The 56441-nt window shown below is 69.6% G+C and carries 49 protein-coding genes (2 of these 49 cut by a window edge); 34 read left to right on the top strand and 15 right to left on the bottom strand.

The window, feature by feature from the left end; all coding sequences use genetic code 11:
- The 4 genes in view from lapB to AC1D29_RS20415 are tightly spaced (each overlapping or abutting the next) and all read left to right on the top strand, a layout consistent with a single transcriptional unit that may run on beyond the window.
- On the top strand, positions 1-1063 hold the 3' portion of the coding sequence (gene lapB, locus AC1D29_RS20430) for a lipopolysaccharide assembly protein LapB (protein WP_477900822.1). 80 nt of this gene lie to the left of the window's left edge; only the last 1063 of its 1143 coding nucleotides appear in the window; its start codon lies beyond the left edge, outside the window; it ends in the stop codon at positions 1061-1063.
- Positions 1047-1793, top strand: a complete 747-nt coding sequence (locus tag AC1D29_RS20425) for a glycosyltransferase (RefSeq protein ID WP_477900820.1) — start codon at positions 1047-1049, stop codon at positions 1791-1793. The genes lapB and AC1D29_RS20425 overlap by 17 nt, the downstream gene beginning before the upstream one ends.
- On the top strand, positions 1790-2746 hold the full coding sequence (locus AC1D29_RS20420; protein ID WP_477900818.1) for a glycosyltransferase family 32 protein: 957 nt from the start codon (positions 1790-1792) through the stop codon (positions 2744-2746). The genes AC1D29_RS20425 and AC1D29_RS20420 overlap by 4 nt, the downstream gene beginning before the upstream one ends.
- Positions 2743-3699: a glycosyltransferase family 2 protein gene (locus AC1D29_RS20415; protein WP_477900816.1), complete on the top strand. Its 957-nt coding sequence runs from the start codon at positions 2743-2745 to the stop codon at positions 3697-3699. Before AC1D29_RS20420 ends, AC1D29_RS20415 begins: the two co-directional genes overlap by 4 nt.
- Here AC1D29_RS20415 and AC1D29_RS20410 read toward each other — a convergent pair.
- Positions 3650-4777 carry a glycosyltransferase gene (locus AC1D29_RS20410; protein WP_477900814.1) on the bottom strand — a complete coding sequence of 376 codons (1128 nt, stop codon included), beginning with the start codon at positions 4775-4777 and terminating at the stop codon, positions 3650-3652. The two genes, AC1D29_RS20415 and AC1D29_RS20410, sit on opposite strands and share 50 nt — an antisense overlap.
- A 33-nt stretch (positions 4778-4810) precedes the next feature.
- Here AC1D29_RS20410 and AC1D29_RS20405 point away from each other — a divergent pair, with 33 nt between their 5' ends.
- Positions 4811-6553: an ABC transporter transmembrane domain-containing protein gene (locus AC1D29_RS20405; RefSeq protein ID WP_477900812.1), complete on the top strand. Its 1743-nt coding sequence runs from the start codon at positions 4811-4813 to the stop codon at positions 6551-6553.
- 2 nt (positions 6554-6555) lie between these two features.
- Positions 6556-6831 carry a ComEA family DNA-binding protein gene (locus AC1D29_RS20400; RefSeq protein ID WP_477900810.1) on the top strand — a complete coding sequence of 92 codons (276 nt, stop codon included), beginning with the start codon at positions 6556-6558 and terminating at the stop codon, positions 6829-6831.
- Here AC1D29_RS20400 and AC1D29_RS20395 read toward each other — a convergent pair.
- Both AC1D29_RS20395 and dnaE read right to left on the bottom strand, forming a co-directional pair.
- Positions 6805-8094: a patatin-like phospholipase family protein gene (locus AC1D29_RS20395; RefSeq protein ID WP_477900808.1), complete on the bottom strand. Its 1290-nt coding sequence runs from the start codon at positions 8092-8094 to the stop codon at positions 6805-6807. The two genes, AC1D29_RS20400 and AC1D29_RS20395, sit on opposite strands and share 27 nt — an antisense overlap.
- Before the next feature lie 40 nt (positions 8095-8134).
- Entirely contained in the window at positions 8135-11692 is a 3558-nt protein-coding gene (dnaE, locus tag AC1D29_RS20390; protein WP_477900806.1) for a DNA polymerase III subunit alpha, read from the bottom strand.
- Between the two features lie 238 nt (positions 11693-11930).
- Between dnaE and AC1D29_RS20385 the strand changes: the two genes are divergently transcribed.
- The 3 genes from AC1D29_RS20385 to AC1D29_RS20375 are packed head-to-tail and all read left to right on the top strand — an operon-like array spanning position 11931 to position 14771.
- Positions 11931-12908, top strand: coding sequence for a family 43 glycosylhydrolase (locus AC1D29_RS20385; protein ID WP_477900804.1), 978 nt, complete (start codon positions 11931-11933; stop codon positions 12906-12908).
- Positions 12887-13777 (top strand): hypothetical protein, encoded by an 891-nt coding sequence (locus tag AC1D29_RS20380; protein ID WP_477900802.1) that lies wholly within the window; start codon positions 12887-12889, stop codon positions 13775-13777. The genes AC1D29_RS20385 and AC1D29_RS20380 overlap by 22 nt, the downstream gene beginning before the upstream one ends.
- Before the next feature lie 49 nt (positions 13778-13826).
- Complete coding sequence (locus AC1D29_RS20375; protein ID WP_477900800.1) at positions 13827-14771, top strand: peptidylprolyl isomerase; 945 nt, start codon at positions 13827-13829, stop codon at positions 14769-14771.
- A 21-nt stretch (positions 14772-14792) separates the two neighbouring features.
- Here the strand turns inward: AC1D29_RS20375 and AC1D29_RS20370 are convergent, their stop codons facing one another.
- From AC1D29_RS20370 to AC1D29_RS20345, 6 genes are all read right to left on the bottom strand, one after another.
- Complete coding sequence (locus AC1D29_RS20370) at positions 14793-16253, bottom strand: GGDEF domain-containing protein (RefSeq protein ID WP_477900798.1); 1461 nt, start codon at positions 16251-16253, stop codon at positions 14793-14795.
- 79 nt (positions 16254-16332) lie between these two features.
- Complete coding sequence (feoB, locus tag AC1D29_RS20365) at positions 16333-18207, bottom strand: ferrous iron transporter B (RefSeq protein WP_477900796.1); 1875 nt, start codon at positions 18205-18207, stop codon at positions 16333-16335.
- Positions 18200-18460: a FeoA family protein gene (locus AC1D29_RS20360; RefSeq protein WP_477900794.1), complete on the bottom strand. Its 261-nt coding sequence runs from the start codon at positions 18458-18460 to the stop codon at positions 18200-18202. The genes feoB and AC1D29_RS20360 overlap by 8 nt, the downstream gene beginning before the upstream one ends.
- Before the next feature lie 106 nt (positions 18461-18566).
- Entirely contained in the window at positions 18567-22331 is a 3765-nt protein-coding gene (locus AC1D29_RS20355; RefSeq protein WP_477900792.1) for a response regulator, read from the bottom strand.
- On the bottom strand, positions 22328-23563 hold the full coding sequence (locus AC1D29_RS20350) for a transporter substrate-binding protein (protein WP_477900790.1): 1236 nt from the start codon (positions 23561-23563) through the stop codon (positions 22328-22330). The genes AC1D29_RS20355 and AC1D29_RS20350 overlap by 4 nt, the downstream gene beginning before the upstream one ends.
- Before the next feature lie 12 nt (positions 23564-23575).
- Positions 23576-24742 carry a response regulator gene (locus AC1D29_RS20345; protein ID WP_477900788.1) on the bottom strand — a complete coding sequence of 389 codons (1167 nt, stop codon included), beginning with the start codon at positions 24740-24742 and terminating at the stop codon, positions 23576-23578.
- 180 nt (positions 24743-24922) lie between these two features.
- Between AC1D29_RS20345 and AC1D29_RS20340 the strand changes: the two genes are divergently transcribed.
- The 12 genes from AC1D29_RS20340 (at position 24923) to AC1D29_RS20285 (ending at position 37331) form a co-directional block, all read left to right on the top strand.
- Positions 24923-27187, top strand: a complete 2265-nt coding sequence (locus tag AC1D29_RS20340; protein ID WP_477900786.1) for a hybrid sensor histidine kinase/response regulator — start codon at positions 24923-24925, stop codon at positions 27185-27187.
- Positions 27187-29196: an ATP-binding protein gene (locus AC1D29_RS20335; RefSeq protein WP_477900784.1), complete on the top strand. Its 2010-nt coding sequence runs from the start codon at positions 27187-27189 to the stop codon at positions 29194-29196. The genes AC1D29_RS20340 and AC1D29_RS20335 overlap by 1 nt, the downstream gene beginning before the upstream one ends.
- Positions 29193-30296, top strand: a complete 1104-nt coding sequence (locus AC1D29_RS20330) for an HD domain-containing phosphohydrolase (protein ID WP_477900782.1) — start codon at positions 29193-29195, stop codon at positions 30294-30296. The genes AC1D29_RS20335 and AC1D29_RS20330 overlap by 4 nt, the downstream gene beginning before the upstream one ends.
- A gap of 26 nt (positions 30297-30322) precedes the next feature.
- The gene (locus tag AC1D29_RS20325; protein WP_477900780.1) at positions 30323-31063 is read left to right on the top strand and encodes a sulfurtransferase; all 741 of its coding nucleotides are present in this window, start codon (positions 30323-30325) and stop codon (positions 31061-31063) included.
- Positions 31060-32016: an alpha/beta fold hydrolase gene (locus AC1D29_RS20320; RefSeq protein ID WP_477900778.1), complete on the top strand. Its 957-nt coding sequence runs from the start codon at positions 31060-31062 to the stop codon at positions 32014-32016. Before AC1D29_RS20325 ends, AC1D29_RS20320 begins: the two co-directional genes overlap by 4 nt.
- Before the next feature lie 26 nt (positions 32017-32042).
- Positions 32043-32825, top strand: a complete 783-nt coding sequence (locus tag AC1D29_RS20315; protein ID WP_477900776.1) for an ABC transporter substrate-binding protein — start codon at positions 32043-32045, stop codon at positions 32823-32825.
- Between the two features lie 20 nt (positions 32826-32845).
- Entirely contained in the window at positions 32846-33601 is a 756-nt protein-coding gene (locus AC1D29_RS20310) for a transporter substrate-binding domain-containing protein (protein WP_477900774.1), read from the top strand.
- Between the two features lie 5 nt (positions 33602-33606).
- On the top strand, positions 33607-34299 hold the full coding sequence (locus AC1D29_RS20305; RefSeq protein ID WP_477900772.1) for an ABC transporter permease: 693 nt from the start codon (positions 33607-33609) through the stop codon (positions 34297-34299).
- Positions 34296-34982, top strand: a complete 687-nt coding sequence (locus AC1D29_RS20300) for an ABC transporter permease (RefSeq protein WP_477900770.1) — start codon at positions 34296-34298, stop codon at positions 34980-34982. Before AC1D29_RS20305 ends, AC1D29_RS20300 begins: the two co-directional genes overlap by 4 nt.
- 81 nt (positions 34983-35063) lie before the next feature.
- Positions 35064-36179 carry a succinylglutamate desuccinylase/aspartoacylase family protein gene (locus AC1D29_RS20295; RefSeq protein WP_477900768.1) on the top strand — a complete coding sequence of 372 codons (1116 nt, stop codon included), beginning with the start codon at positions 35064-35066 and terminating at the stop codon, positions 36177-36179.
- A gap of 4 nt (positions 36180-36183) precedes the next feature.
- Positions 36184-36954, top strand: coding sequence for an ABC transporter ATP-binding protein (locus tag AC1D29_RS20290; protein ID WP_477900766.1), 771 nt, complete (start codon positions 36184-36186; stop codon positions 36952-36954).
- An 8-nt stretch (positions 36955-36962) separates the two neighbouring features.
- Entirely contained in the window at positions 36963-37331 is a 369-nt protein-coding gene (locus tag AC1D29_RS20285) for a YbaN family protein (protein WP_477900764.1), read from the top strand.
- Here the strand turns inward: AC1D29_RS20285 and AC1D29_RS20280 are convergent.
- Together AC1D29_RS20280 and AC1D29_RS20275 are read right to left on the bottom strand one after the other, a co-directional pair.
- The gene (locus AC1D29_RS20280) at positions 37328-38104 is read right to left on the bottom strand and encodes a response regulator (RefSeq protein ID WP_477900762.1); all 777 of its coding nucleotides are present in this window, start codon (positions 38102-38104) and stop codon (positions 37328-37330) included. The two genes, AC1D29_RS20285 and AC1D29_RS20280, sit on opposite strands and share 4 nt — an antisense overlap.
- 17 nt (positions 38105-38121) lie before the next feature.
- A complete protein-coding gene (locus tag AC1D29_RS20275) occupies positions 38122-38448 on the bottom strand; it encodes a hypothetical protein (RefSeq protein WP_477900760.1) in 327 nt (108 codons plus the stop codon).
- A 166-nt stretch (positions 38449-38614) separates the two neighbouring features.
- Here AC1D29_RS20275 and AC1D29_RS20270 point away from each other — a divergent pair, with 166 nt between their 5' ends.
- The 4 genes from AC1D29_RS20270 (at position 38615) to bamE (ending at position 42418) form a co-directional block, all read left to right on the top strand.
- A complete protein-coding gene (locus AC1D29_RS20270; protein ID WP_477900758.1) occupies positions 38615-40708 on the top strand; it encodes an ATP-binding protein in 2094 nt (697 codons plus the stop codon).
- A 142-nt stretch (positions 40709-40850) separates the two neighbouring features.
- On the top strand, positions 40851-41381 hold the full coding sequence (locus tag AC1D29_RS20265; RefSeq protein ID WP_477900756.1) for an outer membrane beta-barrel protein: 531 nt from the start codon (positions 40851-40853) through the stop codon (positions 41379-41381).
- A gap of 173 nt (positions 41382-41554) precedes the next feature.
- The gene (locus AC1D29_RS20260; protein WP_477900754.1) at positions 41555-41923 is read left to right on the top strand and encodes a hypothetical protein; all 369 of its coding nucleotides are present in this window, start codon (positions 41555-41557) and stop codon (positions 41921-41923) included.
- Between the two features lie 168 nt (positions 41924-42091).
- The gene (bamE, locus tag AC1D29_RS20255) at positions 42092-42418 is read left to right on the top strand and encodes an outer membrane protein assembly factor BamE domain-containing protein (protein WP_477900752.1); all 327 of its coding nucleotides are present in this window, start codon (positions 42092-42094) and stop codon (positions 42416-42418) included.
- Positions 42419-42440: 22 nt separating this feature from the next.
- Here bamE and AC1D29_RS20250 read toward each other — a convergent pair whose 3' ends face one another.
- On the bottom strand, positions 42441-44480 hold the full coding sequence (locus tag AC1D29_RS20250) for a M3 family metallopeptidase (RefSeq protein WP_477900750.1): 2040 nt from the start codon (positions 44478-44480) through the stop codon (positions 42441-42443).
- A gap of 79 nt (positions 44481-44559) precedes the next feature.
- Positions 44560-45222, bottom strand: a complete 663-nt coding sequence (locus AC1D29_RS20245; protein ID WP_477900748.1) for a hypothetical protein — start codon at positions 45220-45222, stop codon at positions 44560-44562.
- 104 nt (positions 45223-45326) lie between these two features.
- Between AC1D29_RS20245 and AC1D29_RS20240 the strand changes: the two genes are divergently transcribed.
- Genes AC1D29_RS20240 through argG form a run of 3 tightly spaced genes read left to right on the top strand, consistent with a single transcriptional unit; the run spans position 45327 to position 47486 of the window.
- A complete protein-coding gene (locus tag AC1D29_RS20240) occupies positions 45327-45887 on the top strand; it encodes a YaeQ family protein (RefSeq protein WP_477900746.1) in 561 nt (186 codons plus the stop codon).
- Positions 45884-46150: a GNAT family N-acetyltransferase gene (locus AC1D29_RS20235; RefSeq protein WP_477900744.1), complete on the top strand. Its 267-nt coding sequence runs from the start codon at positions 45884-45886 to the stop codon at positions 46148-46150. Before AC1D29_RS20240 ends, AC1D29_RS20235 begins: the two co-directional genes overlap by 4 nt.
- A 16-nt stretch (positions 46151-46166) precedes the next feature.
- A complete protein-coding gene (gene argG, locus AC1D29_RS20230; protein WP_477900742.1) occupies positions 46167-47486 on the top strand; it encodes an argininosuccinate synthase in 1320 nt (439 codons plus the stop codon).
- Here argG and AC1D29_RS20225 read toward each other — a convergent pair.
- Positions 47483-48310 (bottom strand): DNA ligase, encoded by an 828-nt coding sequence (locus AC1D29_RS20225; protein ID WP_477900740.1) that lies wholly within the window; start codon positions 48308-48310, stop codon positions 47483-47485. The genes argG and AC1D29_RS20225 overlap by 4 nt on opposite strands.
- A 74-nt stretch (positions 48311-48384) precedes the next feature.
- On the bottom strand, positions 48385-49464 hold the full coding sequence (gene murB, locus AC1D29_RS20220; protein ID WP_477900738.1) for a UDP-N-acetylmuramate dehydrogenase: 1080 nt from the start codon (positions 49462-49464) through the stop codon (positions 48385-48387).
- A gap of 37 nt (positions 49465-49501) precedes the next feature.
- Between murB and AC1D29_RS20215 the strand changes: the two genes are divergently transcribed.
- From AC1D29_RS20215 to AC1D29_RS20190, 6 genes are all read left to right on the top strand, one after another.
- Positions 49502-49990, top strand: coding sequence for a YajQ family cyclic di-GMP-binding protein (locus AC1D29_RS20215; protein ID WP_477900736.1), 489 nt, complete (start codon positions 49502-49504; stop codon positions 49988-49990).
- A 2-nt stretch (positions 49991-49992) separates the two neighbouring features.
- Positions 49993-50655, top strand: a complete 663-nt coding sequence (locus AC1D29_RS20210) for a retropepsin-like aspartic protease family protein (RefSeq protein WP_477900734.1) — start codon at positions 49993-49995, stop codon at positions 50653-50655.
- 57 nt (positions 50656-50712) lie between these two features.
- Positions 50713-53556 carry an XrtA/PEP-CTERM system TPR-repeat protein PrsT gene (gene prsT / locus AC1D29_RS20205; protein ID WP_477900732.1) on the top strand — a complete coding sequence of 948 codons (2844 nt, stop codon included), beginning with the start codon at positions 50713-50715 and terminating at the stop codon, positions 53554-53556.
- A gap of 104 nt (positions 53557-53660) precedes the next feature.
- The gene (gene xdp1 / locus AC1D29_RS20200; RefSeq protein ID WP_477900730.1) at positions 53661-54545 is read left to right on the top strand and encodes an exosortase-dependent surface protein XDP1; all 885 of its coding nucleotides are present in this window, start codon (positions 53661-53663) and stop codon (positions 54543-54545) included.
- Positions 54546-54694: 149 nt separating this feature from the next.
- Positions 54695-55894, top strand: coding sequence for an acyl-CoA dehydrogenase family protein (locus AC1D29_RS20195; RefSeq protein ID WP_477900728.1), 1200 nt, complete (start codon positions 54695-54697; stop codon positions 55892-55894).
- A 17-nt stretch (positions 55895-55911) separates the two neighbouring features.
- Positions 55912-56441, top strand: the start of a protein-coding gene (locus AC1D29_RS20190; RefSeq protein WP_477900726.1) for an acyl-CoA dehydrogenase family protein. The gene runs 598 nt beyond the window's last position; the window shows 530 of its 1128 coding nt (coding positions 1-530); it begins with the start codon at positions 55912-55914; the stop codon falls past the right edge of the window.

Here is a 56441-nt window from a genome sequence, read left to right as displayed (position 1 = left end):
GCGGCAGTGGAAGCTGGAGCAGCGTGATTCCCCCAAGGCCTATTTCAAGGGCCTGAACCTGCTGCTCAACGAACAGCAGGACAAGGCCATCGACGCCTTCATCGAAGCCGTCCAGAACGACCCCGACACGTCCGAGCTGCATTTCGCGCTGGGCAGCCTGTTCCGTCGCCGCGGCGAGACCGAGCGCGCCGTGCGGGTGCACGAGCACCTGCTGCGCCGTGGCGACCTGCCCAAGACCGACCGTGACCGCGCCCAGCACGAGTTGGCGCAGGACTTCTTCAAGGCGGGCCTGTTCGACCGCGCCGAGGCGGCCTACGCCGAGCTGCGCGGCACCGCGTTCGAGCGCGAGGCGCGCCTGGCGTTGCTGTCGCTGTACGAGCGCTCGCGCGACTGGTCCAAAGCCGCCGAGGTTGCCGCCGAGCTCGAAGCCGCGGGCACCGGTTCCTTCTCCGGCCGCATCGCGCATTACCTCTGCGAGCAGGCGCTGGTCGCGCAGGCCCAGGGCCACGGCGACCTGGCGCTGGAGTTGCTGGGACAGGCCCAACGCCGCGAGCCCGAAGGCGCGCGCGCCTATGTGCTGCAAGGCCAACTGCTGCTGAAGGCCGGCCAAGCCGAAGCCGCGATGGCGGCGTTCACCCATCTGCTCGCCGCCAACCCACCGGCCTTCAACCTGGTCGCGGCCGACTGCGCCGCGGCTGCACAGACGCTGGGCCAGCCCGAGCGCGCCATCGCGCTGCTGACCGAGCAGTACCAGCGCGCACCCAGCATGCATCTGCTGCGCGCGCTGGGCACGCTGCAACCCGCGCCGCGGCGCGAGCGGCTGGCGGCGCACCTGCGCGAACAGCCGGCGCTGTCCGCCGCCACGGAGCTGCTCAAGCTCAATGCCGCCGCGCTGCCCGCCGACGAGGCCGCACCGCTGATCCAGACGCTGGAAAAGGCCACCAAGCCGCTGCTGCGCTACCGCTGCGCCGCCTGCGGCTTCGAGGCCGCGCACTACTTCTGGCAATGCCCCGGCTGCCTGAACTGGGACACCTATCCTCCGCGCCATGTCGAAGAACTCTAAGCGCACCATCGTCTGCATGAAGTGGGGCACCAAGTACGGCCCCGAGTACGTCAACCGCCTGTACGCGATGGTGCGCCGCCATCTCAAGGGCGACTTCGGCTTTGTCTGCCTGACCGACCGCAGCGAAGGCATACGCGGCGAGGTGCGCTGCCTGCCCATCCCCGAACTGACACTGCCCAACGGCGAGCCCGAGCGCGGCTGGAAGAAGCTGACCACCTTCAGCCCCGTGCTGGTCAACGAGTACGGGCTCAGCGGCACCGCACTGTTCCTGGACCTGGACGTCGTCATCGTCGACGACATCACGCCCTTCTTCGAGGTGCCGGGCGAGTTCCTCGTCATCCACGACTGGAAGCGCCCCTGGCGCGTGACGGGCAACTCGTCCGTCTACCGCTGGGAGCTGGGTGCCCACCAGGATGTGCTGACCGAGTTCGTCGCCGACCAGGCCAAGGCCAAGTCCGACTACCGCAACGAACAGGCCTTCCTGTCCGCCGTGCTGCATCGCCAGGGCAAGCTGAAGTACTGGAACGACACCTGGTGCGCCAGCTACAAGTACCACTGCATCCCCGCCTGGCCCACCAGCTACTGGCGTGACCCCTTCATCCCCGACGGCGCGCGCATCCTGATCTTCCACGGTGTCATGAACCCGCCCGACGCGATGGCCGGGCGCAGCAACGGCAACTGGCGGCACGCGCGGCCGGCGCGCTGGATCGCGGACCACTGGCGGGAATGACGGCCCTGCAGATCGGCGTTTTCGGCCTGCTGGCCGTCGTCACCGCGCTCGTGTTGCGCGAGCTGGTCACGGTGCTGCGGGCCCGCGTTCCGGCGCAGACGCGCCTGGTGACGGTGGGCGAGGCCGCCCCGCCGTGCAGCGACGACATTCCCAAGGTCATCTGGACCTACTGGCAGACCGCACCGGCGCCGCCCTTCATCCAGGCCTGCCTGGACAACTGGCGCCGGTTCGCGCCCGACCATGAACTGCGCGTGCTGGACCGCAGCAGCGTTGCCGACTGGCTGCCCACGCTGCGCGCCGATTTCGATGCCATGCCCGCCTTCCGCCAGGCCGACTGGCTGCGCATCCAGCTGCTGGCGCGCCATGGCGGCGTGTGGATGGACGCCTCGATGCTGCTCAGCCGCGACCTCGCCTGGCTGCACGAGACACGCCGGCGCCGTGCGGCGGACTACGTCGGCTTCTACATCGACCGCTACACGACGCGGCCCGAACTGCCCATCGTCGAGAACTGGCTGATGGCCTCGGTACCCGGCGGCCGCTTCGCCGTCGCGCTGGCCGCGGCCTTCGACCGCGCGCTGGACGAGGGCGCCGAGCCGCTGCTGCAACGCCTGCACGCCGAAGGCCGGCACGCACGCGTCGTGCAGGCACTGACCGAGGACTTCCAGCGCTACCTGCTGATGCATGTCGCCGCCAGCGAGCTGCTGGACCGCGACCCGCAGATCGGCCGGATGGCGCTGCTGCGCGCCGAGGATGGGCCGTTTGCCTGGCTGGCGGGCGTGGGCTGGCGCAAGCGCCACCTCTTCGCGCGCCTGGCGCTGGTGCCCTGTCCGCGGGTGCTGCCCGCGGTGCTGAAGCTGCGCGCCGGCGACCGCTTGGTCGTCGAGCGCAACTGGCGGCGTGGTGTTGTGTCGCCCTTCAGCGCCCTCGCCCAGCTGATCAGCCGCACCCCGTGACGACGCCCTGGCTCAGCCTGCTGTTCCCGATGTACCGGGTGGAGCCCTGGCTGCGCGCCTGCCTGGATTCGCTGCTGCCGCAACTGGACGATGGCGTCGAGCTGATCTTTGTCGACGACGCGTCGCCCGACGGTTCGGCCGCGCTGGTCGAGTCGCTGCCGCAGGCCAGGCTCATCCGCCAGCCCGAGAACCGCGGCGTCAGCGCCGCCCGCAACCGGCTGCTGGACGCGGCGCGCGGCGACCACCTGTGGTTCATCGACCCCGATGATCTCGTCGAGCCCGGCGTCATCCCGCGCCTGAAGGCCTTGCTCGCCGAGCACCGGCCTGACCTGCTGAGCTGCGATTTCCGCGTCTTCGACGACGGTCCGTCGACCGAGTCCGTCAAGCCGCGCCACCGCCACATCGCCAGCTTCGAGGGCCCCGCCGGCGTGGTCATGAACGACGTCGACCAGCGCCTGCGCGGCTTCTTCGTGCATGGCCAGTTCCACCCCTGGAGCAAGGTCGTGCGCCGCGCCTGCTGGCCCGCCAGCCTGCGCTTCCCCGAAGGCCGCGTCTTCGAGGACATGGCCGTCTACCCGCGCCTGCTGCTGCACACGCCGCGGCACCTGCATGTCGCCGAGGTGTGGATTGCCTACCGGCAGCGCGGCGGCAGCCTGTTGTCGGTGCTGGACGTGAAGCGGCTGGACGACTGGACGTGGGCGCTGGACGGCCTGGCGGCCGAACTGCCGCCGCTGAAGGACGACACGCGCTTCGAGATCGCCCACTTCTGCGCGCGCACGCTGCTGCGTGCGAAGCGGCGCCGGCTGCAGCTCGGTGGCGAGGCCTTGGCCGGGTTGGCGCTGGATGCTGCGCGCTTCGACCGCAGCTCGCCGCTGTCCCGGCGCGAGTTGCTGGCCGCCTATGTCAAGCGCGGACGCTGGTTGCGTGGCCTGCAGTGGTGGCGCAGCTTGTGATCAGCGCCTCGTAGCGCTGGCACATCAACGCCAGGCTGTGCTCGGCCAGTGCCCGCTCGCGGGCGGCCTGGCCCAGCCGGGCCACCAGTGCCGGGTCGTGCAGCAGCCGGGCTATCGCGTCGGCCAGCGCCGGTGCATCGCCCTCGGGCACCAGCAGGCCCGTCACGCCGTCTTCGATGACACCGCGCACGCCGATGACATCGGACGCAATGCAGGCGCAGCCCGCGGCCATCGCTTCGACGAGGGCCAGCGGCATGCCCTCGTAGTGCGTGGACAGCGCATAGATGGCCTGCGAGCGCAGCAGGCCCGGCATGTCGGCATGGTGGCCCAGGAAGGCCACCTGCGCTGCCAGGCCCAGGCCGGCGGCCTTGGCCCGCAGGCGGGCCAGCAACGGGCCCGACCCGGCGAGCTGCAGCCTCGGCCGCTGGCCCCGCGCGGCCAACAGCGCCATCGCCTTGAGCAGCGTCGCATGGTCCTTTTGCCGCGCAAAGCGCGCCGACATGACCAGGCCCGTTTCGCGCTCGACCGCGGGCGCGGCAAAGCGCGAGAGGTCGATGCCGTTCGGGATCGCGACCGTCTTGTCTGCGGGCAGGCCTTGTGCGAGCAACGCCTGCCGCACGCCCTCGCTGACGCCGACGATCGCGGCGCTGCTGGCGGCCAGGCGCCGGCTCTGCCAGCGGCTCCACGGCGTGTAGCGCTCGCGCGAGTTGTGCTCGACCTGGATCAGCACCGGCACCGCGGCGCGCAGCCCCGCATGGCGGCCGATCAGGTGTTCCGGGAAGCCATGGGCCAGCAGCGCCAGCGGCTGCAACGCGCGCAGCAGGCTGGCCAGCTCGGCAATCGTCCTCAGGTGCGACCAGCCCGACACCAGATGCACGGTCAGCCCCCGCGCCTTCAGCGCCTCGACGCGGGCCATCGGCGTGTGCCGCTTCAGCCGCAGCACCAGCACCGGCTCGAATGGCCCGCCGTGCAGCGCCGCCAGGCACAGATCGACGGCCACCTGCGTCGCGCCCGAGAACCCGCCGGTCACGAAATGCACGACCTTCGGGCGGTCGGCGGGCGGGGTCGGTGTCGGCATGGCCGGTCAGTGTAGGAGAGACAATCGCGCCCCATGTCTCCTGACACCAACGTCCCCGCCTCCGTCACACGTCGCCTGGGCCAGTTCGTCTACCCCCACCGCTGGGGCGCGCTGCTGACCGTGCTGGCCTACATCGGCGCGGCGGCGACCGAGCCCATGATCCCCAAGCTGATCGGCTATGCCTTCGGCGAGGGCTTCACGAAGGACGCCTTCCCGATCTACATGATCCCCATCGTGCTGATCGGCCTGTACCTGATCCGCGGCATCTTCGGCTTTGCCGGCCAATACCTCTTCAACTGGACGGTGACGCGCAGCGTGATGGACTTCCGCGCCGCGCTCGTCAATGCGCTGCTGCGCCTGGACGCCCAGGTCTACACGCGCATGCAGCCGGGCACGGCCGTCAGCAAGGTCGTCAACGACCCGCAGCAGATCCTGCAGCTGGTCGGCGACGTGGGCATGAGCCTGCTGCGCGACGGCCTGCCGGCCATCGCGATGCTGGGCTACCTGTTCTATCTGAACTGGCAGCTGACGCTGCTCAGCCTGGTCGTCACGCCGCTGATGGCTCTGGTGATGAAGAAGGTCAGCCAGCGCATGCGGCTGATGGCCACGCGCTCCTACGACTCGCAGCTGCTGCTGGTCAACAAGGTCGACGACATCACGCGCGCCTGGCGCGTGGTGCGCCAGTTCGGCGCCGCGGCCCATGAGCGCGAGCGCTTTGCCGAGGTGTCGCAGGAAGTGCGCCGCAACAACCTGAAGACGGCCACCGCCGGCGCGCTGGCGCAGCCGATCTCGCAGCTGGTCGCCAGCGTGGGCCTGTCCTTCATCATCTGCGTGGCCCTGTGGCAGGCGCGCGCCGCCGGCACCGGCGTGCAGGCCTTTGCCGAGTTCGTCACTGCGCTGCTGCTGCTGACGTCGCGGCTGCGCCACCTGTCCGACCTGGCCGCGCCGCTGACGCGCGCCACCGTCATTGCCAAGGGCTGCTTCGAGCTGATGGACGCGCCCAAGGAAGTCGACAGCGGCACGCGCGAACTGCCCGGCCCGGCGCAGGGTGACTTGGCGATGCAGGCCATCAGCCTGACCTACCCGGGCGCCGCTCAGCCGGCCCTCGACGGCCTGAACCTCGTCTTCCAGGCCGGGCGCACGACCGCGCTGGTGGGCGCTTCGGGCGCGGGCAAGAGCTCCATCATCAACCTGCTGCTCGGCTTTGCCCGGCCGGACGCGGGCCGCATCGTGCTGGACGGCAACGACGTCGAGACGCTGACGCGGCTGAGCCTGCGCCGCCAGTTCGCCGTCGTTTCGCAGGACATCGTGCTGTTCGACGACTCGGTGGCCAACAACATCGCCTACGCGCAGCCCCGTGATGACGCGCGGCTGGAAGCGGCGCTGCGCGCGGCGCACCTTTGGGACTTTGCAAAGACGCTGCCCGAGGGCGTGGACACCCACGTCGGCGCCAACGGCAGCAAGCTGTCCGGCGGCCAGCGCCAGCGCCTGGCCATCGCGCGGGCGCTGTACAAGGACGCGCCGATCTGGATCTTCGACGAGGCCACCTCGGCGCTGGACACCGAGAGCGAGCGTGCCGTGCAGCAAGCCCTGGCTCAATGGTCGGGCCGCAAGACGCTGATCGTCATCGCCCACCGGCTGTCCACGATCCGCGACGCCGACGCCATCCACGTGCTGGGTGCCGGCAAGCTGGTGGAGACCGGCACCCACGCCGAGCTGATCGCGCGCGACGGCGCCTACGCGGCCATGGTGCGTGCCCAGGCCGGCGAGGACTGAGCATGAAGCGGCGCGCCTGGCTGCTGTGGGCGGCGCTGCCAGCCGCGGCGCAGGCCGAGGTCGAGGCGAACACGGCGACACGCGCGGAGCTGGAATCGCTGCCCGGCCTTGGCCCCGCGCTCGTGCAGCGGCTGCTGGCCGCGCGGCCGTTCAAGGACTGGGCCGACCTGATGCGCCGCGTGCCCGGCGTGCGCAGCGCCACGGCCACCAAACTGTCTGCCGCCGGCCTGCGCGTGGCCGGCGCGGCGTTCTCAGCAGTCGGCCGCGAAGCCGGCTGAACGGCTGCGGCGAAGTGACGCGGGATCCAGTTGCGGCGCCCGCGCCGGCCAGCCGAAAAAGCGTTGCACCTCGGCCCGCTTGGCCAGCGTGTCGCTCATGCCGAGGTGGATCAGTTCACCGACGAAGCTGGGCTCGAACAGCAGATAGCTGACCAACGCCGAGCCGCTGGTCTTGTTGCCCGTGCCGCTGACGCCGAAGGCCCGCAGCATGGCGCGCACCGACGTGGGCAGGCTGGCCTGGTGTTCGCCGGCCAGGTCGTCCAGGCGCCGGCTGGGGGCGATGACCAGCAGCTCGATGGGCCGCAGTGCCGTTGCAGCCCGAGTCTCGCGCGGCAGCAGCGCCAACGTGCGGTTGATGCGGCGCAGCCGCTCGACGTCCACCGCCAGCGCGTCCAGGAAGATGTTGGACAGCGCATGGCCGGCGATCTGGGCCATGCTGGGGTGCTCCTGCGTCGCCTGCAGCCGCCGCCCTTCGGGTTCCTTCATGCGGCCCGCGCCGATGACCAGCACGCGCTCGGCGCCCAGGTGCACGGCCGGTGAGATCGGCGCGCTCTGGCGCATGGAGCCGTCGCCGAACCACTCGGGCTGGCCTTCGAAGTCCAACTGCTCCGCCGGGAAGATGAAGGGGATGGCCGACGACGCCATCAGGTGGTCGAGCGTGAGGCGCGCCTGCACGGCCATGCGCTGCTCGCGCAGCCAGGGCACGACATGGTGGTGGGTCTGGAAGAAGGTGACGTGCTGGCCCGAGGTGTAGCTGGAGCCCGTCAGCGCCAGCGCACGCAGGTGGCCGCCGTCGAGCATGGTCTCGACGCGGTCCATGCTCAGGTAGCGGCCCAGCAGGTCGCGCAGTGGCGCGTTGTTCAGCAGGCTGCGCGGGCGGCTGCGCGTCCAGCGCGCAATGGCCCAACCCAGGCTCAGCATGCTGAGCCAGCGCGCGCCGCTTTTCACGGCCTCGAAGGCGTCGGCGCGGTAGATGTTCTCGACGTGCAAGCCCTGCCAGAGGTGCACGAGGCCGTCGACCGCGCCGTCGAAGTCATCGGCATGGCAGGCCAGCGTCGACGCGTTGATCGCGCCGGCCGACGTGCCGCTGATGATGGGAAAGGGGTTGGACTGCGTGGCGCCGGCGTCACGGCGCAGCTGCGCGATGGCGGCCAGCACGCCCACCTGGTAGGCCGCACGCGCGCCGCCGCCGGTCAGGATCAGGCCTGTGACGGGGGTTGGACGGACGAGCCCCGCGTCCCGCGAGGGAGAGGGCCTGGGCACGGCTTGCAGCATCTGGCGAAATCATCGCCGATGCCGAGCCTCATCCAGCCTCGTAAATGACCTCAGCTGCCGTGCCCAATTTGGCTAAAGCTTCATCCGCGGGCCAGAAGCGGCTGGCTTCGCCCAGCTCCACCAGCCAGCGCGCGCCCACCTTGTCGCCCTCGGGCTCGGCCTTCATGGCCACGCGCACCGGCAGGCCCTGCTTGCGGGTGCCGCCCTCCTCCGTCTCCACCTCGCGCGGCGGGAAGCGCTGCACCAGCTCGTGCACGAGCCCCGCCGCACCGGCATTGCCCAGCAGCAGGTGGCGGCCGAACTTGGCGCGCGCGGCGGGCAGGCTCCACACCGCCTGCACATTCATGCGCAGGCCGCCGGAGAAGCGGTCGTTCTGCACCTTGCCCTGGGCAATGATGAGTTCGTCCTCGGCCAGCAGCTCCTTGTTGGCGTTCAGCAGCTCCTCGTTGGCGACGGCCTCGATGGCGTCGCTCTTGTCGTCGATCTTGAAGATGGCCACCCGGCCGCGCTGGCCGTTGATGACGCGCATGTCGCTGACGATGCCGGCCACCAGCGTCGGCTCGCGGCTGTCCTGCAGGTCGGCCACCTGGCGCTTGACGATGCGCCGCACCTCCGCGCCGCTCTGATCGAACAGATGGCCCGACAGGTAGAAGCCGATGGCCGTCTTCTCCAGCGACAGGCGCTCCTTGATGCTCCACACGGCCGCGTCGACCAGGTCGGGCTCCACGTGCGAGGCCGCGTGCGAGTCACCGAAGTCGAACAGGCCGCCCTGGTCGGCGTTGGCCTCCTGCGTCTCGGCATGCGTGTAGCCGCGGCCCACGCTGGCCAGCAGCTTGGAGCGCTCGGCGTTGATGCTGTCGAAGGCACCGGCCTTGATCAGCGCCTCGACCGCGCGCTTGTTGCAGGCCTTGCGGTCCACGCGCAGGCAGAAGTCGTAGAAGCTGAGGAACGGCCCACCGGCCTCGCGCGCCGCGATGATGGCCTCGATGGCGCCACGGCCCGTGCCCTTGACGGCGCCCAGGCCGTAGTTCACGAGGCGGTTGGTGATGGGCTCGAAGCGGTAGACGCCCTTGTTCACGCAGGGCGCCTGGAACTCGATGCCGAAGATCTTGGCGTCGTTGAGCAACACCTTGAGCTTGTCGGTGTCGTCCATTTCGATCGTCATGTTCGCGGCGTAGAACTCGGCCGTGTAATGCGTCTTCAGCCAGGCCGTGTGGTAGCTCAGCAGCGCGTAGGCGGCGGCGTGCGACTTGTTGAAGCCGTAGCCCGCGAACTTCTCCATCAAGTCGAAGACCTCGTCGGCCTTGGCCTGGTCAATGCCCTTCTCCGCGGCGCCCTTGCGGAAGATCTCGCGGTGCATGGCCATCTCTTCGGCCTTCTTCTTGCCCATCGCGCGGCGCAGCATGTCGGCGCCGCCGAGGCTGTAGCCGCCCAGCACCTGGGCCGCCTGCATCACCTGTTCCTGGTAAACGAAGACGCCGTAGGTCTCCTCCAGCACCTGGCCCAGCAGCGGGTGCGGGTACTCGATCGTTTCCTTGCCGTGCTTGCGCGCCACAAACGACGGGATCAGGTCCATGGGGCCCGGCCGGTACAGCGACACCAGCGCGATCAAGTCCTCGAAGCGCGACGGCTTGGCGTCCTTCAGCAGGCGCTGCATGCCGGGCGATTCAAACTGGAACACGCTCTCGGAGTAGCCTTTGCCGAACAGGTCGAACACCTTCTTGTCGACCAGTGGCACGTTAGCCCAGTCGAAGCCCGCGCGGTCCGGGTAGCGGGCGACGATGAAGTCCTTGGCCAGCTCCAGGATGGTCAGCGTGGCCAGGCCCAGGAAGTCGAACTTGACGAGGCCGATGGCCTCCACGTCGTCCTTGTCGAACTGGCTCACCGCCGAGGTCGACCCGGGCTGCTGGTACTGCGGGCAGAAGTCGGTGATCTTGCCCGGCGCGATCAGCACGCCGCCCGCGTGCATGCCGATGTTGCGCACCATGCCTTCCACGCGCGCGGCCAGCTTCAGCAGCTCGGCCACTTCCTCGTCGCTCTGCTCGCGCTCTTCCAGCTCCGGCGCCTCGTGGCGCGCGTAAATCATCTTGGCCTTGTCGGGGTCGAAGTTGGGCGGCAGCTTGGCCAGCGTGACCGTCTTGCCGGGCGGCGCCGGGATGAGCTTGGCGATGCTGTCCACATGGCCGAAGCCCATGCCCAGCACACGGCCGATGTCGCGCAACGCCGCCTTGGCGGCCATGGTGCCGAACGTCGCGATCTGGCTGACCGCCGGGCGGCCGTACTTGTCCTTGACGTAGTCGATGACGCGGTCGCGGTTGCCCTGGCAGAAGTCGATGTCGAAGTCGGGCATGGACACCCGCTCCGGGTTCAGGAAGCGCTCGAACAGCAGGTTGTACTTGAGCGGGTCCAGGTCCGTGATCAGCAACGCGTACGCGACCAACGAGCCTGCGCCCGAGCCCCGGCCCGGGCCCACGGGGCAGCCGTTCTCCTTGGCCCAGCGAATGAAGTCCGACACGATGAGGAAGTAGCCCGGGAAGCCCATCTTGATGATGGTGTTCAGCTCGAACTCCAGCCGCTCGACATAGCGCGGCCGTTCCTTGTCGCGCTCAGCCTCGTTGGGGAACAGATGCTGGAGCCGCCCGACCAGGCCCTCATGGCTCAGCTCGCGGAAATAGCGGTCCATCGGCATCGGCGTGCCGTCGTCCATCAACGGTGTCGGGAAGTTGGGCAGCTGCGGCTTGCCCAGCACCAGCGTCAGCGCGCAGCGGCGCGCGATCTCCAGCGTGTTCTGGATGGCGCTGGGGATGTCCTTGAACAGCTCCCGCATCTGCGCCTGCGTCTTGAAGTACTGGCTGGGCAGGAAGCGCTTGATGCGCTTGGGGTTGGCCAGCGTCTCGCCCTCGGCCACGCAGACGCGCGCCTCGTGCGCCTCGAAGTCGTCTTCGCCCAGGAACTGGATGGGGTGCGTGGCCACCACCGGCAGGCCCAGCTCGGCGGCCAGCGGCACGCTGGCCTGCACCAGCGCCTCCTGGCCGGGCAGCCCGGCGCGCTGCAGCTCGATGTAGAAGCGGCCCGGGAACACCTCGGACAGCCGCTGCGCCCACTCCCTGGCACGCACCTTGTCGCCCTGCATCAACGCCTGGCCCAGGCCGCCATGCTGCGCGCCGGACAGGCAGATCAACCCACCGCCCAGCTCCGTCAGCCACTCCCACTTCAGGCAGGCCTGGTTGCGCTGCACGTTGTCGATCCACGCCCGCGACAGCAGCTCGCTGAGGTTCAGATAGCCCTGCTTGTCCTGCACCAGCAGCAGCAGCCGCGTGGGCGGCTTGTCGGTGGCATCGGTCTCCAGCCAGCAGTCCGCGCCCAGGATGGGCTGCACGCCCTTCTTGCGCATCGCGCTGTAGAACTTGATGCCGCCGAACAGGTTGGCCAGGTCCGTGATGGCCGCCGCCACCTGCCCGTCTGCGGCGGCCGCGTCGGCGGCGTCATCGGTGCGCAGCGTGCCGTCCACCACCGAGAACTCGGTGTGCATGCGCAGGTGGACGAAGGGCAGGTCTTGGGAACTGGGAACGGCGGTCTCGGGCATTGCGGCATTGTAGGAAGCCGCCGTGCCGTGCCTGCTCGCCCGACGCCGTTCGAGGCGAGCGCCTCACCGGACCGATAACGTAAGACTTTTAACCGATACAAATTCCGGAATCGGCGTAAGCGCGGGGCCACATCGCAGAAATAGTCATGTTTAATCATTTCGACCGGGGCCAACGCTGACTCCGGTCCATCGACGAGGCCCGCCCGCACGAGGCGGCCCGCTACACCGGAGACAAACCATGTTCCTGACTTGCAAGCGCCTGATGCGCTGGGCCGCCGGCTGCGCGCTCGCCGCCGCCCTCCCTCTGGCCCAGGCGGCGCCCTGGACCGTGACCGGCTCGCTGGGCACCCACGACCCCAACATATACAAGACCAGCTCCACCTGGTGGCTGTTCGAGACGACCGACAACGGCGGCATCGGCGTCAAGTATTCGGGCGACGGCCACGCCTGGACGCAAGGCCTGTCCATCTTCGGCAGTGGCCTGGCCTGGTGGAAGACCTATCTGCCCGCCGACAAGACGGCCATGGTCTGGGCGCCCGGCTGCGGCGAGTACGGCACGCTGGGCTACTGCTACTACGCCATCTCCAGCTTCGGCTCGCAGAAGTCGGCCATCGGCCTGACGACGTCCGCCGGCGGCATCTCGTCGGGCCAGTGGGTGGACCAGGGGGCCATCCTGACCTCCAAGTCCGGTGACGGCTACAACGCCATCGACCCCAGCTTCGTGCTGGCCGCCAACGGCGACCCCTACCTGGTGTTCGGCTCGTTCTGGAACGGCATCCACATCACGCGGGTCAGCAAGGTGAACCTGAAGCCACCCACCGGCGGCATCGTCAACATCGCCAAGGATTCGGCCAACGGCATCGAGAACGGCTTCGTCGTCAAGAAGGCCATCAACGGCACGACCTGGTACTACCTGTTCGCTTCCAAGGGTGCCTGCTGCAAGGGCGCCAACAGCACCTACTACATCGTCGTCGGCCGCTCTACGTCCATCACCGGGCCGTACACCGACAAGGCCGGCGTGGCCATGATGTCCGGTGGCGGCACTGTCATCGCGTCCAGCGGCTCACGCTTCAAGGGCCCGGGCGGGCAGTCGCTGCTGGCCGATGGCTCGGTGATGGCCTGGCACGCCTATGACGCGCAGAACAACGGCGCGCCGGTGCTGTTCATCAACAACGTGACCTGGGGCTCCGACGGATGGCCGCAAGCGGTCTGGTGATCGCGCCGCCGGCGGCCCTGGTGCTCGGGGTCGCCCTGGTGGCCTGGGCCTGGTGGGGGCTGCCGGCGGCGGATGCCGACGCGCCTCGCCCGGACGCGACTGCCCAGCTCGCGCCGCCACCTGCGCGGACGACGGCCGGCCCTACGCCGGCTCGCCCCGCTGCCACGGCCGCCGTCATGACCCGGGCGCCGGCGGTGAACCTGCCGGCCCTGCTGACGGCTCCCGAGGCCGACCTGCGCGCGACGCTGCAAGCGGCCCTGGCCGCGCGCAGCGACGGCGGGCGGCTTTACGCCCGCGCGCTGGCGCGGCGTTGCGCGGATCTGGCGGGCCTGCAGGTCACCGTGGCGCCCGATGCCAATGACGTCCACCACCAGCGCGCGGTCACGCGCCAGGCGGCGCTCACGACCGGCTGCGGCCAGTTCGCGAACGCCGAGTGGCTGGCCCTGGTCAACATCGCCGCCGACGAGGCCGGCGGCGACCCGCTGCTGGCGCTGCAGCAGTCGGACGCCGACGACGCCGCGCTGCTGCAAGCCGTGCTCGCCAGGCCCGACCCGCTGCTGCTGGACGAACTGGGCGCACGGCTGCTGCTGCGCCGCATCGACGGCGAGCCGGCGCTGTACTTCGACGGCCAGCGCTTCGACAGCGACACCGGCCGCGCGACGGCGCTCGCCGCGCTGCGCCTGCTGCCCTGCCACTTCGGCCTCGCCTGCGATGAACGCGACCCCGAAGTCTGGCTGGCCTGCCTGCGTGGCGCCGGCTGCTTCGGCTCGCGCGCCGAGCAGGAAGCGGCCGACGCCGGCGCGCTGGCCGCCCGGCTGGCCGCGGCCGTGCGCGCACGCGAGCTGGCGCGCTTCCTGCCGCCGTCCTGAGGTTTGCGCGGGCTGGCGGCCGGCGCGGCCGCCGTTAAGCTCGCCGCCCATGAAACACACCGCTCTCATGCTGGCCCTGGCCGGCCTGCTGTCCACCGCCGCCGCCGCGCCGCCGAAGAAGGCGCCGGCCCCGGCGCCGAAGAAGACCAGCCAGCAGATCCTGGCCGCGTCACCCGCCAGCGACTGGCGCGCGCTGGACCCTGACAACACGCTGTTGATGGAACTGGTGACCTCACAAGGGAATGGCCAGGTCATCATCGAACTGGCGCCACGCTTCGCGCCGGCCCACGCCGCCAACATCCGTGCGCTGGCCCGCGGCGGTTACTGGGACGGCCTGGCCATCCTGCGCGTGCAGGACAACTTCGTCACCCAGTGGGGCGACCCCGATGGCGAGGACGCCGCCAAGGCCAAGCCGCTGCCGGCCGGCGTGAGCGCCAAGCTGCCTGCTGAGTTCTCCGTGCCGCTGGACAACGTCGGCAAGGCCGCCGGTTTTGCGAAGCTGGCCGACGTGGACGGCTGGGCCCCACGCACCGGCTTCGCCCAGGGCTTTCCCGTCGCCGCCGACCCCAAGGCCGGCAAGGCCTGGCTGGCGCACTGCTACGGCATGGTCGGCGCCGGTCGCAGCGACGCGGTCGACTCCAGCAACGGCACCGAGCTTTACGTCGTCATCGGCCAGGCCCCGCGTGGGCTGGACCTGAACATCACCGTCGTGGGCCGCGTCATCAAGGGCATGGAGCTGCTGTCCGCCCTGCCGCGCGGCACGGCGGCCATGGGCTTTTACGACAAGCCCGAGCAGCGCACCGGCATCCAGCGCATCCGCCTGCTGGCCGATGTGCCGGCGACCGAGCGGCCGGCGCTGCAGGTGCTGAAGACGGAGTCCGCCACGTGGACGCAGCTGCTGGATTCGCGGCGCTTCCGCAGTGGCTGGTTCGTGCACAGCCCGGGGCACATCGAGGTCTGCAGCGCGTCGGTGCCGACGCGGCCGGCACCCTGAGGTCGACCAGCCTGCGAGGCGCTACGCCGCGACCCGGTTGCGGCCGTCGCGCTTCGCGCGCCGCAGCGCGTCGCTGGCGCGCTGAACCAGATCGGTGGCGTTCGCCATCGACGCATCGAGCATCGCCACGCCGATGCTCACCGTGACGCGAACGTTGGTGCCGTTCGGGGGCTTGACCTCGGTAGCCTCCACGGCCGCGCGAATGCGCTCCGCGACCAGCACCGCATCCTCGATCGTGCCGGGGAGCACGAGTGCGAATTCCTCGCCGCCGTAACGTGCCATCCAGTCCACCACCCTGATCTGGGACATGGCGATGCTGGAAAACTGGCGCAGCACCGCGTCGCCCGTCGGCAGGCCATGGTTCTTGTTGAACTGGCCGAAATGGTCCAGGTCCATCATCACCAGCGCGAGCGGCCGGCCGTCACGCTGCGACAGCTCGATGTCACGGGCCACCCGGCGGTCGAAGTAGCCCCGGTTCCACAGCTGCGTCAGTCGATCCTGATCGGCGGCCAGCCGTGCCTTCTCGACCAGGCCCTTGCCGAACAAGGTGACCAGGTTGGTCGCGCGCTCATTGACGATCTTGGCAACGTTCTGGAAATGGACGAGTTGCACGTCCGAGTCGGCCGCGGAGGCCTGAGCGTGCATGTCGTGCCAGGACTGCACGCGGTCGCGCCCCTTGGCCTTGGCGTCGTACAGCGCGCGGTCGGCCTCCTGAAACGCCTCCTCCGTGGTCATGCCCCGCGTGAGCTGGGTCCAGCCGATACAGGCCGTCACCTTGACCGAACCTCCGCCGTCCAGCGGTATGTCGAGGGCGCGGATGGCCGTCAGCACGCGCTCCGCCTGCGCGCCCAGTTCTGCGAACGAGCCGACCTGGGAGATCCAGCAGAACTCCTCGCCGCCCAGTCTGAAGGCAGGTGTCGACATCCCCAGCGTCGCGCTGACGCTGCTCGCCATGGCCACGAGCACCTGATCGCCGACCGCGTGGCCGTGCCGGTCGTTGATGCGTTTGAAATGGTCGATGTCCAGCATGAATGCGCCCGCATGCATCTCTGGAACCAGCGCCTCCAGCGTGGCCCGCGCATGCTCTTCGTAGCTGCGGCGGTTGAGCAGGCCTGTCAACGGGTCGAATGCGATCGCGCGATGTGCATCCACGCTCTTTTGCTGGCGTTCCTTCAGCCGGCGCATTCGAAGCATCAGGCTTTCGGGCGAATCGCCCACGCGGGCCACGTCGTCCTGCATCCGCGCCATGCGCTGCGCGGCAACCTCTTCCACTTCCGTGGCGGCCAGCAGCAGCGTGGGCGCAGCGTCCGCATGCAGCTCACGTGCCAGCGTCGCCGGGTCAAGATGGCCCGACAGGTGCAGCACACGGACATCCACCGGGGTGTCGAGCGTGTCTTCAGCGACGCCTGGCAAGTCCCGCATGCCCAGCGCCCGAAGCGCTGCACGGCAGATCTCCGCCGTGCGCCCGCTGATGGAATCCATCCACGCCACTCTCATCGCGCCCTCTGCCTTGCCGCTTGTTGTGCCGCGGATTGTGGTTCAGGTGAGGCCGCCTTTTGCGCTAACCGCCCAGCCAAAGCGCCGTGCGGTAGGTGATGAACGACGCCAGATAGGCCAGGCCGAACAGATAGACCGTCATGATGGCCGGCAGCTTGTAGCTGCCGGTCTCGCGCTTGACGGCGGCCAGCGTCGCCAGGCATTGCGGCGCGAACACGTACCAGGCCAGCAGCGACAGCGCCGTCGCCAGGCTCCAGCTCTGTGCGATCAAAGGCGCCAATGCCTGCGCCGCGTCGTCGCCGGTGGCGGACAGCGCGTAGACCGTGCCCAGCGCGCTGATGGCCACCTCGCGCGCGGCCAGGCCCGGCACCAGCGCGAGACTGATCTGCCAGTTGAAGCCGATGGGCGCGAAGATCTTGGCCAGGCCCGCGCCCAGCCAGCCGGCGACGCTGTACTGGATGGGTGCCCCGGTGGCGCCTTCCGGCGGGCCGGGGAAGCTGGACAGCAGCCACAGCGCGACGGTCAGGATCAGGATGATGCCGCCCACGCGCTTCAGGAAAATCATCGCGCGCTGCCACAGGCCGATGGCGATGGAGCGCGGATGCGGCCAGTGGTAGCTGGGCAGCTCCATCATCAGCGGCCGCACATGGCGGCCCGTGCTGGTGAAGCGCTTCATCAGCCAGGCCACGGCCAGTGCGCCCAGGATGCCGGCGACGTACAGGCCGAACAGCACCAGCCCCTGCAGCTCGAAGCCGCCCACGTCACGGTTGGGCACGAAGGCGCCGATCAACAACGCGTAGACCGGCAGGCGCGCCGAGCAGGTCATCAGCGGCGCGATCATGATGGTGACCAGCCGGTCGCGCGGATTGGCGATGGAGCGCGTGGCCATGATGCCGGGGATGGCGCAGGCAAAGCTGGACAGCAGCGGGATGAAGCTGCGGCCGGACAGGCCCACGCTGCCCATCAGCCGATCCAGCAGCAGCGCGGCGCGCGGCAGATAGCCCGACTCCTCCAGCAGCAGGATGAAGAAGAACAGGATCAGGATCTGCGGCAGGAAAGCCAGCACGCCGCCCGCGCCGGCAATGATGCCGTCGACGATGAGGCTGCGCAGCCAGCCGTCGGGCAGCGCCTGGCTGACCTGCGTGCCGACCCAGGCGATGCTGTCCTCGATCAGCGCCTTGGGCGGCTCGGCCCAGGAGAACACCGCCTGGAACAGCAGGAAGAGCAGCACGGCCAGGATGAGCGAGCCGGCCACCGGGTGCAGCAGCACGCGGTCGACCCGGTCGCTGGGCAGCGTTGGCAACTCGTGGTCCAGGTTCAGCGCGCGCAGCATGCCCTTCACAGTGACGTGATCGTCGACATGCGCGGCCTGCGGGGCGGGGGCGGCCTGCGCGTTGTGCCAGACCTCGGCGTCGTCCAGCACGGCGCGCAGCTCATCCAGGCCTTCGCGGTGGATGGCCACGGTGCGCACGACCGGCAGGCCCAGCTCCTTGCCCAGCGACACCGCGTCGACCTTGAGGCCACGCCGCGCAGCCAGGTCGGCCATGTTCAGCGCGACGACGACCGGCAGGCCCATGCGGCGCACGGCCAGCAGCAGGCGCAGGTTGCGGCGCAGGTTGGTCGCGTCCAGCACGCAGATGACCAGGTCGGGCCGCTTCTCGCCCTTGGCGCGGCCGGTCAGCACATCGCAGGTGACGCGCTCGTCCGGCGAGCGCGGGTGCATGCTGTACGTACCGGGCAGGTCCAGCAGGCGCAGCGTCTTGCCCGCCGCCGTCACGAGGCGGCCTTCCTTGCGCTCGACGGTCACGCCGGCGTAGTTGGCCACCTTCTGGTGGCTGCCTGTCAGGCCGTTGAAGAGGGCCGTCTTGCCGCAGTTCGGGTTGCCGACCAGCGCGACCAGCTTGCCGCCGGGGTGGAAATGGACAACCGACTCAACCATGACGCGGCGTCACGGCGATGCAGTCGGCTTCGGCATGGCGCAGCGCAAACGTCGATTGCCCGATGCGCACGACCAGATTGCCCGTGCGCTGGGCGCCGCGGCGCAGCACCTGCACCGCTTCGCCCGGCAGAAAGCCCAGGTCAGCCAGCCAGGACGCCCATTCCGGCGAATGCTCCGGCGCGCTGACCTGCAGAACGGTCAACGCCTGCCCGGCAGGGGCGGCGGCGAGGCTGGAGAGCAGCGGCTCGGACATGGCAGAGGCTCGGCGCGGCACGCGCTTTGATGAGAATGATTCTCATTGTAAGCGTCCGCAGCCGCCTCTCCCGGCGAAAACTGCAGTGCCCTGACGCCACCAGGGGTCAGCGCGGGTTGAGGCGGTCCAGCAGCAGGTCGCAGGCCTTCAGCGCCTTGTTGAAATCCAGCCGCGCCACCGCGGCCGACAACGCGGCAAAGTCGGGGCCCAGTGCCTCGCCCTGCCCGGCCAACTGCTCGCAGGCCGTCACCGAGCGCATGTTGCGCTCCACCAGCAGCACCCGCAGCCGCCGCAGCGCCTCCAGCGGGTCGACCGCCTCGGTCACCACGGGCTGCACGGGCGCCGCCACGGGCGCCAGCGCGGCAAGGCTGTCGTCCAGCAGCCGCTGCAAGACGGGCACGTCGGCCGCCTGCACGCCCTGCCCGCGCACGGCCTGCTCTTGCGCGCCGGCCAGGGCCGCCAGCGCATTGGCGCCGACCGCGCCGGCCAGGCCACGCAGCGTGTGCAGCACGCGCACCGCGTCGCCGACACTGTTCTGGCGCAAGTGGCGGCGCAGCGCGTCCATCTCGGTCGGCACGTCCTCGCTGAAGGACGTGATCAGTCGGTCATACAAGGCCTGGCGGCCGCCCAGCCGCTGCAGCGCGGCCTCGCGGTCCAGCAGCGGCAGCTGCTGCCCGGCCGCCAGCTCGGGCGCCCACGCGGGCCGGGCTTCGACATGGCCCACGTGGCGGCGCAGGCAGGCCACGAGCTGCGGCAAGTCCACCGGCTTGGCGACGTGGTCGCGCATGCCGGCGGCTAGGCAGGCCTGGCGGTCGGCGTCCATCGCATTGGCCGTCATCGCGATGATGAGGCTGTCGGGGCGGCGCTTGAGGATGCGCTGCGTCGCCTCGAAGCCGTCGATGTCGGGCATCTGCAAGTCCATCAGGATGGCGTCGAAGGCCGGCTCGGTGACCAGGGCCAGGTGGGCCCCCTCCACGCCGCCGCCGGCCAGCGTGACGATGGCGCCCTCGCCCTCCAGCAGCTCCTGCGCGACCTGCTGGTTGAAGCCGTTGTCCTCGACCACCAGCAGGCGCATGCCCGTCAGGCGCGGCTCGCCGCCCTCGGCCCGCCCGCTGCGTGGCTCGCCGCGCGTGGCCTCGGCCACCACGTCCTGCAGCATGGACGCCGTGACCGGCTTGACGAGGTAGCCGCCCAGGCTCTGGATCTCATGCTCGCTGCGCTCGGCCAGCAGCTCGCGGCCATGGGCGGTCACCATGATGATGACGGGCGCGTCGGACTCGTGGCTGTCGCGGATGCGCCGCGACGTCTCCCAGCCGTCGAGCCCCGGCATGCGCCAGTCCATCAGGATCAGCTCGTAATGCGGCTCGCCGCGCTCGGCGGCCAGGTGCACCAGGGCCAAGGCCTGCTCGCCGCTGGAGGCCATGTCGCAGTCCCAGCCCAGGCTTTCGCCCATGCCTTGCAGCACCTCGCGGGCCATCGGGTTGTCGTCGACGATGAGGACCTTGAGGCCGGGTCGGGTGGGCGTCAGGCCGGCACTCTCCGCCGGTGCCTCGGGCAGCGCCAGCTCGAAGTGGAAGCGGCTGCCCTCGCCCACGCGGCTGTCCACGCGCAGTTCGCCGCCCATCAGCGCCACCAGTCGGCGGCTGATGGCCAGGCCCAGGCCGGTGCCACCGTAGCGCCGCGACGTCGACTGCTCGGCCTGGCTGAAGCCGGCAAAGATGTGCTCCAGCTTGGCCGCGGCGATGCCGATGCCGGTGTCCATGACCTCGAAGCGAATGCGCGCCTGGCCCGCGTCCTCGCCCAGCAGCGTCAGCGCCAGCACGACCTCGCCGTGCTCGGTGAACTTCAAGGCATTGCCGGCCAGGTTCAGCAGCACCTGGCGCAGCCGCGTCGCGTCGCCGACCAGCGCCGCGGGCAGGCGCGGGTCGAGCCGGAACAGCACCTCGATGTCCTTGTGGCCCACGTTGGCCGACAGGATGACGGCCAGCTCGCGCATGAAATCGCTGAGCTCGAAACGGTAGGGGTCCAGCTCCATCTTGCCGGCCTCGACCTTGGAGAAGTCCAGCACATCGTTGATGACGGCCAGCAACGCCTGCGCGGCCGTTCGGGCCTTGCTCGCGTAGTCGTGCTGGCGCGGCGTGAGGTCCGTGCGCAGCAGCAGGTTGAGCATGCCCAGCGCGCCACTCATGGGCGTGCGGATCTCGTGGCTCATGTTGGCCAGGAAGTCGCTCTTGGCCTGGCTGGCCGCCTCGGCGGCGACGCGGGCGCGCACCAGCTCGATCTCGGCCCGGTGGCGCTCCGTCACGTCGATCAGCATCTGCACGACGTTGACGAGGCGGCCGCGCCGGTCGCGGATGGCGCTGGCGCTGCCGTCGACAAACAGCTCGCCGCCGCCCGGCAGCGCAAAGCCACGCTCGAAGCGCACATGCGCCAGCCGCCCGGCCGCCAGGCGGCCCAGCTCACCGCCCAGCAGGCGCCCCGGCCGGAAGTCCGGCAGGTCGGCCAGCTTGGCCGAGCGCAGCTCGTCGGCCTCGCGGCACAGCATGGCCGTCAGCGCCTGGTTCACGTCCAGGATGACGCCGTTCGCGTCGCACAGCGCGATGCCCACCTGGGCGCGCTCGAACACGCCGCGAAAGCGCTGCTCGCTGTCGTTGAGCGCGCGGGTGCGCTGCTCCACGCGCGCCTCCAGCAACTGCTTCTCGACGACGAGCTGCTCGGTCATGCGGTTGAAGTTGTGCGCCAGCTCGCGGAACTCGGTGAAGCCACAGACCGGCGCGCGCTCCTGCAGGTTGCCGTCGGCGATGCGTGCCACGGCGCCGCTCAGCAGCTTGACGGGCTCGACGAGGCGCCGCCCCAGCAGCAATGCCAGGCCCAGCGCCATCAGCAGCGCCAGGCCCAGCGCCATCAGCAGGCGGTCGCGCAGCGCACGGGCCGGCGCGAACGCCTCCGCCGCTTCCAGGTTGACCGCGATGCCCCAGTCCAGCGACGGCAGGTGGCTCCAGGAGGCGAGCACCTCGACGCCGGCGTAGTCGCGCGCCAGCCCGCTGCCGCTCTCGCCACGCAGACCGCGCAACGCCGGCGGCACGTAGCCGGCGGCGTCCAGCGGCTGGCCGAGGCTGAGCACGGCAGCCGGTTGTCGCCTGAGCTCGTTGACAAACACCGCGCGATCGCCGTCGCGCTGCACCAGCACCGTCTCGCCACTCAGCGCCAGCCCGGATCGCTCGGTGGCAACACGCAGCAGACGGTTCAGGTCCAGCTGCAACACGATGCTGCCCAGGACGCGGTCGCCATCGACGACGGGGTGCACGTAGAACAGCGTCGGCGGGCCGTTCCCGCGCAGGCGCAGCGCCGGCGTCAGCTGCGGGTCGAGCTGGCCGATCGCGCGGCGATGGGCGGCCAGCACGCCGCTGCCCTCGAACATGCCGCCGTCCAACCGAGCCAGCTCCAGGCTGGAGCCCTCCGGCGCCTTCATCGCGAAGCTGATGCGGCCGTCCGGCTGCACCAGCAGCAGGTTCAGGTACTTGCCGCCGTCGTACAGCCGCTCATAGAACACGCGGCTGGCGTCGGGCACACGCGTGGCGACCGCATCGCCGCGCTGTTCGAGCAGTTCGCGCGAGTTGGTCGACTGCGCGACCAGGCGGGCGTCGACGTCGACCTCGTTGATGTACTCGTCGATCTCATGGACCTTCTTGCGCGCGATCGCGACCAGCCCCTCCGTGACCGTCTCGTGCAGGCTGCGTTCGAAACTCGAGAGCTGCCACAGCCCGACCCCGCCCAGCGGCAGCATCGACAGCAGCGCGAAGCCCAGCAGCAGCGCCGGCCCGACCCGCCAGGCCGGCCGCGTCGATTCCATCCGCGCCGGCCCGCTCATCGCACCGCCTTCGCCCGCTGCATGGCGCCGTCCCAGTGCTCCACCGAGCGGAAGGCCGGCCAGGGCGCCGGCTTGATGTAACGCGGCAGCGCATAGACCTCGTGGAGCGACCCGTCGGGCCTGACCTGGGCGATGCGCAGCTGGCGCCAGACATGCCGCGTCTGTGCGTCCACCGCAACGAAGCCGTGCGGCGCGGGCACGGTCTGCTGCAGCACATTGGCATTGACGACTTCGGTCTGCGGGCTGCCGAGTTCGCGCACGGCGGCGGCCCACAGCTGCACGGCGACATAGACCGACACGGCCGGGTCGCTGGCCTGGGCCGCCTCGCCCTGGGAACGGCGCAGCTTGGCCAGGAAGGCCGCGTTGTCGGCCGCGGCCAGCGACTGCAGATAGCTCCAGGCCGCGAAGTGGCGGTCCAGCCGGCCGCCGCCGAAGGCGCGCATTTCGGGCTCGCTGGCGCCAAAGGACAGCAGCGGCAGATCGGTCAGCCCGGCGGCCACGAGCGCGTCGAAAAAGGCGGCGTTGCTGCTGCCGCCCAGCGTGCTGAGCACGAAGTCGGGCTGCAGCTGGCGGATGTCGGCGACGGCCTCGCCCACCTCGGCCGAGCCCAGCGGCACGTAGCGCTCGCCGATCACGCGGCCACCGCCCAGGGCGATGAAGTCGTGCAACATCTCATGCACGCGGTGCGGATAGGGGCCGTCCGTGCCGACCAGGTAGACGCGCCGGCCAAAGCCGTGCATGGCCCAGTCGGTCGCCGGCAGCACCTGCTGGTTGGGCGTCGCGCCGGTGTAGATGATGTGGGGCGACTGCTCCATGCCCTCGTAGGACATGGGATAGAAGAGCAGATGTTTGTGCCGCTCGACGACCGGCCGCACGGCGTCGCGGCAGGCCGTCGTCCAGCAGCCGAACAGCGCCACCGCGTGCTGGCCGGTGATGAGCTTCTCGGCCGCCGCGGCGGCGATGGCGGGCGTGGCGCGCGTGTCCTCGATCCTCAGCTCGACACGCCGGCCCAGCAGCCCGCCGGCGGCGTTGATCTCCTCGACGGCCAGCCGCGCCGCGGCGGCGAGCGGCGCCTCGCTGGTCACCATCGAGCCGCTCAGCGCCTGCAGCTGGCCGATGACGATGGGCTGGCTGGCGTCCGGCGCAGACGCGCGCTTGAACAGGTAGGCCAGGCCGGCCCCTGCCATCAACAGCATGATCAGGCCGACAAGCAGTGCGAGCCTGACCCGCATCGCGGCCGCGCCTCAGCCCACCACGCGCCGCGCCTCGGGCGAAATCATCGGCAGTGTCAGCCGCACCGTCGTGCCCAGACCGGCCGTGGACTCGACCTGGATCTGCCCGCCCAGCGCGAAGGTGACGAGGTTGCGCACGATGTACAGGCCGGGCTCGCTGCGGTTGGAGCCGAAGCGTGTCGAGAAGAAGGGGTCGAACACGCGGCCCAGCATGCCCGGCGGGATGCCCACGCCATGGTCTTGCACGGTGATGACCAGCTGGTCCACGCCCAGCGGCCGCAAGCGGATGTGGACCTCGCCGCCCGCCTCGCGGTAGGCATGCTTGACGGCGTTCTGGATCAGCGTCGACAGCACCTTGGCCAGCGCGCCGCGAAAGCTCAGCAGGTGCAGGTCATCGCCCGCGTCCAGCTCGCAGCGCACCTGGTGCGCTTCCAGCGCCCCGGCCAGGCCGGCCACGACCTCGTGCACCAGCTCCAGCAGCGAGAAGCTGCGGCGCTGGTCACCGAAGTTGTCGGCCGTGGACTGCAGGAAGGAGTCGACGATGGACAGCGTGCGCTGCAGGTTGGACAACACCAGGCCCACGCTCTCCTCGCTGACGCGCAGATGCTTGTCGAGGTCGCTGCGCTTGATGTTGCCCGTCTGTGACAGGCCACGCAGGTGCGTCAGGTCGTCCTGCAGCGTGCAGGCTGAGATCAGCGCGTTGCCCAGCGGCGACGACAGCTCCTGCGCGATGCCGGCAATGGTGCGGCCGACTGACGCCAGCTTGTCGCGCTGGAAGAGTTCGATCTGCGAGCGCGCGAAGCTCTCCGACGCCAGCTTGAGCGCCAGTTGGGTGCGCACCCGCGCCTTCACGACGACGTCGACGAAGGGCTTGGGGATGTAGTCGACGGCGCCATGGGCGAAGCCGGCGGCCTCGTCGGCGGAGCTGCCCTGCACGGTGACGAAGATGACGGGGACGGCGCGTGTGCGCGGGTCGGCCTTGAGCCGGTCGCAGACCTCGTATCCGCTCATTTCGGGCATCAGCACGTCGAGCAGGATCAGGTCAGGCAGCTGCTGAGCGCAAAAGCTCAGCGCCTCGGTCCCGCTGGTCGCCATCGACACCTCGCATTCATCCACCAGCAACTGGTAGAGCGCATGGATGTTGCTGGGCTGGTCGTCGACAACGAGGATGAGCGGCATGGCGGCCCAGAATAACCGCAGCTTTCGCCCACCAACCAGGGGCATGCCCTGGGCTTTCCCCAGGGCGTAGGTGCGCAATCCGTCGCACATTGGAGGCCAGCTCGACACCCATAATCGGCCGGCATCTCGCGACCGCCCATGCCTCTGCGCACGCTCACGCTCGCCCTTCTCTGGTTTGCCATGGCGGCCCTGCTCGCGCTTCTCGGGCTGCTCTGGCCCCTGCGCGCCGCCGGTGGCGGCATTGCCGCAGCACTGCTGATCGTGCTGCTGCTGCTGCCATTGCCGCCGCTGTGCCTGCTCGCGCTGCACCGTGGTGACGAGGGCGCCCAGGCCCACAAGGCCGCCACCGAGGTCAGGAACCGCTTCCTCGCGCAGATCAGCCACGAGATCCGCACGCCCATGAACGCCATCATGGGCATGACCCAGCTGACGCTGCAGACCGAACTCAGCCGCGAGCAGCGCGACCTGCTGACCAAGGCCGACGCCGCGTCGCGCCTGCTGCTCAATCTCATCAACGACGTGCTCGACGTGGCCAAGATCGAGTCCGCCCAGATGCGCATCGAGAGCCAGCCGCTGCGGCTGGAGGACGTCGTCACCCAGGCCGTCGAGCAGGTGCGGCCGGTGCACCACAACCCGGCCGTGGCGCTGATCTGCGACTGGGCGGACGGCAGCCTGCTGGGCGCGCTGGGCCAGCTGCGCGGCGATGCGCTGCGCCTGCAGCAGGTGCTGGCCAACCTGCTGTCCAACGCGATCAAGTTCACGCCCTCAGGTCGCGTGCTGCTGCGCCTGGCGGGCCGGCCGGCGGACGAGCCGGGCCGTGTGGCACTGGCCATCACGGTGCAGGACAGCGGCGTCGGCATGAGCGCCGAGCAGCTCGCCGGCCTGTTCGGCGACTTCCCGCAGGGCGACGCCTCGTTCGCCCAGCGTCACGGCGGCACGGGCCTGGGCCTGACCATCGCGCGCCGCCTCGTCGAGCTGATGGGTGGCCGCCTGGACGCGCAGAGCCAGCCCGGCCATGGCAGCAGCTTCGAGATCAGTCTGACGCTGCCGCTGGACACCGACGCCACGCCGCCCGCGCTGCTGAGGCCGCGCCGGCTGCTGCTCGCCAAGGCCCGTGCCGACAGCCGCGAGGCGACACAGGCGCTGTTGCGCAACCTCGGCCTGGGCGCGGGCCTGGCCACCAGCGCCGACGTGCCCGGCACGCTGGTGGCGCTCGACGACGCGCGCCATGCGGGGCATGCGTTCGACTGGCTGCTGCTCGACTGGCATCTGCCCGGCCCCGGCCCGACCGGCGCCGAACTGCTCGCCAAGCTGCGCCGCGACCACCCCGCCCTGCGCGTGGCGGTGCTGAGCCCGCCCGGGCTGGATGACGACCGGGCGCAGGCGCGCGCCTTCGGTGCCCGGGCGCTGTGCCCCAAGCCCTTGCTGCCCGGCGAACTGCGCCGCCTGCTCGACGACCCACCGGACGAGCGGCCCGCCGCCGACGTCCAGTCGCTCGCCGGCCTGCGCGTGCTGCTGGTCGAGGACCATCCCATCAACCAGGAGATCGCGCTGCGCCTGCTGGGCAGCCGCGGCGCCCAGGTCGATGTGGCGGGCAACGGCCAGGAAGGGCTGGACAAGCTGCAGGCCCGCGGCCCCGGCGCCTACGACCTCGTGCTGATGGACCTGCAGATGCCGGTGCTCGACGGTCTCAGCGCGACGCGGCGGTTGCGCCAGCTGCCCGGCTTCGAGGCCTTGCCGGTGCTGGCGATGACCGCACACGCGCTGGCCGAGGAGCGCGCCGAGTGCCTGGCCGCCGGCATGCAAGGCCACATCGCCAAGCCGCTGGACGTGGCCAGGCTCGTGCGTGAGCTGCAGCGCTACCGCCCGCCGCCCCCGCCGGCGCCCGCGGCGGTGCTGGACCTGGGCGTCGGCCTGCGCCAGTTCGACGGCCAGGCCGGCCTGTACCACCGCACGCTGCGGGGCTTCGCCGAGCAGTACGCCGTCGGCATCGCCGGCTGGTCGGATTGGCTGGCGCGTGGCGACTGGATAGAGCTGCGCCGCGCCGCGCACACCTTGCAAGGCCTGGCCGCCACGCTGGGCGCGCAGCCGCTGCACCGCGCCGCGCTGGCGCTGGAACGCAGCGCCAGCGCGGCGGATGCCGGCGCAGCGGGCAGCCAGCTGAGCCACGTCGACACGGCGCTCGCCGTGCTGCTGGGCGAAATCCACCAGACGCTGGGTCAGGCGCGTGCCGAAGGCCCTGCCGCACATGCGCCCCCTGGCGACGTCGACGAGCTGCGCCGGCTGTTGAGCCAGAGTGACAGCCGCGCGCTCGACTGGTGGCAGGCCCATGGCGCGCACAGCGGCCTGGACGCCGAAACCACGCACCGCGTCGAACAAGCCCTCGCCGCGCTGGACTTCGACGCCGCCGCCGCCGCGCTGAAGGCCCTCAAGGACAGCGCCTGATGCCGCGCTCGCCGACCCTGGTCATGCTCGGGCCGGTTGGCACGCGCTGGCTGTTCGCCCTCATCGTCACGTCGGCGCTGCTGGTCTGGGCCAGTGAGACGGCGCTCGGTGTCATCGACCCCAATGACCGCGTCGCCTACCCCTGCATCGTCGCCGCCTTCTCGGTGCTGAGCCTGCTCGTCTGGCGCCGCCCGCACCGGCTGCGCCACTGGCAGCGCTGGGGCGTCACGCTGCTGGCGCTGTACTTCAGCCTGGGCATGCTGGCCTTCACGCTGCGGCCCGACCCTGGCCCCAGCCTGTACACGCTGGGCAGCTTCGCGCCATGGACGCTGGGTGGCTGCCTGCTGCTGTTCACGACCTGGCGGGCCACCCAGGCGCTGCAGATCTCGCTGGGCCTGCTGGCGGTGATGCTGGCGCCGCCCACGCTGCTGCGCTTCGCCGGCCAGCCGCCGGGCTGGCTGGTCGGGGCTTGGCCGCTGCTGGCCAACCTGGCGCTGTGCCAGACCATGTTCTGCGTCGCGCTGTGGGCCCTGTCGCGCCAGCTCGCGCGCCTGATCCAGCTGGCGCCGACCGCCGCAGGCCCCGTCACGGCGGGCGACCTGGTCAACGCTCGCCTGGCCGAGCTGGAGCGCTCGCGCGCCGCGGCCGAGGCGGCGTCGCGCGCCAAGTCCGACTTCCTCGCCAACATCGGCCACGAGATCCGCACGCCGATGAACACCGTGCTGGGCCACACCCGCCTGCTGCTGGCCGGCCGTCTGCTGGCTGAACAGCGTGGCCAGCTGCACGAGGTGGCGCGCGCCGGCGAGGCGCTGGTCAAGCTCATCGACGGCCTGCTCGACTATGCCGACCTCGACGCCGGCCGCCTGCAGCTGGCCCGTGAACCGCTGCGCCTGGAGCAGCTGCTCGGCAGCGCCTTCGACGCGGTGCGGCCGGTGGCCCAGGCCAAGCAGCTCGAGCTGCTGTGCGACATCGCCGCGCCCGAGCTGCTGGGCAGTGCCGGCGCACGCCGTGGCGACGCGCCGCGGCTGACCCAGCTGCTCACCGAACTGCTGATCAACGCCGTCAAGTTCACGCCCGCGGGGCAGGTGCGCCTCACGGCCTCGCTGGACGGTGATGGCGCCTGGCGGCTGCGCGTGCGCGACAGCGGCCTGGGGCTGTCCGCCGAGCAGCTGGCGCGGCTGTTCACGCCGTTCACGCAGGCCGAGGCCGGCGCGACACGGCGCTTCGGCGGCACGGGCCTGGGCCTGGCCATCTGCCGCGCACTCGCCCAGCGCATGGGCGGCACGCTGACCGCCCGCAGCACGCCGGGGCGCGGCAGCGAGTTCGAGCTGGTGCTGCCGCTGCCCGGCTGCGCCGAGCTGCCATTGCTGCCGGCATCGCCCGCCCGCAGCATCGCCGTCGTGCAGGCCCCGCACAGTGCCGGCCACGAGGCGCTGCTGGCCTTGCTGAACGCGCTGGCGCCGACGGCCCGCATCGACGTATGGGGCCACGGCGGCCAGGCGCTGACCCAGCTGGCCGGCCGCTCCCACGACCTGCTGCTCGTCGACTGGGTGCTGCCCGACATGGAAGGCGGCGAGCTGCTCGCCCAGCTGAGCGCGGCCGGCCCACTGCCGGCGTCGCGCAGCGTGCTGCTGAGCGCCTTCGACACGCCGGTGCTGCGCGAACGCGCGCTGCGCCAGGGCGCCCAGGCCTTGTGCGCCAAACCGCTGCTGCCGCACATGCTGCGCCGCCTGCTGGACACCCGCCGGCCGCTGCCCAGCGAGGTGCTGCCGGCCGAACCGGCCGAGCCCAGCGCGCCTGCCACCGACCTGGCCACGCTGATCAGCGAACTCGACACCTTGCTCGGCGAAGCCGACAGCCATGCGCTGACGCTGTGGGAGCAGCACGAGTCCGCCTTCATCGACATGCTGCCGGCGCGGCGGGCCAAGGCGCTCGCCGGCGCCATGCAACGCTTCGACTTCGACGAGGCCCAGGCCGCGCTGCGCGGCGAGACCGAGGACAAGCCATGACGCCGCCCGAGCCCGCTGTCACCTCGCAACCCACCGTGCTGGTCGTCGACGACACCCCCGCCAACCTGACGCTGCTGGCCCAGGTGCTCAAGCCCGACTACCGCGTGCAGCTGGCCGTCAACGGCGCCAAGGCGCTGGAGATCTGCCGCCGCCAGCCGCCGGACCTCATCGTGCTGGACGTGATGATGCCGGTGCTGGACGGCTACGAAGTCTGCCGCCGACTGAAGGCCGACCCGGCCACGCGCCGCGTGCCGGTCATCTTCCTGACGGCGCTGGCCCGCCCCGAGGACGAGAGCGCCGGCTTCGAGGTCGGCGGCGCGGACTTCATCCACAAGCCCTTCAACCCGGCCACCGTGCGGGCACGCGTGCGCACCCACCTGCAGCTCAAGCTCGCCGAAGACCTGCTGCTGCGCCACAACGCCCAGCTCAGCGGCGAGCTGGACGCGCGCCGCCGCGAGGTGGAGCGGCTGCGCGACACGACGCTCTTCGTCATGGTGGGCCTGGCCGAATTCCGCGACGCCGACACCGGCAACCACATCCAGCGCACGCAGGAGTACGTGCGCACGCTGGCGCGCTGGGTCGCGGCGCAGCCCGACGGCCCGGCGGAGCTGACGGAAGGCCTCATCGACGAACTTGCGAAGGCCGCGCCGCTGCACGACATCGGCAAGGTCGCCATCCCCGACGGCATCCTGCTCAAGCCGGGCAAGCTGTCGGCCGACGAGTGGCACATCATGAAGACCCATGCCGAGCATGGCGCGGACCTGCTGCAGCGCGCCATCGACCGCCTGGGCGACGACGCCGGCCCGATGCTGACCTTCGGCAAGCAGATCGCCCGCCACCACCACGAGAAATGGGACGGCAGCGGCTACCCCGACGGCCTGGTGGGCCCCGACATCCCGCTGTCCGCGCGGCTGATGGCCGTCGCCGACGTCTATGACGCCCTCATCAGCGCCCGCCCCTACAAGCAGGCAATGACACACGACGAGGCGCTGGCCTTCATCCGCGACGGCAGCGGCAGCCACTTCGACCCGCACATCGTCGACGCTCTGGACGCCTGCCTGGACGAGGTGCGCTCCATCGCCTCGCGCTGGGCGGACTGAGGCGGCCGCGATAATCCGCCGTCTCTATGCAGTCCGGCCCCATCCTCAACATCTCCTGCTACCTGTTCGTCTCGCTGCCCGACACGGCGGCGCTGCGCGACCGTCTGCACGCCCGGGCCGACGCGCTAGGGCTGAAAGGCACCGTGCTGATCGCCGAGGAAGGCATCAACCTCTTCCTGGCCGGTGCCGCCGATGCCGTGCGCACCTGGGTGGACGAGCTGCGCGCCGACAGCCGCTTCGCGACGCTGGTGCCCAAGGAGAGCTGGAGCGAGACCCAGCCCTTCCAGCGGCTCAAGGTCAAGGTCAAGCCGGAGATCATCCGCATGAACCACCCGACCATCCGCCCGGACCTGGCGCCGCGCGCGCCTGCGCTGGCGCCCGCCACGCTGGCGCGCTGGCTGGACCAGGGCCATGACGACACCGGCCGCGCGGTCGTCATGCTGGACACGCGCAACGGCTTCGAGGTCGACCACGGCGCCTTTGACGGCGCCATCGACTGGCGGCTGCACAAGTTCAGCGACTTCCCCGCAGCGCTGGCCGCGCATCGCGACGAGCTGGCCGGCAAGACGGTCGTGAGCTACTGCACCGGTGGCATCCGCTGCGAGAAGGCCGCCATGGTGCTGGCCGAGCAAGGCCTGACGGCCTGGCAGCTGGACGGCGGCATCCTGAAGTATTTCGAGGACACCGGCGGCCAGCACTACCACGGCAGCTGCTTCGTGTTCGACGAGCGCGAAGCGCTGGCGCCCGACCTGAGCCCCGCCCCGTGAGCAGCCGATGGGGTGATTGGGCGCTGAAGGCCCTCGGCATCCTGCTGATGCTGGCGGCGCTGGGCTTTGCGGTCAGCAAGGCACCGGACCGCTCGCTGGAAAGCCTGGTGCCGCGCTGGGCGCCGCCGCCGTCGGACTTCATCGAGGTCGACGGCCAGATAGTGCACTACCGCGACCAGGGCCCCAGTGGCGACCCGCTGCCGCTGGTCCTCATTCACGGCACCAGCGCCAGCCTGCACACCTGGGAGGGCTGGGTGGCCGGGTTGAGCACCGCGCGGCGCGTCATCAGCTTCGACCTGCCCGGCTTCGGCCTGACGGGCCCCAACGCCGAAGGCGACTACACGGACGCGCGCTACGTCGCCTTCGTGCGCGGCCTGCTGGCACGGCTGGGCGTGGAGCGAGCCATCGTCGTCGGCAACTCGCTGGGCGGCGAGATCGCCTGGCAGCTCGCGCTGGCCGACCCGGCCCGCGTCGCCGGCCTGGTGCTGGTGGATGCAGCCGGTCACAAATTCGAACCCGAGTCGCTGCCGCTGGGGTTTCGCATCGCCCGCATCCCGGTGCTGCGCGAACCCATGCGCTGGGTGCTGCCGCGCCGTGCCATCGAGGACAGCGTGCTGGACGTGTACGGCGACCCGAGCCGCGTCACCGCCGCGCTGGTGGACCGTTACTACGAACTGGCGTTGCGCGAAGGCAACCGCGTCGCGCTGATGCGACGCATGGACCAGCTCGCGCCCGGGCCGGTCGAGCGCCTGCCCGAGATCAAGGTGCCCACGCTCATCCTGTGGGGCGGCCGCGACCGGCTGATCCCGCTGCGCTGGGGCGAAGCCTTCAACCAGGCCATCCCGGGCAGCCGCCTGGTGGTTTTCCCGAAGCTGGGCCATGTGCCTCAGGAGGAGGACCCGGCTGCTACCCTTGCGGCCTTGCGCGACTGGCTACCCAACGTCGCCCGCTGAATACCGTCCCACCCATGAGGTCCGACATGAAGAAAACCGTCCTGTTTGCCGTGGCGCTGGCCACCGCATCGCTCGCCCATGCCCAGGCGCCCGAATGGAAGAAGCTGCGCATCGGCGTCGAAGGCGCCTACCCGCCCTTCTCCGAGATCGGCCCGGACGGCAAGTTGAAGGGCTTCGAGATCGAGCTGGTGCAGGCCTACTGCGCGGAGATGAAGGCCCAGTGCACGCTGGTGCAGCAAGACTTCGACGGCCTCATCCCTGCGCTGCAGTCGCGCAAGGTGGACGCCATCTTCGCCAGCGTCTCCATCACCGAGGAGCGCCAGAAGGTCGTCGCCTTCTCCAAGCCCTACTACAACACGCCGGCCCGCCTCATCGCCAAGACCGGCGTGAAGCTGGAGGCCACGGCCGCCGGCCTGAAGGGCAAGAAGATCGGCGTGCAGCGCGGCACGACCCACGAGACCTATGCCGCCGCCACCTTCAAGCAAAGCGAGATCGTGCGCTACGGCAGCCAGGACCAGGTCTTCCTGGACCTGAAGAGCGGCCGCATCGACGCCACGCTGATGGACTCGCCCGCTGGCGACTTCGGCTTCCTGAAGAAGCCCGAGGGCAAGGACTTCGCGTTCGCCGGCGGTCCGATCATGGACGACAAGGTGTTCGGCGTCGGCACCGGCGTGGGCATGCGCAAGGCCGACGAGGCCACGCTGGGCAAGAAATTCAACGCCGCCATCGACGCGGTGCAGGCCAACGGCACGTTCAAGAAACTCGCCGACAAGTACTTCGACTACGACATCGCGCCGCGCACCAAGTGATGCGACGACGCTCCGCTCTGGTGGCGACGCTTGCCCTGGCCGGCACGGCCGGGGCCCAGACGCCGCCCCAGCGCCTGCGCATCGGTTTCGCGGTCGGCTACGCGCCCTTCAGTGAAGTCGGTACCGATGGCCAGCTGAAGGGCTTCGAGATCGACCTTGCCAAGGCGCTGTGTGCGCGGCTGAGCATGCAATGCGTGCCCACGATCCTGGACTTCGACGGCCTGATCCCGGCGCTGCAGTCGCGCAAGATCGACGCCATCATGGCCTCCATGTCGATCACGACCGAGCGCGAGCACGTCATCGCGTTCTCGACGCCGTACTACTACTCGCCGGCACGCATGGTGGCCGCCAGCGACGCCAAGCTGACCGTGAGCCCCGCGGGCATGCGCGGCAAACGCATCGGCGTGGAGCGTGGCACCGTGCATGAGCGCTTCTTGAACGAGGTGTTCAAGGGCAGCCAGATCGCCCGTTACGGCACGCAGGACCAAGTCTTCCTGGACTTGAAGTCGGGCCGCCTGGACGCAATGCTGGCCGATGCCGTCGTCGCACAGTCCGGCTTCCTGAACAAGAACGAAGGCCGCGGCTTTGGCTTCGTCGGGCCCGATTTCCGCGAGGTCCAGTACTTCGGCAAGGGCATAGGCGTGGGCATGCGCAAGGCCGACGCCGACCTGCTGCGGCAGGTCGATGCGGCGCTGGCCGAACTGCGCAGCACCGGCGCGCTCAAGACCCTGAACGATCGCTACTTCAGCTTCGACCTCGTCAGCCCACCGCGCTGAACCCCATGTTGTTGCACGGATTCCTTCCCAGCCTCCTCGAAGGCGCCGCCGTCACGCTGGCGGTGGCCCTGTCCTCACTCACCGTCGCAGCCCTGCTCGGCTTGGCCGGCGCACTTGCCAAGCTGTCGCGCTCGCGGGCCGCGCGGACCGTGGCCGGCACCTACACGACGCTGATCCGCGGCGTGCCCGACCTCGTGCTGATGCTGCTGGTCTTCTACGGCGGCCAGCTGGGCGTCAATGCGCTGGCGCCCATGCTGGGGCATGACGACTACATCGACGTCGACCCCTTCTTTGCCGGCGTGCTGACCATCGGCTTCATCTTCGGCGCCTACCTGACCGAGGCCTTCCGCGGCGCCTTCCTGGCCGTGCCCCCGGGCCAGCGCGAGGCCGGCCTGGCCTTCGGCATGAGCCCGCTGCAGGTGCTGTGGCGCATCACGCTGCCGCAGATGCTGCGCCACGCGCTGCCGGGCTTGTCCAACAACTGGCTGGTGCTGATCAAGAGCACGGCCATCGTGTCCGTCATCGGCCTGTCCGACCTGATGACGCGCGGCAAGCAGGCCGCGGGCACCACGCGCGAGCCCTTCACGTTTTTTCTCGCCGTGGCGCTGATCTACCTGGTGTTCACCAGCGCCTCCGAGCTGTTCTTCGCCTGGGCGCAGCGGCGCCTGGCCATTGGCACGAAGGCGGGCCGGCTATGAACTTCGACGCCGTCGCCGAGAACTTCCCGCTGTACCTCACCGGTCTGGTGACGTCGCTGCAGCTGCTGCTGCTGTCCCTGGCCGGCGGGCTGCTGCTGGCCGTGCCATTGGCGGTCGTGCGCACGGTGTTCCTGGGCTGGCCGTCGCGGCTGGTCTGGCTTTACACCTACGTGTTCCGTGGCACGCCCATGCTGGTGCAGCTCTTCCTCATCTACTACGGCGCCGCGCAGTTCGATGTCGTGCGCGAGAGCTGGGCCTGGCCCTGGCTGTCGTCGGCCACCTTCTGCGCCTGGTTGACGTTCACCTTGAACACGGCGGCCTACACGACCGAGATCATTGCCGGCAGCATCCGCGCGCTGCCGGCCGGTGAGATCGAGGCGGCCAAGGCGCTGGGCATGAGCCGCGGCCTGATGCTGCGCCGTGTCGTGCTGCCCGCCGCGCTGCGCCGCGCGCTGCCGGCCTACGGCAACGAGGCCATCTTCATGCTGCACGGCACGTCGCTGGCCAGCACGGTGACGCTGCTGGACGTGACCGGCGCGGCCCAGCAGGTCTACGCCAAGTACTACCTGCCTTTCGAGGCCTTCATCACCGCCGGCGCCTTCTACTTCGTGCTGACACTGTGCCTGGTCGGCCTGTTCCGCTGGGCCGAGAACCGCTGGCTGAAGCCCATGATGTCCCGCTGAAATGAAGCCCCCACGTTCCTTCCAGTCACTGCCCCCCGAGGGGACGCTTCAGCGCCTTCGGGCGGCCGGGCGCCGCTGACCATGCAAGTCATCCATCACCCCCTGCTCTCCCCCGCCCCCGGCACCCAGCGCGAGCTGGTCTCGCTGCACTACGGCCAGACCGGTGGTCAGAAGGCCTATGTGCAGGCCTCGCTGCACGCCGACGAGCTGCCCGGCATGCTGGTCGCCCACCATCTGCGCCGGCTGCTGAACGAGCTGGACGCCGCCGGCCAGATCACGGGCGAGATCGTCCTCGTGCCCATGGCCAACCCCATTGGCCTGAGCCAGTTCGTCATGCACGGCCACCAGGGCCGTTTCGAGCTGACCACGGGCGAGAACTTCAATCGCCACTACCCGGACCAAATCGCCAACGTGGCCGAGGCCGTCGCGTCCGACCTGGGGCCGGACGCCGTCGCCAACGTCGCCACGCTGCGCCGCGCGTTGAGGTCGGCCGTGCTGTCGTCGCCGGTCGAGACCGAGCTGCAGTCGCAGCGCCGCACGCTGCTGGGCCTGTCCTGCGACGCCGACATCGTGCTGGACCTGCACTGCGACGCGCAGGCGCTGATGCACCTCTACACCGAGACGCCCTGCTGGCCCGACTGCGAGCCGCTGGCGCGCTTCCTGCGCTCGCGCGTGACGCTGCTGGCCCAGGACTCGGGCGACAACCCATTCGACGAGGCCTGCTCGCAGGTCTGGTGGAAATGGGACCGGCATTTCGGCGGCAAGTTCCCCATCCCGCAGGCCTGCCTGTCCGTCACCGTGGAGTTGCGTGGCGCCGTCGACGTGACGCACGAGCTGGCCGCAGCGGATGCGCAGAACATCGTCGACTTCCTGCGCTGGCGCGGCCTCATCGCCGGCAACAAGCCCACGCTGCCGGACGCCATCGGCGACGCCCGCCCGCTGGCCGGCAGCATGCCGATCAAGTCACCCACGGCCGGCGTGCTGACCTTCCTGAAGGAGGTGGGCGCCGAGGTGCAGGCCGGCGACGTGCTGGCCCAGGTCATCGACCCTGTCACGGCCGAGGTCACGGAGCTGAAGAGCCCTGTCGCCGGCCTGTTCTTCGCGCGCGACTTCGTGCGCTTCGCGAGCGCCGGCATGCGCATCGCCAAGGTGGCCGGCCGCGACGCACTGCGCACCGGCAAGCTCCTCGGAGCATGACGAGATGAGTGACATCCAGCTTCAAGCCACCAACATCCACAAACGCTTTGGCGAGCGCGAGGTGCTCAAAGGCATCTCGTTCTCCGCCAAGTCCGGCGACGTCGTCACGCTGATCGGCTCCAGCGGCTCGGGCAAGAGCACGCTGCTGCGCTGCCTCAACCTGCTGGAGCAGCCGCACGAGGGCGAGCTGAGCCTGTGCGGCGAGGCGCTGAAGCTGGTGCGCGACCGCGACGGCAGCCTGAAGGCGGCCGACGCCAAGCAGCTGCAGCTGTGGCGCGCCAAGCTGGCCATGGTGTTCCAGAACTTCAACCTCTGGGCCCACATGACCGTGCTGGAGAACGTCATCGAGGCGCCCATCCACGTGCTGGGCAAGCCCAAGGCCGAGGCCATCGACCGCGCGCAGGCGCTGCTCGCGCGCGTGGGCGTGTCGCACCGCGCGGGCGTCTACCCGGCGCAGCTATCGGGCGGCGAGCAGCAGCGCGTCGCCATCGCCCGTGCGCTGGCCGTGGACCCCGAGGTCATGCTGTTCGACGAGCCCACGTCGGCGCTGGACCCTGAACTGGTGGGCGAAGTGCTCAAGGTCATGCGCGACCTGGCGGCGGAAGGCCGCACGATGATCGTCGTGACGCACGAGATGGGTTTTGCGCGCGAGGTCTCCAACCACTGCCTGTTCCTGCACCAGGGCAAGGTCGAGGAAGAAGGCGATCCCAAGGAGATGCTGCTGAGGCCGCAGTGCGAGCGGCTGCAGCAGTTCCTCAGCGGCGGGTTGAAGTAGGCCGCGGCATGCACCGCACGCTGGCTCGGCTGCTGTGGCGAGCACTAGCGTTGTTGAGCCTGGTGCTGGCCGTGGCCGGCGTGGTACTGCCCGTGCTGCCCACGGTGCCCTTCCTGCTGTTGGCGGCGTGGGCCGCGGGCAAGGGATGGCCTGCGCTGGAAACCTGGCTGCTCAACCACGCCCACTTCGGCCCCGGCATTCGTCGCTGGCGTGAGCGCGGCGCGGTGCCGCGGCGCGCCAAATGGCTGGCCACAGCGATGATGACAGGCAGCGCCATCATGCTGGCGGTCTCGCCCCTGCCGCTGGCCATCAAGATCGCCGTGCCGGCCGTGATGGCCGCCGTGGCGATCTGGCTTTGGCGCCGGCCTGAGGCCTAGAACAGCGTCTCGACGTCGCAAGCCAGCCGGTAGCCCTCGCCGCGCTCGGTCACCACCAGCCTGGGTTGGGAAGGGTCGGTTTCGATCTTCAGGCGCAGCCGCCGCACCTGGACGTCCATCGTGCGGTCGTAGACCTCGGCCTCGTGCAGCCGCGACATGGACAGCAGCTGGTCCCGCGACAGCACCCGCTGCGGCGCGCGACATAGCGCGCTGAGCAGGCTGAACTCGCCGTTGGACAACTCCACCAGCCCGCCCAGGGGTGACAACAGCCGGCGGGTGCGCAGATTGAGCTCCCAACCCGCGAACCGGAAGGCGCGCCGCGTGCCGTCGCGCTGCGGCAGCGTGGCCTGCACCTGGTAGCGGCGCAGCACGGCACGCAGGCGCGCCAGCATCTCGCGCGGACTGAAAGGCTTGGTGATGTAGTCGTCCGCGCCCAGCTCCAAGCCCATCACGCGGTCGGCTTCCTCGGAGCGCCCGGTCAGCAGCACGATCGGCACGGCGGCCCGCTCGCGCAGGGTGCGCGCGAGCTGCATGCCGTCCTCACCGAGCAGCTTCAGGTCCAGCAGCACGAGATCGATCGCCTCGCGTTCGAAGGCTTCGAACATCTCTGCGCCCGTCGCCCCGGTGCTGGCGCGCATGTCGTTGCTGCGCAGGTACTCGGCCACCATGTCCCGGATCAGGGGGTCGTCGTCGATGATGAGGACGTGAGGGGCGGTGGCGACGGACATCGGCGGTGACGGGCTGGGGGACGCGGCCACTGTAGCGTGCAGCACCGCGTCTCCGGCGGGCCTCAACGCGCGCTGCGGCGGCCGGCCACCTCGACCAGTTCGGTCGCGTGCACGACACGCCCGCGGGCGTCGATGTCGATGTCGAACACCTGGCCGCTGGCGGCGGCCTGCTCGGGCAGTTCGTAGGTCAGGGTGGTCACACCTTCCTTGACGAAATGGAACGCGTGCGAGGGCAGGCCAAGCAGGGCCTGCACGCGCGCCTGGCTCATGCCCGGCCGGATCATGGACTCCTGCGTGGGGCTGATGCCCTGGGCGCCCGCGGGCGCCAACGCCAGGGCGAGGCTGTTCAGCAGGGAAGGCAAGAGGTACCGGGCAATGCGGTGTTTCACGTCAGACTCCAGCGTGCACAGGCCGGCGGCTCCCCATGAGCCGGGGCCTTGAGCGGGACTGTGCGGGGCGTGTTGGTGCGCTTGATGGCAACACCGGGACCGCTGTGTTGCAGATGTCATCCAGGCCACCTTGCCCTGAGGCGATGACCGCGGCCAGACTGCGTGCATGCGCCACGTCCTTGCCACGCCCGTCGACAAGCCGGCGCCACCACCCTCGTCCTGGGCTCCGTGGGCCCTGGCCTTCGCGGGCTGGCTGGTTCTGGCCGGCGCGGCCGCGGCGGTGCTGTGGCATCTGCGCAGCGAGGCATTGAACGCCCAGCAGCGCGAGCTGAGCGTGCTCTCCCAGGCCCTCACCGACGAGCTGGACCGCGGCCTGCGGGGCGCCGAGGAAGGCTTGCACGCTCTGCGGAATGAGTTGCGCGAGGCGCGCCTGGGCCGCAGCGGCCCGCTGGCAGCCCGGGAGCTGCGCTCGCGTGCCGACCTCATGCCCATGGTGCAGGACCTCTGGCTGCTGGACGAGCAGGGGCAGCCAACGGCGCAGTCCGACGGGCAGGCGCTCCCCGGGCTGGACGGCTTCCTGCCCACGTTGCGCAGCCTGAGCCCGGGCGCCATCGCCGTCAGCCGGCCGTTCACCCTGCCGGGCGGCGCTGCCCCGTTGGTGGCCCTGGCGACGCACGGCGTGGATGCACAGGACCGCGCCGCCGGCTGGATCGTCGGCACCGTGCCGGCGCAGGGCCTCCTGGGCGCCTTCCCCGCAGCGCTGCCGGCGCCGGACGCCCGCATGTATGTGTTCCGTCGCGATGGCGCCCTGCTCGCGAGCGTCAATGCGCCGCTGCCTCATGGCGACGAGGCCCTGACCGCGCAAACGCTGGCCCGGCATGCGGCACTCGAGCAGCGCCGCTTCCAGGACGGCAGCCACCACCTGGTCGCGCAGCACACGGTGAGCCGCTACGGGCTGGTGCTGCTGGTGTCGCGCGACCTGGGCCAGGTGCTGGCCGGCTGGCGCGGCGTCGTGCAGCTGACGGTCGCCATCCTCGCGCTGCTGCTGCTGATCGCGATGGTGGCCGTCCACCATGTGCTGCGCGCCGAGCGCCACCGCCAGATGGCCCGGCACAGCATGGCCGCCCAACAGTCCCGGGCCAGCAAGCTGGAAGCGCTGGGCACGCTGGCCGGCGGGGTCGCACATGATTTCAACAATGTGCTGTCGGGCATCGTCGGCTACACCGAGATGGCCCAGGACGAGGCCCCGGCCGGCAGCACCCAGGCGCGCCATCTCGACAAAGTCATGCAGGCGGCCCTGCGCGGCAGGCAGCTGGTGGAGCGCATCCTGTCGTTCAGCAAGGGCGGCGCCCGCAGTTCCAGCGTGTTCGCGCTGGAGCCCGTCATCGACGAGGTGCTGACGCTGCTGTCGGGTTCCCTGCGGCCCGGCATCGTGCTGGAGCGGGCCCTGGCGGCGCCCGGCGCCAGGCTGCGCGGCGACTCGACGCAGGCCTTCGAGGCGTTGATGAACCTGTGCACGAACGCCATGCAGGCCATGCCGGACGGCGGCCAGCTGAGCGTGCACCTGGATCGCTGGCAGGCCCGGACGCCCCAGGTGCTGTCGCACAGCCGCCTGCCGCCGGGCGACTACCTGCGCCTGAGCGTTGCCGACCAGGGCACGGGCATGTCGGCCGAGGTGATGGAGCGGCTCTTCGAGCCCTTCTTCACGACGCGCGGCGCCCAGTCCGGCACGGGGCTGGGGCTGGCGGTGGTGCATGGCGTGGTGGCGGAGCTGGGCGGCGCCATCGACGTGCAGAGCGCACCGGGCCGGGGTGCGCGCTTCAAGCTCTATCTGCCCGAATGCCTGGACCCGCCGGGCGGCATGGCGGCCGCGCCGCGCGTGGTCGCCGCAGGCCAGGGGCAGCAGGTGATGGTGGTCGACGACGAGCCTGAATTGGTGGGCATGGTCATGGAGATGCTGGCCGGCTTGGGCTACACGCCGAACGGCTTCGTCGACCCGGCGTCGGCGCTGGAAACGCTGCTGGAACGCGGGCACAGCTATGCAGCCGTCATCACCGACGAGGTCATGCCGGGCCTGAGCGGCACCCAGCTCACGGCCGAAGTGCGCCGCCACCTGCCCGATCTGCCGGTGCTGCTGGTCAGCGGCTATGGCGGCGCGCTGCTGGCCCAGCGCGCGACCCAGGCGGGCGTGACACGGCTGCTGGCCAAGCCGCTGCAGCGGGCCGAACTGGCCCAGGCGCTGGCGCAGCTGCTGCCTTGACGCTGCGGCTGCAGCGGCGAAGCGCCGTCTCATTGCAACTGCAACATGGCACGCGCAGTCGCGTCACAGGGCCTGCGACGCCGCATCACACAGTCGGGCCATCGCATCACGGTGATGCGGTTGAGTTTGAATGAGCCCAATCATGACGATGTTCAACCTGAAGTCCCTGGCCGCGGCAGCGACGGCCTCCCTGGCCCTGCTGGCCTCAGCGGCGCACGCCGACGACGTCTACGTCGGCGCCAGCCTTGGCGCGCCGCACTTCGGCCATGACGTCAACGGCGTCAGCGGCAACGACCATGGCGTGGCCGGCAAGGTCTACGGCGGCTACCAGCTCTCGCCCAACTTCGCGCTGGAGGCGGGCCTGGCCACACTGGGTCGCCTCAAGGGCGACACGGGCAGTGTCAGCGCCCACGGCGAATTCATCGACCTCGTCGGCCGGCTGCCGCTGGGGCATGAGGTCTCGCTGCTGGGCAGCGTCGGCGCCGACCATGTCCACTTCTCCTCTCCGACCGGTGGCGACGGCGGCGCCGGGCTCAAGCTCGGCCTGGGCGCCGAGTACGCCCTCAACTCGCAAATGACGCTGCGCGCCGAATACGAGCACTACCGCGCCAACGCCTTCGACGAGCGCCCCAGCGTGGGCCAAATGACCGTCGGCCTGCGGCTGGGCTTCTGATCCGGCTCGCCCACGCCCGTCCATCCATCGCGCCGAGCCGGCTCGGCAACCGGAGGCCCCATGCATATTGCTGAACCCAGGCGGGCAGCGCGCGGCGTTCAGGGCTGCGACCGCCCGCCGACACACCTGGACGATCCACGCGAGGCGGCGCAGCCGCGTCACGGGAGCGTCTCGTGAGCATGCCGCTGCCAGCAGGGCCGCTCGGCCCCAGCGAAGCCTCAACGCAGGCCGACGCCGTGCTGCTGATTCATGTCACCGACCTGCCAGTCGTCACGGGTGTGGCGGCCTGGTGGCGACATCTGCGCGATCACTGCCTTCCGGCTGCGGCGCCCGGCCAGGCGCCGACGCTGGAACTGCGCGTGCAGGACCGGCAGGGGCGCTGCGTGAGCCACCTCAACCCCGGTGCGGCCGTCAACCGCCTGGTACTGCCGGGCGGCCCCTACCTGGTCACGGCGCGGCAAGGCAGTGCACGGCGCGGCTACTACCTCAGCTTGGTGCCGGGGCGCGAGTCCCAACTTTTCGTCGACCTGAGCGCCGGGTAGGACCGGCGCCACACCGACGTGGCAGGTCCTCGATGACATCTGACTTCTTGACCGGCGCGGGCTGCAATCCGGCCGTCCCGGACCCTGTTCAAGATGGCGGCACAGGCGAGGCGCTGCGCTCCCGCAGCCGCCCCGGAGCCTGTCAAGTCACGACCCCAAGGAGTCATCATGACGCTCGAACGCTTCTCCCCAACGCCCAGCACACTGTTGGCCATCGGCCTGTTTCTCGGCGCGGCCGGCGCCCAGGCTGCACCGGGGTACACGGTCGACGCCCGCCAGGAAGCGCTGGTCAGCGTCGGCATGAGCCAGGCTGACGTGCGGCAACAGCTGGGCCGGCCGCAGACCGACATCACTTACCGCAATCAGCCGGGCTCGGTCTACACCTACCGCGTGGCCGGCATTGAACCGACGGTGTTCGAGATCGACTTCGACAGCGATGGCAAGGTGGCTTCCGCCACCGAAGTGCCGGGAGACTCCGGCCACGGCCACCGTTGAAGGCGCGGCGCCTCTGGTGGGGTCAGGCCGGCAGCAGGCCGCGATCCTTCAACATGGGCTCGACCACCGGGTCGCGGCCGCGGAAGGCGCGGAAGGCCTCCCCCGGCTCGCGGCTGTTGCCGACCGAGTAGATGCAGTCGCGCAGCCGCGCGGCAACGCCGTCGTCGAACACGTTGCCGGCCTCGACGAAGGCGTCGAAGGCATCGCAGTCCAGCACCTCGGCCCACAGGTAGACGTAGTAGCCCGCCGCGTAGCCGGCGCTGCTGAACAGGTGCTGGAAGTGGGTCAGCCGGTGGTTCATGCCGACCTCATGCGGCAGTTGCCACTTGGCCAGCGTGTCGCGCTCGAAGGCGACGATGTCCTCGGGCGCGGCGGGCAGTGCATGCGCGGCCATGTCGACGAGCGCGCTGACCGTGTAGCGCAGCGTCTCGTAGCCCTGGCCGAACTGGCGGGCGGCCTGCAGCTTGGCCAGCAGCGCGTCGGGCAGCGGCTCGTCGGTCTGCCAGTGCCGGGCGAACTGCTTCAACACCTGGGGCTCGGCCATCCAGTGTTCGTACAGCTGCGACGGCAGCTCGACGAAGTCGCGCAGCACCTGCGTGCCGGCCAGGCGCTCGTGCTCCACGCTGGACAGCAGGCCGTGCAAGCCGTGGCCGAACTCGTGGAACAGCGTGCGCACGTCATCGAAGCTGAGCAGCGTCGGCTCGCCGGCGGCGCCACGGGCGAAGTTGTTGTTGTTCAGGATGACGGGCGTGCTGCCCAGCGCGCGGCTCTGGTTGCGCAGCGCGTTCATCCACGCGCCGCTGCGCTTGGTGGGCCTGGCGAAGTTGTCCTGCAGGAACAGGCCGCGCAAGCTGCCGTCGGCGTTGAAGACCTCGTAGGCCCGCACGTCGGCGTGGTAGCCGGCGATGTCCGGCCGCGCCTTGAACTGCAGGCCGAACAGGCGGCTGGCGCAGTCGAACATCGCTGCGACCATGCGGTCCAGCGAGAAGTACGGCTTGACCTCGGCCTCGTCCAGCTCGAAGCGGGCGCGCTTGGCCTGCTCGGCGTAGAAGCGCCAGTCCCAGGGCTCCAGCGCGTGCGTGGCGCCGGCGGCAGCCATCGCGCCCTGCACGGCCTCGCGCTCGCGCGCCTGAGCGGCCAGCGCGGGGTGCCAGACGCGCTCCAGCAGCGTCATGACGGCACCCTGGCTGCGCGCCATCGTGTCCTCCAGCGCGTAGTCGGCGTAGCAGGCATGGCCGTGCAGGCGGGCCTGCTCGGCGCGCAGCTCGAGGATCTCGCGGCAGATGGCGCGGTTGTCGGTATCACCGGTGTCGTCACCGCGCCCGACCCAGGCGCGCCACGCCTGCTCACGCAGGTCGCGCCGGGCGCTGAAAGCGAGGAAGGGCAGGATCAGCGAGCGCGACAGCGTGATGACGTGGATGCCTTCCGCCAGGCCACGGTCCAATGCGGCCTGGCGCGCGGCGGCACGCACGAAGCCCGGCAGGCCGGCCAGCTCGGCTTCGGTGGTCAGGCGCAGCTGGTAACCGCTTTCGGCCGCCAGCACGTTCTGCGCGAACCGCGTGTTCAGCTCGGCCAGGCGCGCCATGACGGCGGCATAGCGGGCCTTGGCCTCGGGCGCTAGGCGGGCGCCGGCGCGCAGGAAGTCCAGGTGCACGCGCTCCAGCAGGCGAAGGGGCTCGGCGCTCAAACCCAGGCGCTCGCGCTGCTCGAACAGCGCATCGACACGCGCGAACAAACCGGCATGCATGTAGACGGCGCTGTTGTGTGCCGCCAGCGGCCCGGCCAGCGCGCGCTGCTGGGCCTGCAGCTCGGGCGACGTGGCCGACGCGGCCAGCGTGTAGAAAAGGTGCTCCAGCTTCGTCAGCTGGCGACCGCTGGCGTCGAAAGCGGCAATGGTGTTGGCGAAGCTCGGAGTCTCGGCCTGCGTGGCGATGGCATCGATCTCGGCGCGGTGGCGGCTGAGCGCTGCGTCGAAGGCGGGTTGGAAATGCGCCGGGGCGATGTCGGCGAAGGGCGGCAGGCCGTGCGGGCCGGCCCAGTCCTGCAGCAGCGGGTTGCTCATGCGGAGTTCCTGGCAAAAAAGAAGAAGGGCCGCGTCCTTGCCGGAGGCGGCCCGTCGGGGCGTCAGCGGCCGCTGGCGGTCACTTGGCCGCGGCAGCCTTTTCCTTGCGGATGGCCTTTTCGTCGTTCTCGTCGTAGGCCTTGTTTTGGCACTCGGACTTCCACTTGTCGTTGGCGTCGAAGTGCTTCTCGGTGCGCTCCTCGATGCCCTTGAACTGCGCGTCCAGTGCATCGACCTTCTCGGAGAAGGCCTTGCGCTTGACACCTTGCTCGGCGTCGGCGGCCTTGACGCCTTCCACCAGCGTGCCGAAGGCAGTCGTGCGCGCCTGGTAGGCCTCGTTGCGGGCCTTCAGGTCAGCCTTCTCGAGCTTGGGAGCTTCGGCGGTCAGCGTTTCGTGGGCCTTCAGGATGGCTTCCTTCTCGGCCTTCACTTCGGAGACCTGCTTGGCCAGCGCGGCCTCGCCGGCCTCGATGGCAGCCTTCTCGGCCTTGAGCTTCTCGGCATTGGCCTTGTAGGAGGTCTGCTCCGCCTTGATGGCCTCGGCTTCCTTGCTGTTGGCGTCCTGCTGGTCGATGCAGGCGCGCAACTCGTCGCGCGACATCAGCTTGGCCTTGGGCTTTTCCACGACCGGGTTGGCGACCTTGTTGTTCTTCGGGTCGACCTTGGCCTTGGTGTTGTTGGTGATCTGCGCCTGCGCGGAGACAGCGAAGACCAGAGCCAGCGGAAGAAGGATGCGTTTCATGTCGAGGGCGCAACTCGGGTTGCGAAGGTTCAGAACGGGAGCCGGAATGATGCCACGAGGCTTCGCCCCGATAATGCCCGGCTGCTCTTCGTTACCACCTCCGCATGGCGCTCAAAGCCACCATCCACAAAGCCCAGCTGCAGATCGCCGACATGGACCGCCATGTCTACGGCGACCATGCCCTCACCATCGCCCGTCACCCGAGCGAGACCGACGAACGCATGATGATCCGCGTGCTGGCCTACGCGCTGAACGTGCCCGCCGACGACCTCAACGGCCGGCTGGAGTTCACCAAGGGCCTGTCCGACGTGGACGAACCCGACCTGTGGCAACTCGACCTGACCGGCGAGGTGCAGCACTGGATCGACCTCGGCCAGCCCGACGAGCGCCGCCTGATGAAGGCCCACGGCCGCGCCCGCCGTGTCAGCGTGTACAGCTTCGCGTCCAGCACGCCGGTGTGGTGGAGCGGCATCGAGAACAAGCTGACGCGCGCGCCGCGCCTGGCCGTGTGGCAGATCCCCGCCGATCAATCCCAGGCCCTGATCGCGCTGGCCGAGCGCAGCATGCAGCTGCAGATCAGCATCCAGGACGGCAGCATCTACGTGTCGACCGCGAACGCGTCGGTCGAGATCCACCCCGTCGCCCTGAAGACCCCCAGCGAATGACGTCCCAACACGAGCCCCAGGCCCAGCGCTTCACGCTGCCCACCACGCCCATCAGCGTGCTCGACTACGAGCTGGGCGCCGGCCGCGTCGTCTTCACCCACACCGGTGTGCCGCCGGCCTACCGCGGTCAGGGCCTGGCGGCCCAGCTCGTCGAGACCGGCCTGCAATGGGCCCGCGAGCAAGGCCTCAAGGTCCAGCCGGCCTGCAGCTACGTCAACGCCTACATCCAGCGCCACCCCGAGTGGCAGAACCTCGTCGCCTGAAGAAGAGACCTTCACCATGTCCACGATCCTGCAATCCGTTCCCGTCGGCCAGAAGGTCGGCATCGCCTTCTCCGGCGGCCTTGACACCTCGGCCGCGCTGCACTGGATGAAGCTCAAGGGCGCCCTGCCCTACGCCTACACGGCCAACCTGGGCCAGCCCGACGAGCCGGACTACGACGAGATCCCGCGCAAGGCCATGCTGTACGGCGCCGAGAAGGCCGTGCTGGTGGACTGCCGCGCGCAGCTGGTCGCCGAAGGCATTGCCGCGCTGCAGGCCGGCGCCTTCCACATCAGCACGGCCGGCGTCACCTACTTCAACACCACGCCCATCGGCCGCGCCGTGACGGGCACGATGCTGGTGGCCGCGATGAAGGCGGACGGCGTCAACATCTGGGGCGACGGCAGCACCTTCAAGGGCAACGACATCGAGCGCTTCTACCGCTACGGCTTGCTGACCAACCCGGCGCTGAAGATCTACAAGCCCTGGCTGGACCAGACCTTCATCGACGAGCTGGGCGGCCGCGCCGAGATGTCCGCCTTCATGACGGAGAAGGGCTTCGCCTACAAGATGAGCGCCGAGAAGGCGTACTCGACCGACTCCAACATGCTGGGCGCCACGCACGAGGCCAAGGACCTGGAGCACCTGAACACCGGCATCAAGATCGTCAACCCCATCATGGGCGTGGCGTTCTGGCGTGACGACGTGGTCGTCAAGGCTGAACAGGTGTCGGTGCGCTTCGAGGAAGGCGTGCCCGTCGCGCTGAACGGCGTCGAGTACCGCGACCCGGTGGCGCTGCTGGCCGAGGCCAACGTCATCGGCGGCCGCCACGGCCTGGGCATGAGCGACCAGATCGAGAACCGCATCATCGAAGCCAAGAGCCGCGGCATCTACGAGGCCCCGGGCCTGGCGCTGCTGCACATCGCCTACGAGCGCCTGGTCACCGGCATCCACAACGAAGACACCATCGAGCAGTACCGCGACAACGGCCGCAAGCTCGGCCGCCTGCTCTACCAGGGCCGCTGGTTCGACCCGCAGGCCATCATGCTGCGCGAAGCCGCCCAGCGCTGGATCGCCCGCGCCGTCACCGGCGAAGTCGCCCTCGAACTGCGCCGCGGCAACGACTACTCGCTGCTGGACACCAAGAGCCCCAACCTGACCTACGCGCCCGAGCGCCTGTCGATGGAAAAGGTGGAAGACGCGCCCTTCAGCCCTGCCGACCGCATCGGCCAGTTGACCATGCGCAACCTCGACATCACCGACACGCGCGCCAAGCTGGGCATCTACACCGGTGCAGGGCTGCTGGCGGGTGGCGGGCTGCCCAAGCTGGAAGGCTAAAAGGCCTCCGCCACGCGCAGGAAGCTCGCGAACCGCGGCTTGCCCGAGGGCGTCAGGTCGCGATAGCGGTAGGTGATCGTCGCGCCTATGGGCGGCGGGTCACGACGCTGGGCGTCGGTGAAGCCGGTGCCCAGCTTGAAGTGCAGGCCGTCCGGTGTCTGCAGTTCCAGCGCGCCCAGCTGTCCGGCCAGGCGGCCCTTGCCGGGCTCGTGTCGCACGACGACGGCCTCCGCATCCGCCAGCGGCTTGAGCTTGAGCAGCAGGTCACTGCGACCCGAGGCCAGCGGGGCGTCGGCGCGATGCAGCATCAGGCCTTCGCCGCCGGCGTCGACGACCTGCTTCAGCTTTGCCCGCAATTCGGCGTTCGACTTGAAGCGCTGCTGCTCGACCGGCACGACGACACCACTCGCCAGCGCCTTCAGCTGGTCCGCACGCTGTTCGAACGTGCCCTCGCCCGCCGGGAGCTCGAAGACGCGGTATGTGAGGCTGCGCCAATCCGCATCCAAGGGCTCCGCCCGTCTCACCGCGCCGGATAGCTCATCGAAGCGTCGCCGACCGATCCACAGCTCGCCATCCAGCGGCGTCTTGGGCAGCCCGGCCAGAAACCACGCTGGCGCCGCCACGCTGCGGCCACTGCGAAACCGCAGCGTCGTGCCATCCCAAATCGCCCGCACGCCGTCGAGCTTTTCGCTGACGAGATACGCCTTCGGGTCGATGCCGGGCGGCGCGTTCTTCGCCAGCAACGGCTCCAGCGCCAGCGCGGGTGCGCCCAGGCTGCCAAGCCATGCCAGCAGCACGCGCCGGCTCAGTGTCTGTCCGCTCATCACCATCCTCCCGCCTGGACCGGAGGCTGCATGATCGATCCGGCCTGCCGCTGACGGAAGGCAGGATTCACCTCTCAGACGACGACCGGCTCCGGCTCCAGGCGGATGCCGAAGCGCCCGTAGACGCTCTCCTGGATGGCCCGCGCCAGCGTCACGACCTCCGCGCCACGCGCGTCCGCCTTGTTCACCAGCACCAGCGCCTGCTTCTCGTAGACCGCCGCTCCGCCCACCGTCTTCCCCTTCCAGCCGCAGGCGTCGATCATCCACCCGGCGGCCAGCTTCACGCTGCCGTCGGGCATGGGGTAATGAACGATGCCGGGGTCGCGGCCGATGATGTCCTTGCACTGCTCGGCCGTGACCACCGGGTTCTTGAAGAAGCTGCCGGCATTGCCGATGACGGCAGGGTCCGGCAGCTTGGCGCGGCGCACGGCCACCACCCAGTCGAAGATCTGCCGCGCGCTGGGCGCCGTGATGCCCGTCTCGGCCATCTTGCGCTCCAGCTCCAGATAGCCCAGCACCGGTTGCCAGGGTTTGGGCAAGCGGAACCGCACGCGCGTGATGACGCTCTTGCCGGCCAGGCCGCCAAAGTCGCTGTGCTTGAAGACGCTGTCGCGGTAGCCAAAGCGGCAGACCTCGGCCGGCAGCAGCGCCGGCCTGCCGGTGACCAGGTCCATGACCTCCACGGCCTCCAGCCGGTCCTTCAGCTCGATGCCGTAGGCGCCGATGTTCTGCACCGGGGCTGCGCCACAGGTGCCGGGGATCAGCGCCATGTTCTCCAGGCCCGGGTAGCCGTGGTCCAGCGTCCAGCTGACGAGGTCGTGCCACACGACGCCGGCACCGGCCTCGACGATCCAGGCGTCGTCGCGTTCCTCCAACAGCCGGATGCCGGGAATTTCCACCTTCAGCACCACCGCTTCCACGTCCTTGGTCAACACCAGGTTGCTGCCGCCGCCCAGCACGAACTTGGCCGCGCGGCCCAGTTCCGGGTGGTCAACGACCCGGCGCACGTCGGCCGCCTCGCGGATGCGCACCAACCGCCGGGCCACGGCCGGCAGCGCAAAAGTGTTGTAAGGCTTGAGGTTGACGTCGGTCTCGACCCGAAGACCGGGGGCTTCATTCGAGGGGGGCAAGGCGCTGGTGGGGGTGGCGGGCATGGGAAAATTTTCGCCGATTCATCTACCGGCCCTGCAAATGCCCAGCTTCGACACCGTTCTCGAGCCCGACCACGTCAAGATCCGCAACGGCGTGGACAACAGCATCAAGGAAATCGGCACCCGTTTCGACTTCAAGGGGACCGGTGCCAAGGTCGAGCTCAAGGACAAGGAAATCCAGACCACCGGCGACAGCGAATTCCAGCTGGAGCAGATCGAGGCGGTCCTCTACGGCAAGCTGACCAAGCAGGACGTCGTCATCAGCTTCCTCGACAAGGCCGAGAAGATCGAGAAGCTGGGCGGGGACAAGGTGCGCCAGGTCTACAAGATCAAGGAAGGCATCGAAGCCGCCCTCGCCAAGAAGATCGTCACGTCGCTGAAAGACAGCAAGCTCAAGGTCCAGGCCAGCATCCAGGGCGATGCGGTGCGCGTGACGGGCAAGAACCGCGACGACCTGCAGACCGCCATCGCGCACCTGAAGAAGAATTTCAGTGACACGCCGCTGACCTACAACAACTTCCGCGACTGACCGTGTCTCTTCCCTGGTTCCCGCCGGCCCTGCTCGGCCTGGCCCTGCTGGCCGGGTCGGTGGCAGCCCAACCCCAGCCGCCCGCGCAGGTGCAGCTCAACGGCATGCTGGGCGCCCGCTGGGCCATGTTGATGATCGACGGTGAGGCACGCACGCTCGAGGTCGGCACCAGCGTCAAGGGCGTCAAGCTCCTGTCGCTGGAAGATGGCCGCGCCGTCGTCGACATCGGCGGGCGCCGCCAGACGCTGGTGCTGGGCGCGGCGCCCGCGCGTGTCGTGGCGACCGGCCCCGTGCCACCGCGCCAGATCGTGCTGCCCATGGGCCAGGGCGGCCACTACACGACCATCGGCTTGATCAACGGCCATGTCACCAGCTTCCTGGTTGACACCGGCGCGACCAGCATCTCCATCAGCCAGATCGAAGCCGAGAAGCTGGGCCTGCGCTACCTGTACGGCAAGCGCGTCGTCACGCAGACCGCCAACGGCGTCGTGCCGGCCTATGTGATCGAACTGGCCAGCGTACGCATTGGCGAGGTCGAAGTGCGCGACGTCAGCGCCATCGTCATCCCCGGCCAGATGAGCCACGTGCTGCTGGGCAACAGCTTCCTGAACCGCTTTCAGATGCGGCGCGAGAACGATGTCATGACGCTGGAGCTGCGCTACTGATTTTGGCGACGGGCCGCACCTATCATCCGGCCCCACCCAGCGCCCGATCCCAGCGTCATGACCCATATCTCCGGCCTCACCGAACGCTCCCGCTTCTCGCATCGGCTGACCCGCCTGCTCTGCGCCCTGGTGGTCGCCGGGGTCATGCCGCCGGCTTTGGCCGAGACCGCCAAGGAGAAGGCAGCGCGCTACTACGAGGACGCCCAGAGCCGCTTTGATCGGAAGGACGCGCCCGGCGCCATCATCCAGCTGAAGAATGCGTTGCAGGCCGACAAGTCCCTGCTGCCGGTGCAACTGCTGCTCGGCCGCGCACTGATGATGGATGGCCAGGCGGTGGCTGCCGAGGTGGCCATCACGGAGGCGCTGCGCCTGGGTGTGGACCGCGCGGAAGTCGCCGTCACGCTGGGCCAGTCGCTGCTGGCCCAGGGCAAGCATCAACAGCTGCTGGAGCAGGCTCGCTTGGCGCCCGCCGGCCTGCCCAACAGCGTGCGCCTCAAGGTGCTGCTGCTGCGCGCCAGTGCCTTTACGGACCTCGGCGAGGAAGCCAATGCGCTCAAGGCTATCGAGGAGGCGCGCAGCATCGACCGCAATGCGGCTGAAACCTGGCTCGCGGAAGTGCCTCTGCGCCTGCGCACCCGCCAGTTCAAGGAAGCAACAGCCGCGGCCGACATGGGCATCAAGCTCGCGCCCGAGTCGGCCGAGGCTTACTACCAGCGCGGCACCATTGCACATCTGCGCTCGGACGTCACAGTCGCCATCGACAACTACAGCAAAGCGCTCAGCCTGGACCCCAATCACACGGAGGCGCGCATCACCCGCGCCGGCCTGTACATCGACATGCGCCGTGACGCCGAGGCGCTCGCCGATATCGATGAGGCCCGCAAGCGCTCGCCGAGGGAACCGCGCGCGGCCTACATGAAGGCCGTGCTGCTTGAGCGCGCCGGGGACCGGGTCGCTGCCAAGTCGGCGCTGGGCGACGTGGTCGGCCTGCTCGACCCCGTGCCCATCGAGTTCATCCGTTATCGGCCGCAGATGCTGCTGCTGGCGGGTCTGGCGCACTTCGCACTGGACGAGCCCGGCAAGTCCAAGCCCTTCCTTGAGCTGTTCTATCGCGCACAGCCGGCAACACCGGCCAGCAAGGTACTGGCGCGGATCTACCTGCAGGAGAAAAACGTCGACCGCACGATCGACGTCCTTGAAACCTATCTGCGCGGCTTCCCGAACGACGGCCAGGCGCTGACCCAGCTGTCTTCGGCCTACCTCGCCAAGGGCCGCCCCGCCAAGGCCACGCAGCTGATGCAGGATGCGCTCAAGACCCGTGACGCACCGGAGTACCACACGGCGCTGGGCATTGCGCTGACGCAGGGCGGCGACGACAGCGGCGCCCAGGCGCAGCTGGAGGCGGCTTTCAAGAAAGACCCCCGCCAGATCCAGGCCGGCATGGCCCTGATCCCGCTGTTCCTGCGCGAAAACCAGCCGGCCAAGGCGGTTCAGGTGGCCGACCAACTGCTCAAGCAGCAACCCGGCAACGCGGCAGTGTTGAACCTGGCCGGCATCGCCAAGGCCCAGGCCGGCGACTTTGGTGGCGCAAGGCGCAATTTCGAATCCGCCTATGCGATAGACAGCAAGCAGGTGGCACCGCAGCTCGGTCTGGCCCGGCTGGACATTGCCACCAGCGCCTATGACAGCGCCATGCGTCGCCTCAAGGCCATCCTGAAGGCCGACGATCGCAACATGGAAGCCACCTATGACATGGCCGTGCTGTTGCAGCGCATGGGCAAGCTTGACGAAGCGCAGCGGACGCTGGAACGGGCCGCTGAACTCGCCAGCAAGAGCGACCCGCGCCCGGATTTCGCGCTGATCGAGCTGCACCTGCGGCAGAACCGCCCAAGCGTGGCGCTGGAGGTTGCCAAGGCGCTGCTGTCCAAGCTGCCCGACGATGTCCGTACCTTGCACACCTACGCGCGGGTCCAACTCGCCAATGGTGACAACGCCGGCGCCCGCCAGACGCTGGTCAACGCATCGCGGCGTGCGGGATTCAACGCCGCGCAGCAGGCCGAAGTGGCTGCCTTACAGATCGCGGCTGGCGACGATGCCGCCGCGGCATACGGCCTCGACAAGGCACTTTCCACCAGCCCCGATTTCATCCCGGCCAACGTGCTGCTTGCCGGCCTGGAGCTGCGGCGCAACGAACTGCCGAAGGCCGAGGCGCGCGCGCGCCGAATCATCCAGTTGCAGCCCAAGCTGCCGGTGGGCTACCAGCTGCTGGGCGATATCGCCGGCGCGCGCGGGCAACCCCGCGCGGCGGTCGACGCCTACCGGCAGGCCTTCAAGGCCCAACCCAGCTCGGCCACCGTACTGCCCTTGGTACGCATGCTCAGCGCCCAAGGCGAGGTTGTCGAGGCCCGCAACACCGCCGATCAATGGCTCAAGGCCAATCCGGGTGACCTGGCCGTCCGCAAGGCCTTGGGCGACCACCTGGCGCGCAACGGAGATTTCGCGCGAGCCCGTGTCGAATATGAGGCCGCCATCAAGCTCGTACCGGGCGAGCCAGAAGTGCTGAACAACCTGGCCAACGTGCTGCTCCGTCTCAAGGAGCACAAGGCGGCCATCACCGCCGCCGAGCAGGCGTTGGCGAAGAGCACCAACAACCCCCTGATCATCGACACGCTGGGCTGGGCTCTGTTCCAGGACGGCCAGAACGATGCCGCCTTGATCAAACTGCGTGACGCCCGGTTGCGCGCGCCCGGCAACCCGGAAGTTCGCTACCACTTGGCGGCTGCGCTCGCAAAAGCCGGAAAACGGGCCGAAGCCCGCGATGAGCTCACCTCTGCTTTGAGGGACAGCCCGAATTTCGAAAGCCAAAGTGCGGCAAAAGCCCTGCTGGACACACTTAAGTGAGGGGATCTGTCACCCCCTAATTCCTGTCGGCTTCTCTTACACTGCGTTTCAGCTCGAGGCCCTTCTTCATTCCAAGTGATTGATTCAGAAGGACTTTCATAGCAGTGGCACAGAACCTGCTGATACAGGTTTATCGAATAACTCACACGAAGACAGCCCAAATGAAAATCTGCAACACCCGCGAACTTGCCGCGCAGACCTTGTTGGCCGCCGTGATGGGTGTGGCCGCTGCGCCGAGCATGGCCGCGACCAGCTGGGCGCTGGATGGCTGTACCAACCAGCTCGCCGCCAACACCGGCACTTTCGGCAACAGCTATCAATGCTCAGCAGCAGCCGGCACGAACAAGGTGACCGTCAGCGCTTACGGCGCCAAGTCGACCACGGTGGGCACGACGACGACGACGGTCTACGACGCGGCTTATCTCAAGCAGAACGGCTCCGGCTCCGGCTTCGGCGTGGCCAGCAAGGACGAAGGCATCAACGTCTCGGCTCCGGACCACTCGATGGACAACAACCCGTCCAACGGCGTGCCCGACCTGATCCTGCTGAAGTTTGATACCGCCGTGGCACTCGGCGCCATCACCCTCGGTTGGTCGCAAAGCGACGCCGACATCACGGTGATGGCTTATACGGGTGCTACGCCGCCCATCACGGGCAAGACTGCAGCCAACCTGACGGCCGGTGCTGGTTGGGCCATGATCAGCAACTACGGCGATGCCGACGCTGCCAATGCGACCGGCTACGCCGGCAGCGGTACCGATATCGTTTACGTCAACGGCTCCAACGTGACGTCCAGCTGGTGGTTGATCAGCGCCTACAACTCGGGCTTCGGCGGCGGCAACCTTGACACGCTGACGGACTACGTGAAGCTGATGACGGTTGCCAGCAAGGACGTGGGCAAGCTGCCGGAGCCGACCAGTTTGGCTCTTGCCGGCTTGGCTCTCGCAGGCGTTGCTGGATCGCGTCGTCGCGCAAAGAAGTCGGCTTGATCTAGCTTCAGGCCACCCTGCAAAGGCACTCTTCGGAGTGCCTTTTTGCTTTTTGGCCCCAACTCGCCGCTCTGTCCCTGGCCGGACAGCCAGGATGCGAACGACCGTGCTAAAAGCTCGGCATTCCCATCACGACAACGCAGCGAGACATGGACCTCAATTTCACCGATGCGGAGCTGGCCTTCCGCACCGAGGTGCGCGAATGGGTGCGCGCCAATCTGCCGGCCGACATCGCCCACAAGGTGCGCCAATCGTTGCGCCTGAACAAGGACGACCTGCAGCGCTGGGCCAAGATCCTCGGCGCCAAGGGCTGGCATGGCTGGGCCTGGCCCAAGCAGTTCGGCGGCCCCGGCTGGAACGCCGTGCAACGCCACCTGTTCGAGGAGGAATGCGCCCTCGCCTGCGCGCCGCGCATCGTGCCCTTCGGCCCGGTGATGGTGGCGCCGGTCATCATGGCCTTCGGCACGCCGGAGCAGCAGCAGCGCTTCCTGCCAGGCATCATGAGCGGCGAGGTCTGGTGGAGCCAGGGCTACAGCGAACCCGGCTCGGGCTCGGACCTGGCCTCGCTGAAGTGCCGCGCCGAACGCCAGGGCGACAAATACATCGTCAACGGCCAGAAGACCTGGACGACGCTGGGCCAGTACGGCGACTGGATCTTCTGCCTGGTGCGCACGTCCACCGAAGGCAAGCCGCAGACCGGCATCAGCTTCCTGCTCATCGACATGAAGACGCCCGGCGTCAGCGTCAAGCCCATCATCATGCTCGACGGTGAGCACGAGGTGAACGAGGTCTGGTTCGACAACGTCAAGGTACCGGCCGAGAACCTGATCGGCGAGGAGAACAAGGGCTGGACCTATGCCAAGCACCTGCTCTCCCACGAGCGCACCAACATCGCCGATGTGAACCGCGCCAAGCGTGAGCTGGAGCGGCTCAAGCGCATCGCCAAGGCCGAGGGCCTGATGGACGATGCCCGCTTCCGCGACCAGATCGCGCTGTGCGAGGTCGACGTCGTGGCACTGGAGATGATGGTGCTGCGCGTGCTGTCCGGCGAGCGCACCGGCAAGCAGCCACTGGACGTGGCCGGCCTGCTGAAGATCCGCGGCAGCGAGCTGCAGCAGCGCTACACCGAGCTGATGATGCTGGCCGGCGGCCCGCTGGCCCTGCCCTATATCCACGAGGCGATGGAAGCCGGCTGGCAGGGCGACCAATGGCTGGGCGGCGCCTGGATCGGCGGTGCGTCGCATGCGATCCCGCTGACCGGCAACTACCTGAACGTCCGCAAGACGACGATCTACGGCGGTTCCAACGAAGTCCAGCGCAACATCGTTGCGCAGACCGTGCTCGGCTGATTGGGGAGACAACAAAAATGGATTTCGATTTCTCTGAAGACCAGGAAGCCCTGCGCGACGCCGTGCGCCGCTTTGTCGACAAGGACTACAGCTTCGAGCGCCGCACGCAGATCGAACGCGCCGGTGGCTTCGACCGCGCCGTCTGGGACGGGCTCGCGGGACTGGGCCTCACTGCTCTCGCCGTGCCCGAGGCTCACGGCGGCCTTGGCTTTGGCGCCGTCGACGCCATGGTGGCCATGGAAGAGCTCGGCCGCGGCCTCGTCATGGAGCCGCTGGCGCAGGGCGCGCTGATCGCCCCTGCCCTGCTGCGCCACGCGCCGGATGAACTGCAGGCCAACTGGCTGCCGCGCATTGCCGGCGGCGAAGCCCTCGTCGTGCTGGCCCATCAGGAAGCCAAGTCGCGCTATCGCCTGAACCAGGTCGCCACGCGCGCCGTCGACGGCAAGCTGACGGGCGTGAAGAGCCTGGTGCCAGCCGGTGACGTGGCCGACGCCTTCATCGTGCCGGCCCGCGTGGCCGGCACCGACGATGCGCCGCATGGCGTGGC

It is taken from the genome of Roseateles sp. P1_C6 (genome assembly GCF_056406315.1).
The sequence above is the reverse complement of the archived record's forward strand: the minus strand, read 5'-3'. Positions and strand labels throughout refer to the sequence as shown.

What these genes read in the sequence shown, in the direction of transcription:
- AC1D29_RS20425 (WP_477900820.1), top strand. Translation starts at nt 1,047, where the DNA reads ATGTCGAAGAACTCTAAGCGCACCATCGTCTGCATGAAGTGGGGCACC.
- AC1D29_RS20420 (WP_477900818.1), top strand. Translation starts at nt 1,790, where the DNA reads ATGACGGCCCTGCAGATCGGCGTTTTCGGCCTGCTGGCCGTCGTCACC.
- AC1D29_RS20410 (WP_477900814.1), bottom strand. Translation starts at nt 4,777, where the DNA reads ATGCCGACACCGACCCCGCCCGCCGACCGCCCGAAGGTCGTGCATTTC.
- AC1D29_RS20405 (WP_477900812.1), top strand. Translation starts at nt 4,811, where the DNA reads ATGTCTCCTGACACCAACGTCCCCGCCTCCGTCACACGTCGCCTGGGC.
- AC1D29_RS20400 (WP_477900810.1), top strand. Translation starts at nt 6,556, where the DNA reads ATGAAGCGGCGCGCCTGGCTGCTGTGGGCGGCGCTGCCAGCCGCGGCG.
- dnaE (WP_477900806.1), bottom strand. Translation starts at nt 11,692, where the DNA reads ATGCCCGAGACCGCCGTTCCCAGTTCCCAAGACCTGCCCTTCGTCCAC.
- AC1D29_RS20385 (WP_477900804.1), top strand. Translation starts at nt 11,931, where the DNA reads ATGTTCCTGACTTGCAAGCGCCTGATGCGCTGGGCCGCCGGCTGCGCG.
- AC1D29_RS20380 (WP_477900802.1), top strand. Translation starts at nt 12,887, where the DNA reads ATGGCCGCAAGCGGTCTGGTGATCGCGCCGCCGGCGGCCCTGGTGCTC.
- AC1D29_RS20375 (WP_477900800.1), top strand. Translation starts at nt 13,827, where the DNA reads ATGAAACACACCGCTCTCATGCTGGCCCTGGCCGGCCTGCTGTCCACC.
- AC1D29_RS20370 (WP_477900798.1), bottom strand. Translation starts at nt 16,253, where the DNA reads ATGGATTCCATCAGCGGGCGCACGGCGGAGATCTGCCGTGCAGCGCTT.
- feoB (WP_477900796.1), bottom strand. Translation starts at nt 18,207, where the DNA reads ATGGTTGAGTCGGTTGTCCATTTCCACCCCGGCGGCAAGCTGGTCGCG.
- AC1D29_RS20360 (WP_477900794.1), bottom strand. Translation starts at nt 18,460, where the DNA reads ATGTCCGAGCCGCTGCTCTCCAGCCTCGCCGCCGCCCCTGCCGGGCAG.
- AC1D29_RS20355 (WP_477900792.1), bottom strand. Translation starts at nt 22,331, where the DNA reads ATGAGCGGGCCGGCGCGGATGGAATCGACGCGGCCGGCCTGGCGGGTC.
- AC1D29_RS20350 (WP_477900790.1), bottom strand. Translation starts at nt 23,563, where the DNA reads ATGCGGGTCAGGCTCGCACTGCTTGTCGGCCTGATCATGCTGTTGATG.
- AC1D29_RS20345 (WP_477900788.1), bottom strand. Translation starts at nt 24,742, where the DNA reads ATGCCGCTCATCCTCGTTGTCGACGACCAGCCCAGCAACATCCATGCG.
- AC1D29_RS20340 (WP_477900786.1), top strand. Translation starts at nt 24,923, where the DNA reads ATGGCGGCCCTGCTCGCGCTTCTCGGGCTGCTCTGGCCCCTGCGCGCC.
- AC1D29_RS20335 (WP_477900784.1), top strand. Translation starts at nt 27,187, where the DNA reads ATGCCGCGCTCGCCGACCCTGGTCATGCTCGGGCCGGTTGGCACGCGC.
- AC1D29_RS20330 (WP_477900782.1), top strand. Translation starts at nt 29,193, where the DNA reads ATGACGCCGCCCGAGCCCGCTGTCACCTCGCAACCCACCGTGCTGGTC.
- AC1D29_RS20325 (WP_477900780.1), top strand. Translation starts at nt 30,323, where the DNA reads ATGCAGTCCGGCCCCATCCTCAACATCTCCTGCTACCTGTTCGTCTCG.
- AC1D29_RS20315 (WP_477900776.1), top strand. Translation starts at nt 32,043, where the DNA reads ATGAAGAAAACCGTCCTGTTTGCCGTGGCGCTGGCCACCGCATCGCTC.
- AC1D29_RS20305 (WP_477900772.1), top strand. Translation starts at nt 33,607, where the DNA reads ATGTTGTTGCACGGATTCCTTCCCAGCCTCCTCGAAGGCGCCGCCGTC.
- AC1D29_RS20300 (WP_477900770.1), top strand. Translation starts at nt 34,296, where the DNA reads ATGAACTTCGACGCCGTCGCCGAGAACTTCCCGCTGTACCTCACCGGT.
- AC1D29_RS20295 (WP_477900768.1), top strand. Translation starts at nt 35,064, where the DNA reads ATGCAAGTCATCCATCACCCCCTGCTCTCCCCCGCCCCCGGCACCCAG.
- AC1D29_RS20290 (WP_477900766.1), top strand. Translation starts at nt 36,184, where the DNA reads ATGAGTGACATCCAGCTTCAAGCCACCAACATCCACAAACGCTTTGGC.
- AC1D29_RS20285 (WP_477900764.1), top strand. Translation starts at nt 36,963, where the DNA reads ATGCACCGCACGCTGGCTCGGCTGCTGTGGCGAGCACTAGCGTTGTTG.
- AC1D29_RS20270 (WP_477900758.1), top strand. Translation starts at nt 38,615, where the DNA reads ATGCGCCACGTCCTTGCCACGCCCGTCGACAAGCCGGCGCCACCACCC.
- AC1D29_RS20265 (WP_477900756.1), top strand. Translation starts at nt 40,851, where the DNA reads ATGACGATGTTCAACCTGAAGTCCCTGGCCGCGGCAGCGACGGCCTCC.
- bamE (WP_477900752.1), top strand. Translation starts at nt 42,092, where the DNA reads ATGACGCTCGAACGCTTCTCCCCAACGCCCAGCACACTGTTGGCCATC.
- AC1D29_RS20250 (WP_477900750.1), bottom strand. Translation starts at nt 44,480, where the DNA reads ATGAGCAACCCGCTGCTGCAGGACTGGGCCGGCCCGCACGGCCTGCCG.
- AC1D29_RS20245 (WP_477900748.1), bottom strand. Translation starts at nt 45,222, where the DNA reads ATGAAACGCATCCTTCTTCCGCTGGCTCTGGTCTTCGCTGTCTCCGCG.
- AC1D29_RS20240 (WP_477900746.1), top strand. Translation starts at nt 45,327, where the DNA reads ATGGCGCTCAAAGCCACCATCCACAAAGCCCAGCTGCAGATCGCCGAC.
- AC1D29_RS20235 (WP_477900744.1), top strand. Translation starts at nt 45,884, where the DNA reads ATGACGTCCCAACACGAGCCCCAGGCCCAGCGCTTCACGCTGCCCACC.
- argG (WP_477900742.1), top strand. Translation starts at nt 46,167, where the DNA reads ATGTCCACGATCCTGCAATCCGTTCCCGTCGGCCAGAAGGTCGGCATC.
- AC1D29_RS20225 (WP_477900740.1), bottom strand. Translation starts at nt 48,310, where the DNA reads ATGAGCGGACAGACACTGAGCCGGCGCGTGCTGCTGGCATGGCTTGGC.
- murB (WP_477900738.1), bottom strand. Translation starts at nt 49,464, where the DNA reads ATGCCCGCCACCCCCACCAGCGCCTTGCCCCCCTCGAATGAAGCCCCC.
- AC1D29_RS20215 (WP_477900736.1), top strand. Translation starts at nt 49,502, where the DNA reads ATGCCCAGCTTCGACACCGTTCTCGAGCCCGACCACGTCAAGATCCGC.
- prsT (WP_477900732.1), top strand. Translation starts at nt 50,713, where the DNA reads ATGACCCATATCTCCGGCCTCACCGAACGCTCCCGCTTCTCGCATCGG.
- AC1D29_RS20195 (WP_477900728.1), top strand. Translation starts at nt 54,695, where the DNA reads ATGGACCTCAATTTCACCGATGCGGAGCTGGCCTTCCGCACCGAGGTG.